Genomic DNA, 57671 nt, shown 5'->3' with positions numbered 1-57671 from the left:
AAGTACGTTCCTTTCATCAGAATTTATTAGTTGTGTATATGTATAACAAATGCCTCGCCAAACTAAAAAAAGAGCCATCCTGCGTAGGAATGGCTCTTTTTAATAAATCGACAAGAAAGCAATTGTCCAGAACCGGACATTTTTCGTACGCTTCTGGACAGTACGCATTTGGATAACCCGGCCTGTTCAGAAACCAAAGAGGTAATGTCATTCGGCACTTCGCAGGCTTTTTACCGGGTTCATCAGGGCGGCTTTGATGCTCTGGAAACTCACCGTTAGCTGCGCTATACCCACCGCCAGCAAACCCGCCAGCGCAAACATCCACCATTCGATGTCGATTCGGTAGGCGAAATCCTGTAGCCATTGATACATGGTCCACCACGCGAGGGGAGTCGCAATAAGAATGGCAATCAGAACCAGCTTCAGAAAGTCTTTGGAGAGCAGGGCGACAATACTGGTGACCGATGCGCCCAGCACCTTCCGAACTCCGATTTCTTTGGTCCGCTGCTCGGCAGTAAACATGGCCAGGCCAAACAAGCCCAGGCACGCAATGAAAATGGCAATGAAAGCGAATGAATTAGCCAGTGTGCCAATCAGCGTCTCGCTCTTGTACTGCTCCTTAAAGCTCTCATCGGCAAAGCGATAGGCAAATGGATAAGCCGGGTTAAATTGTTTGGCGAGCCGCTCCATGCTTTTGAGGGCCTGTTCTGTCTGGCCGGGGTGGGTGCGAACCAGCAGCGTGTTGTTCACCGAATCCAGGCGAAGAATAAGCGGCTCGATGGCAACGCGTAAGGAGTTCAGGTGGAAGTTTCTGATCAAGCCTACAATCTTGCCCGACTTACCCCAGAATTTTAAATTCTGGCCTACCGGATTTTTCATGCCCATGCGTCGGGCCGCTTCTTCGTTAACGATGTAGTTTGTGCTATCGGTAATGGTGCCTTTGGCGAACTCCCGGCCCTCGAGAAGCTTGATTTTCATCGTTTTGACAAAGTCGTAGCTGATCGCCATTTGGGTGAAAAGCGTCTTGTCATTCTGGGGCTTGCCGGTCCATTCGACACCAATGGTCGAACTGCCAATTTCCATCGGGTCGTTGCCCGCCGAAGAAACAGACTGAATACCGGGCGCTTGCAACAATTCCTGGCGGAAGGGCTCGAATCGTTTCGGGAGATCGCCTTCCAGCGTCATATACACCACATTTTCGCGGTCGAGGCCGAGGTTCTTGGTGCGAATATAATCCACCTGCCGACCAGCGATCAGCGTGCCGATAATCAATAGCAGGGATAAAGCAAATTGAAATACGACCAACCCCTGCCGAAATAACACCGCTCCTGAGTTGAACCGGAGGGTCCCTTTAAGGACTTTCACCGGTTGAAGCGATGACAGGAACAGGGCCGGGTAGCTACCCGAGACAATCCCCGTTACCAGGGCCAGTCCTAACAACGTCAGCCAGTATAAGGGATTGGCGTATTGGATCTCTATTTGTTTCTCCGTCAGCGTATTAAAGGGCGAGAGGAGAATAGGTACCAGAACAATGGCAATGAGTAGTGAAAACAGGGCGGTCAGCATGGCTTCGCCTACGAACTGCCCCACAAGGTACGACCGTTCGGCACCCACAACTTTCCGTATCCCTACTTCCTTTGCCCGTTTTGCGGAGCGGGCTGTGGCCAGGTTCATGAAGTTGATGCAGGCAATAATCAGGAGAAAAATAGCCACGATAGTGAATAGTCGCACGTATTCGATACGGCCGCCGTCTGGCTGGCCATTCGTGAATTTCGACTGTAAGTAGGCCTTCTCATACGGAAAAAGGAAGGTGGTGATGGTTGTTACGTTTTTGTCATGCTGCCGCACCATGTTCAAAATTTTGGCATTGACCGTCTTCACGTCGGCATTCTGGTGTAGCAGGGCATACGTCCTGATGCCGTTGTTTTCCCATTTTTCGAGCCATTTGTTCTCCTTCTCGTAGGGGGCTTCGGGCAAAACGAAGTCGAACTTAAGCGATGAGGTGGCCGGAATGTCCCGAACAACGCCCGTAACCTGATGATCTTCTTTATTGTCGACGCGAACCATCCGGCCCAGCACATCGGTCCGGCCAAAAAGCTTTTGGGCTACTTTCTCCGAAATAACGATGGCCGTTGGACCCGTAAGCGCCGTTTTCGACTCACCATGAACCAATGGGAACGAGAAGATCTGGAATAGATCGGGGGATGAATAGCGGCCCTTTTCTTTGTACGCTTTGTCGCCTACCGTCAGCAGGTGTTCTTCCTGCCAGGTAATCTTGACGGACCGTTCTACCTCCGGAATTTCGGCCGTCAGGGCGCTGGCCATTGGGCCGGGTGTGGCTGAGGTAGTACTGATGTCGTTGCCGGTCCATTGCTGATTTTCCATCACCTGATAAATGCGCGGACCATTGGTGTGGAACTGGTCGATGCTGCGTTCATCCTGCACCCAGAGCATGATGAGCAGGCTACAGGTCATGCCCAGTGCCAGACCCAGCACGTTGATGAGCGAAAAAGCTTTACTCTTGGCAATGTTGCGCCAGGCAATTTTGATGTAATTCCGAAGCATAGTTCCAGCAGTTGAGGGGTATCTTGATCAAAGACAGCAGAAAATCGCTTTCGTTGCTTGGGATTAACCCAGGTACAAACATGAGTGGCAATTTTAGTCAACCTGTGCGCAATTTGTGGCAGTATAGGCGAACAGAACGTGTAGGATAACCCAGGTGGCGAGGTAACAGGGCGGTCCTGTAGGGACTATTACACAACTTAAATTATAAGATAACAGAATAGTAATAACTTCTTGTCATTTGAATCTCAAATAAGCCATAATCTTTGTGCATCTTTATTCTATTCGTTAAATCACTTCGTTATGCTCAATTCCAATAAATCAAGAACCATTTTCATTACCTGTCTGGTAGCGGGGGCAATCATGGTCGGCTGTCATTCCTTCAGCGAACTGGCCCCGGCGGTTGACCCCAATACCGTGCTTCGTTCGGCCCGGGTGCAGGCGGTTGCATTATCGGAGGGATTCGAGGTCGGTTCGACCAGCCCAAAAACGGCGTACGATGTTTCGCCAACCGGCTCATCCAGCGGGGACAATGTAACGCTCCAATCAAAATCCTGGAATCTGTATGATGGCGTAATCGGGAATCTCAGTGGCGATTTGAAAGCTGGAGCCTGGTCGGCCCGGATTCGGAATACGGGCAAACTAACCATGCTGTTCGACGTCACGTCGGGTATCAGTACGGTCAGTATCAAACATGGTACCTATGGCTCCGATGCGGCAAGCCAGTGGAGTTTGTGGTACTCGACCAATGCGGGCAGTAGCTGGACGCAAACCGGGGCTACAGTAACAACAACCTCAACGCTTCAAACGCAAACCTTTACGCTGAATGTAGCCGGTAGTGTTCGTCTGGAAATTCGAAAAGTGTCCGGGTCAACGAACCGAATCAACATCGACGATATAGCCGTTACCGACAATTCGGGTGGTACAACGCCACCTGCGACGGGTAAGACCTTTTTGTTTGATGCCAGTAAACGCGAAAACGCGGGCAGTGCCGATTGGCAAATTGATGCCGACGGTACTGAAAACGTACCGATGTACACCGGCGGAACAACGGTTGAAACACTTGCGCAACGTTTCCCCACACCATCGTATACAGGCATTACGTCGAGCACCACAGAAACGTACTGGCGGGGCGCTATATCATCTTGGGCCATCGAGCTGGTGAAGCGGGGAAATCTGGTCGAAACACTGCCCAGTGGCTCAGTCGTTACCTATGGCAATTCGGCTAATCCACAGGACCTGAGCAATTATGCCGTTTATGTGGTGGTGGAACCGAACCGATTGTTTTCGGCAGCGGAAAAAACAGCGATCATGAACTTTGTCTCGAATGGGGGAGGGCTGATGATGATTGCCGACCACACGGCTCCCTCGCTGACGGGCACGGATCCCAATGGGTATAATCCATCGGATCGGGATGGCGACGGCTATGATTCACCCCGTGTCTGGAATGACCTGATGTCGAACAACGGAATCAATAATAACAAGCCGTTTGGCTTTACGATCGACTATGTAGACATCAGTGAGAAACCAACCACGAACGTGTACACAGGCTCGAACGCCAACGCACAGAAAGTACTGGGTGGTGTAGCCGGAACGGCGTCTAAGCTGGCATTTTATAACGGTTCGACCGCTACCCTTTACCCGGCCAGCAATGCGAATGTGCAGGGATTATTCTGGCGGATGAGCAGCACCGTAGGCAGCACAACGAGCGTGATGGCGCTGTTGTCTACTTATGGCAGTGGACGTATTGTGTTTATCGGGGACAGCTCACCCGCCGACGACGGAACGGGTGATCCGAACGATAGCCTGTTTAACGGTTGGTCGGGCGATGCGCCTTCGGGTTACACATCGCACCCGGCCCTACACATCAACGCTTCGCTGTGGCTGGCTAAGATTCAGTAAGTTGCTGTATGCCGACCGCCCGTCTGGCGGTCGGCATACGGTTATTCGCTGCGTAATGAGTTGACCGGATTCATCAGAGCAGCCCGAATGCTCTGGAAGCTGATTGTGAGTAGGGCAATTCCCGTTACGAGTCCTCCAGCCAGGGCAAAGATCCACCACACAATGTCGATTTTATAGGCAAATCCCTCTAACCATTTGTTCATGGCGTACCAGGCCAGGGGCGATGCTACCAGAATGGATATCAATACCAGTTTCAGGAAGTCTTTAGAGAGAAGCGTAACGATGCTGCTGACCGATGCGCCCAGTACCTTCCGCACCCCGATTTCCTTTGTGCGGGCTTCGACCGAAAAGGTCATCAGACCCAGTAAGCCCAAACAGGCTACCAGTAACGTAAGGGCCGTAAAGCCGTTGAATAAGCGGGCTAACCGTTCCTCTTTCGCATAGAGTTTGTCATACGCTTCATCCAGAAAATAGTAGTCAAATGGCGCTGATGGGCGACTGCGCTCATAAATAGCTTTGAGTTGGGCGAGTGCTTCCGGAACATTGGTTTGTGGCCGTAACCGAATCAGTAAATACCCACCATTGGCCGTAATGGACCGACTTGTATCACTCACAACGCTCAGCATCATTGGCGAAACCGGTCCATGCAGACTATGTACATGAAAATCGGCGACAACGCCATCGGGGCTTCCGTTGGCAGCGGTGCCTTTAAAAGGAGACGGTTGCTGAAGAGGGTTGCCGCGAATACCCGCTTCTTTCAGAACGGTTTGATTATAAACGGTTAACTCTTTTGAAACGGCACCCGTTTCCCAGCCAGCGGGTGGGTATTGCCAGCGCACCCCCATCATGTCGAAAAAAGGTTTATCTACGGTCAGTGCGTTGACCATAAGCTGTTTTTTTCCTTTGGCCGTTTCCATGAAATAGGTCATGATGTTAGGCGAAAACAACTTTGTATTCGTTGCGGCAACATTGTTGACGCCCGCCCACTGCCGAACCGCATCGCGAATGGCTGTGAATTGGGACGTCAGTTCACTGTCGATATACATACCAACGACCTGTTCTCGATTGATACCCAAATTCTTGGTTTGAAGAAACCGCATCTGGGTATAGAGCACCAGGCTGCAAATCAGCAAACCAATGCTAGCGGTAAACTGAAGGGTGGTAAACACCTGTCGTAATCCAGCGCCACCAAACCGGACGTTCGTTGTTCCTTTGAGCACCACTGCCGGCCGAAATCCCGATAGGAGCAACGCCGGATACGCTCCTGCCAGTACCGAGCAGACCAGCCATAACGCCAGCATCAAGCCCCAATAAGGCCCCTGCGCCAGGACCCGGTTGTCCATCTGCAGACCAAGAGCTTGATTGGCCCAGGGAAACAGTGCCTGAAGTACCGCCAGCGATAAGCCAAAGGCCAGCGTAGTGGTTAGAAATGATTCGATAAAAAACTGGCCGATAAGCTCCTGGCGTTGCCCGCCAATGGCTTTACGAATGCCGACTTCTTTCGCTCGTTTGGTAGCGCGGGCTGTGGTTAGGCTAACATAATTAATGACCGCCAGTGCCAGAATGACCAGGGCTATGGTGAGCAGAACATACAGCGATTGCCGGGTACCTTTCGATTCACTACGGCTATCCAAGTGTAAGGATGACAGGACTTCGAGCAGGTATTTGGCCGAAAGATCAACAAACTGCAGGTCTGATTTTACCTGTTGCAGTTTCTTCTCGACGGCTGTTGGACGTGTACCCGGACGTAAGACCACATACGTGCTCAGGAAACCACCTCCTTTCCAGACTTGCTGCTGCTTGGCCCCCAGAGTAGGCATAGAACTCAGGGAAACCAATGCCCTGAAGCCAATTACTGAATTTGTCGGTAAATCGTCGAGTATGGCCGATACGGTAAGCGGGAAATGCTTGTCGAAAATCAGCGTTTTTCCAACCGGGTTTTTATCGCCGAAATATTTCTCTGCCAGTTGACGAGTCAATACGATACGACCTGGTTCGCTCAGTGCTGTTTGCGGATCGCCCTGGAGTAGTTTCAGTCCCATTACGGGTATGATCGATGCGTCGGCATAACCAATGTTCAGTTCTTTGAACCGATGAGTTGCATCGGATTGTAAGACCACGTCGCCGAGCCCATCCGACCAACGGACAACTTGTTCAACTTCTGGAACCTGGCGTTTTATCTGACGGCCAAACGATTCGTGCAAGTTGGGAAAGCTGATTTCCTCTCCGCCATATGTAGCGACCGACATAATCCGATAGGTGCGGTCGGCGAAGGGTTCGAACCGATCATAGTGGAACTCATGCCAGACATACAGCGCAATGAATGTGCTGACGGCCAGGCCAACCGTGAGCCCAACAATGTTCAACGCACTGAACAACTGGTTTTTCCAGAGCTGGCGCAGGGCAATGGCCAAATAGTTTCGGATCATAGCAGGACTTAGGAAAGTTGTTGAATACGTTGATTTAGGTCTGGCGGCAAAGCGAGGCTTTATAAAGCCCAGGACATCCCACCAGTAGCGCCAGCGGGCCCGCCGTTCACCAATACGTTCAACCTGATAGGTGAACTCTTCGTGTAAGTCGCCCTGCACTTCTTCCAGGCGGTGAGGAGCGCAGAAGAAGCGGAGTAGGTGGTCAGCTAAGCGGGGTGGAGTGGTCCGGCGATTCAGTTTCATTGCTGTAGTGCCGACCATCCCGGTCGGACTTGAACTAATATTTATCCAGCCGACCGGGATGGTCGGTACTACTCACTTCTCAACGATTTCACGGGGTTCATCAGGGCGGCTCTAATGCTTTGGAAACTAATTGTTAGAACAGCAACTGCACTAGTTACCAGACTGGTTAGAGCGAACATCCACCACTCAATGGAAGTTGGATAGGCAAAGTTCTGCAACCACCGACTCGTAGCCCACCAGGCCAGGGGAAAGGCGAGAACAATGGCAATGAGTACCAGTCGAAGGAAGTCTCCGGAAAGCAGTACAATAAGTCCGGCCACCGTAGCCCCCAACACCTTCCGAATGCCAACTTCTTTTGTGCGTATCTGGGCAGCATAGGCAGATAAGCCAAATAAGCCCAGGCAGGAAATAAGTATAGCAAAGAGGGCAAACACATTCAGTATATTGCCCACCCGTTTTTCTGAATCATATAAACGGGCCATTTTTTCATCCAGAAATGTGTAGATGAACAGACTGCCGGGCGACAAACGAGCCAACGTAGATTGGGCGAACTGTAAAGTTTCTGCCAGGTTGTTTCCTTTTGTTTTTAATAGAAAGTAATTGGCCTGTCCTGGATGCTGAACAATAACCAGTGGATCGACTGTGGTGTGCAGGGAGGCAAAATGGAAATCCCTGACAATGCCTACTATCTCGCCTGTGTCCCCTAAGGATACCGCTTTTTGCCCGATGGGCGAATCCAGTTTGAGAGCTTTGGCTGCCGCTTCGTTCAGGATAAGCGAAAAGTGGGCGTTCTCTGTTTTCCTGACGAAATTTCGACCTGCTTTCATCCCGACCTGTAAAAGTGGGAGCGTATGTTCGTCAGCCCACATAAATCGAAGTTGAGTCGCATCGTCAGGTTTCCCCAGCAGCGCGAGCATATCTGTACCGAATCGGTCACCCGGTAAGGTAGAAATACGGGCTACATTCGTGATGGCTGAATTTTTCTGAAATTCCTGCTGAATCACGTCGGCTTTGTTCCACATGTCACGCCCGTACAGCTTTACAGCTATTACCTGGTCTTGGTCGAAGCCCAGGTCCTTTGTCTGGAAAAACTTCATTTGACGGTATACGACAATCGTACTGAAGATCATGAATACCGAAACACTGAACTGAAACACAATCAGACCTTTTCGAATTAGTGTAACTGAAGAAAACTGGCTTTTCTTTCCTTTCAGGGCATTAACGGGATCAAAATTAGAAATGAATAAGGCCGGGTAAAAACCGGCAATCAGGCTGATGAGCCCAATCAGTAGCACCAGTAGTACTGTATTCGATGCCGTCAGCAATTGCTCAAAGCGAAGCGTCTTTGCTGCCAGTTCGTTATAAAAAGGAATGGCCAGCCGGAATAAACCAAAGGCTACCAAAGCAGCTGCCAGCGTCAGTATGAATGATTCGCCCAGAAACTGTCTGATGAGTTGGCCTTTGCGGGCACCTAATGCCTTTCGAACGCCCACTTCTTTCATTCGGTTAAATGCCTGGGCTGTGGCCATATTGATGAAATTCACCGAGGCTAACAGCAGGATAAACAGGGCCGCTATGGAAAAAACATACACATAAGTAATGTCACTATTAGGCCCCATTTCCTTCTCCAGCTTCGAGTGCAGGTGAATGTCCGTAATGGGTTGAATAGGCGTTCTTCGGGTTGCCAGGATTTCTTTTCTGGTTTCGCCTTTGGCTTCGTAAAACTTGACCATGAACTCCGGAATTCGCGCTTCCACATCCGAACGTGAGGCACCATTATTCAGTAGGACGTAATTATAAAAGCCAGCCCACCCTCTATTTTCCAGCGTATTTTTGTCCGTATAACTGTAAAAGGTGGACATAGAAATCAGGTAATCGAACTGTAAATGCGTGGGGAATGAATAGGGTTTTATGACACCCGTCACGGTCAATAGACGTTTATCCAGATCATCCTGAATCCGTTTGCCTAATGGGTCTTCATTCCCGAAGTATTTGGTTGCCATTGCTTCCGTGAGGACAATGGCGTCAATCTGTTTGAGGGCTGTTCGTGGATCACCTTTCACAAACGAAAGGTCGAATACATCCACCACGGTCGAATCGGCATAATACCCGCTTTTCTCCTCGAACAGCTTTGGCGCTCCACCGGATGGTGCATAGCTGAATACCCGATCTGGATATGGGCGATGAAATCGGGCCACGGTTTGGACCGCAGGGATAGCCTTTTGCATTTCTACTCCCAAAATAGGTGACGTTGCTGCCCATTGTCGGCTTTTCTTGTCAATATTTTCCGACGTAATTCTGAAAATCCGGTCTGCTTTTGAAAACCCGTTGTCATAGGTCAACTCTTCCCGCACATGAAGAATTATCAACAGGCTACAAGCCAGTCCTAAGGCCAGACCGGTTATGGTAAGCGTACTGTTTAATTTGTAGCGGAGCACGTTTCGCCAGGCAATGGTAAAATAGTTGCTTAACATAGCAGTAGTTGTTGAATTTGCATATGGGTATTCTCCGAATCGTGGGTGATGCACGGTTCCCCGTCGGGACATTCCAACCGCCGTCGTTCGTTTTATGGCGAAAGGCTTCATAAAACCCAGCACATCCCGCCAGTAGCGCCAGCGGGCCCGTCGCAGGCCAATGCGCTGAACCTGCCAGGCAAACTCCTCGTGCAGATCGCCCTGCACTTCTTCCAGCCGATGAGGGGCGCAGACCAACCGAAGCAGGCGGTCGGCGAACCGAGGGGGCGTATGCATGGCTGTTCTATTCGCTGCGTAATGAGTTGACCGGGTTCATCAGCGCGGCCCGGATACTCTGGTAACTGACCGTGAGTAGGGCAATGGCGAGGGCCAGCAGCCCCGATAAGGCAAAGACCCACCACTGAATGTCGATTCGGTAGGCGAAATCCTGCAACCACCGATTCATCGTGTACCAGGCGACGGGAACGGCGATGACAATGGCGATCAGAACCAGTTTGATGAAATCTTTGGCCAACAGTTGAATAATGCCGCTTGTGCTGGCACCCAGTACCTTACGAACTCCAATCTCGCGGGTACGTACCTGTGCTGTGTAGGTGGCCAGACCAAATAAACCCAGGCAGGAAATGAGAATGGCAATGGTGGAGAAAATATTGAACAGCATCCCTGATTGCTGCTCCGACTTGTAGAGGTTGTTGAATGAATCGTTCAGGAAGGTGTAGTCGAACGGATAATTCGTGTTGTATTGCTTCCACGACCGTTGGGCAGCTGCAACAGCCAGCCTGGCGTCATTGCCGGTTGTTTTAACATAAATGGCCTGCATCTGCTCGGGGGCGTAGTAGAAAATAGCGGGCTCTATTTTCTGCCGCATCGAGGCAAAGTGAAAATCGTTGACAACGCCGACAATCGTTCCGGTGTGATTCCACAGTCTGAATCGTTTCCCAATCGGGTCTTTAATCCGGGCCGTCTTTACGGCGGTTTCATTCAGGATAAAATGCAGCGAATCGGCAACGGCACCGGTAAAATTGGCGCCTTGCAACAAGTTTATTTTAAAGAATGGAATAAAGTCTTTATCGATGGCTACCGGCCACATAAACATGGTTTCACCTTTCTCTTTCCCATCCCATTCATTATCGCCGGTTTGACCGCCCAGGCTGACAATGTTTGAACTGGCTCGGGTAACGGCATCGACGCCGGGCTGGTTCAGGAGCTGTGCTTTTACCACATCGTAATGCTGGCTCATATCCCGCATAAAAAACCCAAATACATGCGTTTTATCGTACCCCAGTTCCTTCGAGCGGATGTACTGTAGTTGGTTATTGATAATGAACGTTCCCGCGATCAGGATGACAGAAACCGCGAACTGGACGACAACCAGTATTTTTCGGAAACTAGCTTCATTAAGCCGGGATGAGACCTTTCCTTTCAGGGCTCTGAGGGGTTCAAAGGAAGAGAGTAACAGGGCCGGATAAAGGCTCGATGCGGCCAGCGTTCCGAGGATCGTCAGGCCAATGAGCTGCCAGATGCGGTAGTCAGAAAAGTCAAGGGCAAGCTGCTTGCCCGAAATCTGGTTGTAGAAAGGGAGCAGCCCATAAATAAGGCCAATGGCCAGCACGGCCGCCAAGGAAAACAAGAGCGCGGTTTCAGTCAGGAACTGCACAAATAGCTGGCTACGGGCCGCGCCTACGATCTTGCGCATGCTGATCTCTTTGGAGCGTAGCAACGAACGGGCTGTGGAGAGATTAACGTAGTTAATACAGGCTATCGCCAGAATAAGCAGGGCAATAATAGAAAACATCCTGATCGTTTCAATCCCGCCTTCCGAACCATCTGCTCTGTAGAGGTGCATGTCGGGCAGGGGCTGAAGCAGGTACGTAAGGTCTGTATCGTCGGGCTTGTTACGGAGGTGAATCGTACGTAGTTTATCGGTCAGACTGCTGGTGGATGCGCCTGGTTGAAGCAACAAATAGGTGCTGTAGTTAAAATTACTAAAGTCGTTAGCCTGATTTCTACCATCTGTTCTGTTGTGATACATGCCCTCGAACAGCAACGGAAGAGGCAGGATCATGTCGGCCTGGATGCTCGAATTTTTGGGAAAATCCGGCGTGATACCGCTCACCTTAAACGCATTGTTCTTATCGACGATGAGGACTTTTCCGAGTGGGTTCTCGTCGCCGAAATAGCGTTTGGCCGTGCTTTCGGTCAGCACAACCGAGTGGTTATCCGGGAAGGGCTTTGCCGGGTTTCCCTGCGTGAGTGCGAAGTCGAATACCGAGAACAAGCTCGGATCGGCAAACTGGGTGTGTTCCTCATTGAAGGTTTTATCCTTGTATCTAAACAGGGTATAAGTGCCGTTGTGAGAAATGCGGACGCCGTCTTTTATGTCGGGCAGTTCCTGCTTGCCAAGCTCGGCGATTGGGGCAACAGTGGATGTCCAGATTTGGCGGCTATTGCCCGTACCAGCCCAGTTTTCGAGCCGGTATATGCTGGTTGCCTGGTGATGAAACCGGTCGAAGCTCAGTTCATCCTGCACCCAGAGCAAAATCAGGATACCCACGGCTAACCCGGCGGTCAGACCCGTCATGTTGATCAGCGAATAGAATCGGTTGTTTACCAGGCTGCGCCAGGCGGTTTTCAGGTAATTACGGAGCATAACAGGGCTTAGTAAGAAGATAGTTGAGTTCTGTTTTTCTTGACGTTTGATGGCAAATGATCCGCCCGTCCGGGGCTTCATAAAACCCAGTACATCCCGCCAGTAGCGCCAGCGGGCCCGCCGTTCGCCAATACGTTCAACCTGCCAGGCAAACTCCTCGTGCAGATCGCCCTGCACTTCTTCCAGCCGATGGGGGGCGCAAAAGAGGTTGAGCAACCGATCAGCCAGGCGGGGCGGGGTAGGCGACTGATTCATAGGCTAATGGCCGGGTTGAGTGGGTTTGGTAACCGGTTCCACAACGTGGTTCGTACTTCCTGAATTTCCTGCAAGGTCCGCTGACCGTAAACAGTCACCGTAAACAATCGCTTCCGGCGGCCACCGCGCTCCGGCGTGGGTTCGCCCATTTCCGATTTCACCATGCCTTTGTCTTCCAGACGCTGTAAGGCCGCGTGAATCTGATTCAGCCGTACCGAGCGGCCGGTTTGTTCGATGATTTCGTGGGTGAGGGCTACGCCATACGCCTGTCCCTCCAGCACCGCAACGGTGAGCAGAACAATCTCTTCAAACTCGCCCAGGTAGGTCCGTTTCATGGGGTCTAATTAGTTCTATATTTGCTGATCAAATGCCTTGCCAGAACTAATGATGGGCTTTTCAAGGCCATAAAGCCGGTTTTGGTTGAGTTATGCAGTTGGGGAATGTCCGATTCTGGACATTGGCCCGTCCTGAACCGGACGCCGGTGATTGGGTCTACATTCTTTCTCTTAAAACATCTCCGTCTGTAAACGACACACAAAGTGGGTAAAGTTGATACCACCTGCTCTTTAGTTCAGGAACATATCATTCTCTTTCCCATGAAATACCTAATAAAATCGCTGATCTGTGGGGCGCTCCTGGCGTTGAGCGCGCTGCCGTTGCTGGCGCAGAAAGGCCCGGAAGATAAAGCTGGCTGGAAACTGGGCGCTCAGGCCTATTCGTTTCGTCTGTTTCCTTTTACGGAAGCCCTGCGGAAGATTGACAGTTGTGGGCTTAAATACGTTGAGGCATACCCCGGTCAGGTTATTGGGGGCGGATTGGACGGGAAGATGGACTTTAACATGAATGCCACGACCCGGCAGGCGGTCAAAAAGCTGATCAAAGACCGCGGCCTCACGGTGGTCGCGTACGGCGTTGTCAGCCCCAAAACGGATGAGGATTGGAAGAATGTATTCGAATTTGCGAAAGACATGGGCATCCTGAACATCAACTCGGAGCCCACGCCGGAACAGATGCCACTGGTACGAAAACTAGCCGAGCAGTACAAAATCAACGTTGCGCTTCATAACCACCCCAAACCGTCGCGCTATTGGCATCCCGACACGGTGCTGGCGGCTATTGGCGGTAGCAAATACGTTGGTTCCTGTTCGGACATTGGCCATTGGGTACGTTCGGGACTGAACCCGGTCGAATGCCTGAAAAAGCTAAACGGCCACGTGCTGGGTATGCACTTCAAAGACGTGAAGAAAGATACACCGGAGGGGAAATACCACGATGTTGTCTGGGGCACCGGCGATTGCAACGTAGAGCAGGTCATTACCGAGCTAAAACGCCAGCACTTTAAAGGGCCAATCTCGGCCGAATATGAATACCATTGGGAAAATAACGGCCCCGAAATTGCCGAAAGCGTTAAAAATTTCCGGGAGATTTATAACCGCGTGAAAGTCCAGTAGTAGAGACGCAACCCTTTGCGTCTCTCATGCGTCAGCAACCTTATTTTAGCCATAAAGACAGTTAAAGCCGTCCGTATTGCTGACGTATGGGAGACGCAAAGGGTTGCGTCTCTACTCGGATCGTAAACTTCTTACCGGGTTCAGCAGGGCAGCTTTTATGCTTTGGAACCCTACGGTTACCAGCGCAATGGCAATAGCCAGAATACCCGCCAGCGCAAAGACCCACCAGCTAAGGTCGACTTTGTAAGCGAAATCCTTGAGCCATTGATTCATCGCCCACCAGGCAATGGGGGAGGCCAGCACTAAGGCCACGATTACCAATTTCAGAAAGTCTTTCGAGAGTAGGGTAACAATACTGGCCACCGATGCGCCGAGCACTTTTCGAACTCCAATTTCTTTAGTCCGTTGTTGGGCCGTAAAGGTGGCCAGGCCGAATAGACCCATGCACGAAATGAGAATGGCAATGGCGGTGGCGGTGTTAACGAGTTGGCCCGTTTTCTGCTCTTTCTCATAGAGCTTGGCAATGGAGTCGTCCAGAAACGTATACTCGAATTTATTGTCAGGATAGATCGTTTTCCACTGTTGTTCCATGCTGGCCAGCGTGGCTTTCATATCGCTAACCTGACGGCCCTTAGTGGCCAGTTTTACGCCAATATTTGCTGATCGTTGCGGCATATAGCCGATGAACACGGGCCCAATTTTTTCATGAAACGACTGTTCATGAAAATCGGCTACTACCCCAACAATAGGATACTTTTTGTCTTGGAAACTAAGCAGTTGATTCAGTGCATCGGCCGGTTTTTTAAATCCCAGAGCTTTCGCGTAGGTTTCATTGATGACGAGTTCCCGGAGCGAGTCGCTCTTGATGTAGTTTCGACCCGCGAGCAGGCGCAACTGATACAGTGGAATGAAATTTTCGTCGCCTATTTTGGCCGATACGTCCATCTCAATCTCTTTTTTGCCCTGATATTTTAGTTTGGTAACCATAAAGGCCGGGCCCATTGGTGGAAACCACTCCCTCGTAACGCGCTCAACACCGGCAAGTTGGCTGAGCTTCTGCGCCAGTACGGTGGCCTTTTCGTCTCGTCCGGGCCGGATGGAAACAATGGCATTCGTCGAAAAACCCCGGTCTTTGTTTCGCATAAAATTGAGTTGTCGACTGACCATTAGTGTGCCGATAATAAACACCAGCGAAACCGTAAACTGAAAGACAATCAGCCCCTTCCGTAAATAGCCTTTTTGCCCATTTTTAGTTGACGTCTGCCCTTTCAGCGTTAGGGCGGGAACATAGGAAGACAGCACCCAGGATGGGTAAAACCCAGCCAGAAGTGATGTACTTATCGTAACCGCCAACAAGAATGCCACTGTTTGCCAGCTAAACAAATCGAACGTCAGTCCCTGGGGCGTCAAGGATTGAAACGCGATCAGAATCGGCTTGACGAGTGCCAGCGAAAGGAAAACAGCCACGACGGTCAGGAACGTCGTTTCGCTCAAGAACTGGAGAATCAGATTGGCCCGACTACTGCCCATCACTTTCCGAATGCCGGTTTCCTTGGCTCGTTGTGCCGACTGCGCCGTCGATAAGTTGATAAAATTGATGGCGGCAATCAGTAGTATAAAGGCGGCAATACCCATCAGGCCGTAAAGCGTTGGCAAGTGGGCTTTTCGAGAGTAGTTGTCTGCGTAATCATCATTGAAATGAAGGTCAGAAAGGGGTTGTAGAGCAGGCGTAAATTTCAACTCCATTTCCTTCGTAAAATGAGCTTTGCCAAAACGCTGAAACTGAGCTGTGAGTTGGGCGGGCGTTGTTCCCTCAGGGAGCTTGACAAAGGCCTGCGAAGCGGACCAAATGTCGTTCCATTGACTCAGATCTATGCTTCGTTTGAGTTGGCTCGCCTGAATGGTAGCAAAGGAAATGAAATCCGTAAAGACAAGATCGCTCGGCTGTGCGAAATCGTTCACAATGCCAGCTACATGCATGCGTACGGAATCCTGATAAATGACTTCTTTGCCAATCATTTCCTGGATGGGTAGTTCGCCAAAATACAGACGGGCCTTTCGGGCTGACAGTACCAGATCAAACGGTTCTGTCAACGCTGTTTTCGGGTTGCCGGCCAGCCATTGATACGTGAAAATGTCGAAATATTGCGGCTCAACGACCACAATCTCATTGTGTTTGTTGCCCTCGAATCGCTTCGGCTTTTCCTTCCCATTTGGGACGAGCACCTCGGAAGAAATGTTGTGAAAAGCGGCTACGGTTTCCAGACCTGCGATTTCTTTTCGAATAGCGGCCGGAACGGCATTCGGGGGGAAACCTACGGGATGTTTCTCGCCCGTTTTACCATATTGCGCTTCTCCCACCAGCCGATAAATTCGCTCACCATTCGGGTGAAACGTATCGTAACTCAGTTCGTAATTTGTAATCAGGTAAATGACCAGACAGGCCGTTACGCCCAGCGTAAGCCCGAAGAGGTTAATCAGCGAACTGACTTTATGCTTAGTCAGGTTGCGAAGCGAGGTTTTAAAATAGTTGCGGAACATAAGTGAGCTAAGTAGTGCTGGTGAAGAATAGTCATTCACTTTCCGTTTCAAGGCAAAGGGCCGAATAAAGCGGAGCACGTTTGCCCAGTAACGACGATTTGCCCTTCGGATGCCTTCGGCTTGAAGATCCCGCACGAACCGCTCATAGAGATCGCCCTGGATTTCCTCCAGTAAGTGAGGGGCGCAGAACCATTCCAATAGCCGGTCAGCTGTGCGGGGTGGTGATTCGAGCGGTTTGTTTGAGCGGTTCATAACAGGTAAGTATTATTCAGTTTTTAAGCTTTTTACCGGATCAGTCATCGCAGCTCGTAAGGACTGCCAGCTGACCGTTAAAAAAGCTATGGAAATGGCGATGATAGCCGTGGCGATAAACATCCAGGCATTAATGCCTATTCGATACGGATAGTTGTTAAGCCATTGCTGCATGGCATACCAGGCCGCCGGAAACGCGAGAATGAACGATAGGGAAACCAACTTCAGAAAATCAGTTGATAGTAGTTGCACAATTGTCGCTACCGATGCGCCCAACACTTTCCGAATGCCAATCTCTTTGGTTCGTCGCTCGGCAGACAGGGTAGCCAACCCAAAAAGGCCGATGCATGAAATAAAAATGGTAAGGATTGCTCCGAAGAGCATCATTTGTTTCCACTTAGCCTCTGATTCATATCGCTTAAGGTTTTCCTGGTCCATAAACGCGTACGAATAAGGACTAATCGGGAATAGCTTTTTGAAGGTCTTTTCAATAAAATGAAGACTGGCCGTCTCGGTGTTGGGTTTAATTTTTATAAGCACCTTACCATAATCATTACCTAGTTTCATGGTAAATAATTGAGGCTTTATCTCCTGACTTAGCGACTCAAAATGATGGTCTTTTACAACGCCGACTACGGCATATTTTTTGTTTCTAAACCAGAAATCAACTACCTGGCCAATAGGCTGCTTCCAGCCAGCTTTTTTGACAAATGCTTCGTTTACCAGTACTGACTGGGACGAATCTGATGGAAAGACTGTGGAGAAATTTCTTCCTTTTAAAATAGGTATTTTCAAGAGGGGAAGATAGACTTCATTAACCGTTTCGTAATCAAAGTTTACTTGAGTCTCTCCGTTAATTTTAGCGGTTGTACCCCACCTGCCACCATTTTTAGGCGCAACATCAACGATGTTTTGATTTTTTACTAACTCTTCTTTCAGAAGGTTAGCTTCGCTGCGCTTTAAGTTTGCTTTATCAACTATGACCAGGTTTTTATCATTATAGCCTAAGTCTTTACTGGTCAGGTAATCAAATTGAGAATAAATAGTGAGTGACGCAATGATTAGAAAAGAGGCTAACGCAAACTGTAGCACAACTAATGACTTTTGCAGGTAGTTTTTTCCAGAAAGTTTGACGCGGCTATATAACGTTTGAACGGGACTGTAGCTTGACAAAATAAGAGCGGGGTAGAACCCGGATAGTAGGCTCGTCACCATGAATAGGAGGATGTATCCAGCAACCAGTTTGATATCAAACAAATACGAGAGTGAAAGAGCTTTATTCGCCAGTTGATTGAACGTAGGCAAGGCCAGTTCAAGTAGCATAAAAGAAAAGAGAAAGGCGGCAAAACACAGGATGAAGGATTCACCTAAAAACTGGATGATTAGTTGGGTTCTGGCCCCACCAACTACCTTTCTGACACCTATTTCCTTTGCCCGCTTCAAGGAACGGGCTACAGTTAAGTTAATAAAATTGATACAGGCAATCAGTAAAATGAACAGCGCAATACCGGATAAAATATACGAAAAGGTAGGATTACTTTCGTCAACAAGTCCGTTACTTGCTGGTAATTCTTTGCTCAGGTGCATGTCGGTAAATGGCTGCAGTGAGTAAACCGTTCTACCCGTAATGCCGAGCTTTTTAGCTACTGATTTAATGCTCTCCTGCGCGTCAGCTACATAAACCTGGTTCATTTTAGCCTCTACCATTTTTAGGTTAGCATCGGGACTAAGAATGACGAATGTATTCATGAAGACACTGAACCAATTTTCATTGTTCGCCATATCTTCATCCTTGATTACCATAGGCATAAGGATATCGAATTTAATTGACGAATTCTGCGGGCATTTTTTAGCGACTCCTGTTACGATATAAGGCTCAAATTTGTCATCGTCTTTAAAAAACAATGTCTTCCCAAGAGCATTTATGGTACCAAAATTTTTCTCTGCTACCTCTTCTGAAACTACGACCGATTTTGGGTTTTGTAGCGCAGTTTTTGGATTGCCAGTTAACAGTGGAAAGGAGAATATAGAAAAGAAACTGCTGTCTGCGAAGTGAATAAGCTGACTTTTTACCTCAGTGCCCTGTCTCATATCTTTCGTGTCTTCTCGATACCGAACGAAAGTCATTATCTCTGGTACACCCTCGTGAAACTTTGGACCGGGAAAAATGCCTGTATAAGGTTGTAAGTAATCGACTGCCCCGTTAGGCGTTAGTGATTTGCTGGTAATTCGATAAAGCGCCTGATGATGGGCATGAAAGCGGTCATAACTGACTTCATCTTTGGTATAAAGCATAATCAGCATGGCCGCTGCCAGACCTATACTCAGACCAATGATATTGATAGTCGAATACGCTTTGTTGCGAGTCAGGTTACGAAAGGCGATTTTAATATAGTTCTGTAGCATTGCAGGACTGAATAAAGGAGTTGGGGAATAGTCATTCACTTTCCGTTTCAAGGCAAAGGGCCGAATAAAACGGAGTACATTTGTCCAATAGCGACGATTTGCCCTTCGGATGCCTTCGGTTTGAAGATCCCGCACAAACCGCTCATAAAGATCGCCCTGGACTTCCTCCAGCAAGTGAGGGGCGCAGAACCATTCTAATAGCCAGTCGGCCCAGCGGGGTGGTTGGCCGTTGCCGAGAGATGTAGAATTCATATACTGATCGCTGGTAAGGCATTCGGAGAAATCGAATCCCACAACTGATTCCGCATGGACCGGATGTCGTGCAGCGCACGGCTACCCAGGGCCGTGACCGTAAACAGGCGCTTTCGCCGACCGCCCCGTTCGGCAGTCGCTTCCCCCATCTGCGACTTGAGCATGCCTTTCTCTTCCAGTCGATGCAGGGCCGCATGAACGGCACTGATGCTGACCGATCGGCCCGTTTGCCGATCCAGTTCATCGGTGATTGCCACGCCATAAGCGCTTTCGTGAAGCACCGCAACGGTCAATAAGACCACTTCTTCAAACTCACCCAGGTATGTTCGTTTCATGCCAAAAGAATAAGATTAACCTTTGTAGAACAAATGCTTTGCCAAATCATCAAATCCGGTTTTCTGATCTGGATTGGCCTGTTTTGCCCAACAGCCATTGTCCGAAATCGTACACTATTGTCCGAAGCTGAACAATCCGAACAGGAAGTGCGTAGGACTATGCACACGTGTCCGTACCTTTGCCGTCATATACAATTCTCACTACGGCTTACAGCCACCTGCTTCTATGGCTCTCAAAACGCTGGTTAAAATCTCGAATGTTACGAACCTCAGCGATGCCCGCTATTGCGCGGGGATGGGCGTCGACATGCTTGGCTTTTCGATGGATGCCGACTCGCCAGACTATGTAGCCCCAACGAAGTTTGCCGAAATAAGGGGCTGGCTTGCTGGTGTACAGATTGTTGGCGAAACCCGGTCGGTAGATCCTGAATCCATCGAGCAACTCCTGGAAACATACCGGCCCGACTTGCTACAGGTCGACGAAGCGGCTCTTCTTCCTTACCTGAGCACACTGGGTACATCCGATAGGGAACTCCGGTTCATTCTTCGGGCCGATGTCGCTCAGATGACACTCGACCAGCTTGATACCTTGCTCCAAACGGGAGCGGCCAATGCTGACTACGTACTGCTTGAGAGCAATGGACCCGTTAATATGGAGGATGAGCTGAAAACACTTCTCCAGCGGCAGACGACCCGGTATTCCATTTTGCTGGGAACGGGTATTTCTGCTGAAAATGTTCATGAACTGCTGGCAGAATTATCGGCGGTGCGCGGGATTGCCTTAAGCGGAGGCATTGAAGAACAACCGGGTAATAAAGAGTTTGGCGAGTTAATGGATATCCTCGAAGCGATAGAAGAGGAGTAAGTTTGTGGTTTATGGTACTCGGTTTATGGTTTGTGGTTTACGGTATACACATGAGCGCGTCAACACCGTAAACCGAATACTGCAAACCCAAATCCACTACTATGTATTACCTACTATCATTGAAAACATACATCCATCCATAAGCGCGTCCATTCTTCCTATTCTACTTTTGCAGGAGGTGTTCATCGGCTAGGTTTACATCGGTTTTAGACACTAGAAGCCATGAACAAACGCTTAGAACGTATTGCTGACCAGGCCCAGATTGGGGGCGTATGCGCTGGTATAGCGGATTATTTTGGAATTGACCGCACGCTGGTGCGTCTGTTATTTGTCATCGGGATTTTTCTGCCCCACTTTCCGGCGATTATCATTTATGTTATCTTGTGGATCGCATTGCCCGAGCGTCGTTCGGCTGGCTCTGTGCTTCAATCAACCGTTTACGCAAACCCTATTTTCATGAACCCTTATAATCCCAATAAACCTGCCTCGCCCGACCGGAGTCTCCTCGGTGGAGGGATTTTGATTCTCCTTGGCGTCATGTTTTTAATTGACCGCTACTTCGACATCGACTTTGGCGATTTGTGGCCCTTCATCCTGATTGCGATTGGTTTGTGGCTGATTTTTCGGGATCGTATCCGGACACCCTTCGACCCGAATCAACACGATCCCTATAAAAGTGATCCGTACAAAAACGACCCTTCTCAAAACGATCCTACTAATCCAACCAGCGGAACCTTGTAAATGATGTAGGGTGTAGGGTATATGATATAATTAATCCGACAGCGAATTATACATCATATATCCTACACCACACATCGTTTATATCCTATCCAATAAGTCTTATGCAACGAAGAAACGGGTTATTCTGGGGTATTTTTCTGCTCACGCTGGGGGTGCTTTTTCTGGCCCGGCGGGCAGGGGTTTTAGATGTAAACTGGCATTCGCTCGTTAATTTGTGGCCGGTGCTCCTCATTCTGGCTGGCGTTAATCTGATTCTGGAGCGACGCGGTAATCCGGCAGCTTTCATTACCACGGTTATGCTGGCCGTAGCGGTGCCAACAACTCTGTTTGGCTTTCTGTCGCACAACCGAGACCGCGATGAGTTTAATATGCGCTGGAATCACGATGATGACGACGATAACAATAATGAAAGCGATTCAGAGGATGACGACGATGACAGCGGTAATGCTGACAGCGATAACGATAATGAAGATGATTATCGGTCTGAACGTGATCGTCGTGATTCGGAAACGACAGAAACCCATACCAATACGTTTTCCGAATCGATGGAAGGCGACACGCGGGAAGCCGTGCTGAAATTATCGGGTGGCGCCGGGCGGTTTTTTATCAGTGAACCAACCTCCGAACTTATAAAAGCCGATACGAAGCAGACGGTTGGCACGTATTCCATGTCAGTGGACCGCGATGCAACAACGCACATTCCGACTATCGAACTAAAGCCAACAGAGGAAAAACAGAACATCGACTTAAAAGATGGTAAGTTTGAAAACCGGGTGGATGTGCACCTGAACGCAACGCCGATCTGGACAATGGATGTGGCCCTCGGCGCTGGTCAGGGCGATCTGGATCTAAGCGCTTATGCGGTCAGAAGCCTGAAACTCGGCGCCGGTGCGGCCGATCTCGATTTAAAACTGGGTGCCAAAGCTGATCAGTCCGACATAAAATTAGATGTGGGGGCCGCTTCCGTTACGGTTCGTATTCCTAAAGAAGTTGGCTGCCAGATCAGAAAAGATGGGGCGCTTAACCTGGAACAATTAGATGATTTTACCGATGTTGGCGGAGGCCAATTTGTCAGCCCTGGCTACGACACGGCCAGCAAGAAGATGACAATCCGCTTCAACGGGGGCATCTCCCGGTTTAAAGTAGTGAGGTATTAATCCGGAACTGCACAGGCAGCCCTGTGCGGTTCTGATTACAGTGATTTTCGGACGACCAGGTGGAACGGGTTCTCTACGTGTTCCACGCTGGCGTTTAAGACCAGTTGGGCGGCTGTGCGGCCCATTTGAGCAAAATCGGTGGAAATGACCGTGATGCCATCCAGTAAAAATTCCTTCAGGGGTGTGTCGTTGTAAGACAGAATACCCACTTCCTGTCCAACAATGTAAGGGGTTATTTTAATCCGTTTGATCAGCTCGACCAGATCTTCTTCCATCAGGTTAATGTATGCATGCTGGGGCTGAATTACTTCATTCTGAATGTCGTTGATCACCCGCGTTTTGAATCCATGCTCGTAACAAAACTTGTAAAACCCGTTCAGGATGGCCTTTGGGTGGTAGCTGTACGAGGGGAAGAGCATGCATAGCGTGGTATATTTTTTCAGCAACGGCAGGGCGTCCGTCAGCGCCTGGTACAGGTCTCGTTCGAAATTTTGAAAAACGGCCCCGTAACTGCCCGTTATTCCTTCCAGCAACTTATCCAGAATAACCAGTTTGTGCTTGGGCAGGCTATTGATCAGGTCATCGGCTTTTTCGCCCCCTTCAAAAAAATGCCCGATGATCACATAGTGGGTGTGGTTGCGGGCCTGCCGCTGAATCAGGTCCCTAAACAGGCGAAAATCATTGTTGTAAATAAAAAAGTCGATAGCGACGCCTGGTCCTAACAGTTCCACAAAGGAGTCGTAAATGATTTTCTTGTGGGCGCTTAACTTGTTGAATAACAGGAATATTTTTAAGTTATTTCCGGTTGGCGTATAGTTAATATAAAAGCCTTTCCCCTTAACGGCTCCAATTATTTCCTTCTCTTTCAGGAGTTCGTAGGCACGTTCTATGGTGCCTTTGGAGACATCAAATTCCGCACAAAGTTCGTGGATAGACGGGAGCTTGGCACCCGGTAGGATGTCCCGATTCTCGATACCTTCCACAATTGAGTTATAAATCTGCTGGTACTTTGGCGTGTTTGAGTAGTCGTTAATTTTAATATGGTAAAGCATGGCAAAGTAGAAATTGACATTGGGTTGACTAAAAAGTCAGTAGGCCCATGAATGTACTCTAGGTCTATAACTGCAGCGTCGTCTGCCTGTAATTTATGTGGCAGTTAACGTACTTCGCTCAATCTTATCCGAAGGTCATGATCCATAACCGACCAGATATGGAACCACTATATGTTTAAATTTATATTGAAAATACCAAGAATATTATCCAAATAATGATAGTAATGGGTATGTATAGGAAAGTTAACGGGAATGAGCTGGTAATATTTGGCTATCAAATTAGCTTTTTCCTAAGCCATTTAATTCCAGCCTATTTCACTCAATTCTGTTATACCCATGAAAAGACTCTATCAGTTAGTAGCACTAAGCATGGTAGCGGGCTCATTTACCTGCCTTGCTCAAGAGCCCAACCAAAGCCAGCAAAAAGAGCGTATACTGCCCAATGAGTTGATGGCGCTAAACGCCCTAAAGCATGTAGATAAGAGCGCAGTGGATATACCCATAACGGGTAAGGTGACGGACGAAAAAGGAGATGGCTTACCGGGTGTGAGTGTTGTTGTTAAAGGATCTACGCAGGGAGCAACAACCGATGGCGAAGGTAGCTTTCGAATTACAGTGCCCGATGCCAATGCAACCCTGGTATTCAGTTTTGTTGGGTATGGAAGGAAAGAAGTCGTGGTAGGTAACCGGACATCGCTGAATGTTGCGCTGGCGCCGGATGACCAGACGCTCAATGAGGTCGTTGTGGTAGGCTATGGTAGCCAGTTGAAAAAAGAAATAACGGGTGCTGTTCAAACGGTAAGCGCGGCAGAAATCAAAGACCTACCCGTTTCGCAGATCGGGCAAAAATTACAAGGCCGGTTGGCCGGGGTTCAAATAAACCAAACGACGGGGAAGCCCGGTCAGGGCATATCCATCCGGATTCGTGGGCAAGTGTCGGTTACGGCCGGTAGTGATCCCTTGTACGTTATTGACGGCTTCCCCATTACGGGGAATATTGCCCAGCTTAACCCCGATGAAATTGAGGACCTCACCGTGCTGAAAGATGCTGCTTCGACTTCGCTGTACGGGTCGCGGGCGGCCAATGGTGTGGTGCTGATTACCACCAAAAAAGGCAAGCCCGGCCAGACCAACATTAGTTTCAATACGTTTGCGGGTGTCCAGCAAGTACCGATGCGAGGTCGGGTTAAAATGCTGAACGCGGTTCAGTTCGCCCAGTTCAAGAAGGAATTTTACGAAGACCAGTTGCAGCCCGTGCCGGATATATTCCAAAATCCGGCTCAATACGAAGGGAAAAACAACGACTGGTACAATGCGTTGCTTCGGGTAGCGCCTATTCAGAGTTATAATTTGAGTATATCAAACAACACAGAACGGTCGAATACGTCTTTAGTCGCGGGTGTATTTAATCAGGATGGGGTTGTTCTGAATAATAAGTATAAGCGGTATTCCCTGCGGATGAATTCGAATTATAATTTATCGAAGAGCGTGACGGTTGGCTTCAACGCAGCGCCGTCTTACGTGTTCGATAATACACCCCGAACCGACGGCGACCGGGGAACTGGAATTCTGTTCAATGCGCTGCATACCTGGCCGATTATGCCCATTTATGACGCCAATGGCCAATTGACCAAATACAACACATTGCCAAGTAGTACAGGTAACATTTTCAATTACCCGAACTGGGTGCGTGCCGCGAACGAATTGGTCAACGAGACCCGGAACACGAATCTATTGGCCAATGCATACATTCAATATCGGCCCATCAGCGGATTGACACTTAAATCGACTATTAACATTGAATACCTGAACTCCAAGTTTTTCTACTTCAATCCGTCGACCGCAACGAGTGCCATCAATGTTCCGATACCAACAACGGCCTCGTCGACCCGGCAAAGTCTGGAAAACGTGTCCTGGCTGAACGAAAACCTGGCGACCTACTCACGGAGTTTCAACGACCATAATTTTGAACTGCTGGCAGGCTTTACGAACCAGAAATTCCGGCAGGAGTTTACCCGGATTTCGGCCAATACCTATGCCGATGACCGGCTTCCAACGATCCAGGGAGCGCTCAATATCGATCGGGCAGGCACTCCCGCTAATACACGGAACGATATTCAGCAGTGGACTCTGACATCTTATCTTTCCCGCTTAACGTATAACTACAAAGGAAAATATTTATTCACTGCGGCCATACGGGCCGACGGTTCTTCCCGATTTGGGGCCAACAACCAATTCGGTACATTCCCCTCAGCGTCAGTAGGATGGGTTGTATCGGATGAAAACTTTCTCAAATCAACACCGCAGGTTTCGTTTGCCAAAATCCGGGCCAGCTATGGGGTAATTGGAAATAACAACATTGGTAACTACACTTCCTACGCGCTGGTCAATAACACGACGAATGCGGTCTTTGGCAGCAACGTCGCTACGGGAGCCGTTGTAACATCGCTGGCCAACCCTAATTTAGGCTGGGAAACGACCAAACAGTTTGATGTCGGCCTTGACCTGGGGCTGTTTAACGATCGGATTCAGTTCGTTTATGACTTCTACACCAAACGAACCACGAATCTGCTGTATGCCGTACAAATTCCACAGGAATCCGGCTTTACCAATTATAACGACAACATTGGCGAGATTAAGTTCTGGGGCCATGAGTTCTCGTTGACCACCAAAAATACGACGGGTCGGTTAAAATGGACGACCAACGCCAATATCTCCTTCAACCGCAATGTAGTTGTCTCTCTGGCACCCGGTATCGATCGGGTATATGGTGGCACGGGTTTCCACATTACACAAGTTGGTAAGCCCTTCGGTCAGTTCTATGGTTTGGTCAAAGAAGGGTATTATCAAACGGCAGAAGAGTTGCGGACATCGCCTGTTATTCCAGGGCGGTCGGCCATTGGCACAATCAAGTTCAAGGATGTAAACGGCGATGGCATCATTACGAACGGTGGTGACATGGACGACCGGACCATTCTGGGTAGTCCATTTCCCAAGTTTACTTACGGGATTACAAACGACCTGAAATACGGCAATTTCGACTTCTCGATTACCGGTTCCGGGTCCTATGGCAATCAGTTGTGGGTACGCCACTTATATAGCACCGCAAACCTGGACGGGGTTTTCAACATGGTTGAGGGCGTAAAAGATCGCTTCCGTGTTCAGAACACGCAGGTTGTCAATAATGGCATCACGACAAATGTGGCCACCACAGTGATTACACCCGGAGCCGGTCAGTTTGGCGCAACCAATAATGGGGGGAACTTTACGGGTATCGAGCGCGACTGGCACAGTTCGCAGTTCCTGGCCGATGCGTCGTTTTTTACCATCAAAAACATAACCGTAGGCTATAGTTTCGGTCCGTTGAACAAGTTCTTCAAATCGGCCCGGCTCTATGCGTCTGTACAGCAGGTGTACATATTTACGAAGTACTGGGGCGGGCCAAACCCGGAAACCAGTGGAAACGCAGCCGGAGATGGACCCGGAGACAATTTGAGCCAGGGTGTTGATTATTCCAACTATCCGGTCCCACGTACGTACACGGCCGGGATCAACCTGAACTTCTAAGCCAGCAAGCTTATCAAACTCATTTTCAACATTCTTATTTCCTATATAGAATGAAAACAAGACTTATTGCTACCTGGTTGTTAGGCATTGCGCTAACCGGTTGCCAGAAAGATTTTTTGACTGTAATCCCGGAAACGGCCTTGAGTTCGGCCACCTTCTTCAAAACAGAAGCTGATTTCCAGCAAGCCGTCAACGGCGCGTATGTGCCGTTTCGACAGATGTATAACGAACGGGCATGGGTGCTGGAAGAAATGCACTCCGACAATACTTATTACGCCCGAAATACACTGTATGGTGCCGTTGACCCAACGGAGAATGTAGCTGATTTTGCCGTTCCGACGGCCAATGGCGTTACGGCAAATGATAACGTTTTGCAGCAGTTTCGCCTGAATTACGTCGTTATTTCGCGCGCCAACCAAATCCTGTCACTAATCGATGGGACCGGCATCACGTTTACCAGTGAGGCAATCAAAAATAATATCAAGGGCCAGGCCTTATTTCTGAGAGCCTTTTCCTACTTCGATCTGGTTCGCTTGTTCGGTAAAGTGCCGTTGCATTTAACGCCGGTTACGGGCCGCGAAGATGCCGCCTTGCCCTTGTCCTCAACGGAGGAAATTTATGCTCAGATTGAGAAAGATGCGTTGGCCGCCAGTACCGCTCTGCCTAATAAAGCTACTCAGGAGGCCGGTCGGGCTACGTCGGGAGCGGCTAAAACGCTGCTGGCGAATTTATACATTACGCAGAAGAAATGGGCGCAAGCTGAACCCGTACTGAGAGATGTGATCACTAAGGACGGGTATTCACTGATGCCTGATTATAATGACGCGTTTTCGTATACCAATACAAATAAAAACAATGCGGAGTCGGTGTTTGAGATTCAGTATCTGGAAGGTTCGGCTGGGTATAATGGAAATCAGATCTACCGTTTTCTGCCATCGCCTATTACCGCAGCCGAGATTGCCCCTATCGTGGGTACGTCAAATCCACAGCCGACCTCCCAGGAGAGCAATAATATTCCTACACCAGATCTTATTGCAGCCTATGAATCGGGTGACAAACGGAAAGATATTTCGATTGGAACCGTTACGTTGAGTACTAGCCTTCGGGCTGAGAAGAAGTACCCATATATTAAAAAATACGCACGGCCGCACGCCCTCAACAACAACACGGGTCAAAACTGGCCGGTATATCGCTACGCCGAAGTGCTTCTCTTTATGGCCGAAGCCTTGAATGAGCAGGGGAAAGCGGGAGAAGCGGCTGGTCACCTAAACAAGGTGCGGGACCGTGCGGGGCTGGCACCAACGAAAGCATCGTCGCAGGCCGATATGCGGGAAGCCATCTTCAGAGAAAGACGGGTTGAACTGGCTTTTGAAAACAAACGCTGGTTTGATCTGACCAGAACGGGTCGCGTGAAGGAGATCATTGGGGCTTATGGCGCTAAAGTGAAAGCCAATCCAGCCGACTACTATTTCCCGGCTGGAGCCGTTCCGCCACCGAATGCCTTTACAGTTCTGGACGATTATTATGGACTTCCTGCCGTTGAGTCGGCCCTGACGCCTTATTTCTAATCATAGGCCGATGTTGATGTGGGGTCAGTTTCTTAAAACTGACAAGCGAGGTTTCTTAAAACCGAAGCAATCAACTAAGGAGGTTTTGAGAATCGTAACGGCGCACCGTCCTCGTCTGTCGGGTTTAAGAACCCAACGCATACGCAAGCAATTTTATGTATAGCGAAACGGACGCTTTTGAGCCGGAAGGGAAATGAAAATCAAGTTCTTTTTTATGTTTAATGTAGGTTGGTAATAATGAATCAATAGAAGCAGAATCGTTTCGGCTCTGCTTCTTTTCTTTCGTTTATCAGCCAAGAATGGGTCGGTATATTGCCCTGTTTATGTGCTTTATACCAAGAAGTATACGCCTGATTGTTATCCGACATGCCATTCATGGGGCATTGCTACAAACTTACTTACTCAATAGAATTATGTTCTACAAACCAGCCAAACTACTTTTAGTCGTTGCTGCGTTCGCTCTGATCGGAACGTCCTGGATTAGTATGCAGGGTGCAAATTCGATAAATCCGGTTGCTGATAACCCCAAAATCGACAAGCTGAAATTACTGCCCGGCTTTAAAGCAGAGCACTTATACAGTCCCTCCGACAACAAAGAGGGTTCCTGGGTAGCAATGGCGTTTGATGACAAAGGCCGCATGATCACCTCTGATCAATATGGCTTTTTGTATCGGCTCGAACTGCCGCCAATTGGTTCGGGTTCATCGCAGCCCAAAATAGAAAAACTGAAAGTGGGTGTTGTTCAACCCGGCGATACAACGGTGGTTATGGGCTATGCACAGGGCTTGCTGTATGCTTTCAATAGCCTCTACGTGATGGTGAATAACTGGCAAAATAAAAAATTCGATAAGGGAAGCGGGCTCTATCGGCTGCAGGACACCGATGGCGACGACCAGTTCGACAAGGTAACCTTACTGAAAGCCCTGAAAGGTGAACCGGGCGAACATGGGCCCCACAGTATAAAACTCTCGCCCGATAAGAAATCGATATACGTCATTGCCGGTAACCATACCGATGTGCCGGAAATGGACGCCTACCGTCTGCCATCCAACTGGAAAGAAGATAACCTGTTTCCGCAGATAAAGGACCCTCGTGGCCACGCCAATAACCGAATGGCCCCCGGTGGCTGGATCGCTAATATTGATCCGGAAGGAAAGCGGTGGGAACTAATAGGCGCTGGTTTTCGGAATGCGTTCGATATTGCCTTCAACGAAGCTGGTGATATGTTTGCCTATGATTCGGACATGGAGTGGGATTTTGGTCTGCCCTGGTATCGGCCTACCCGCATCTGCCACGTGCCTAGTGGTGCTGAGTTTGGCTGGCGGACAGGCAATGGCAAATGGCTCCCCGGCAACCCTGACAATCTGCCACCAGTCCTGAACATTGGTCAGGGCTCACCAACGAACCTTGTCTTCGGCGAAAATGCCCGCTTCCCGGAACGCTATCGTCAATCGCTGTTTGCCTTCGACTGGAGCTTCGGAATTATATATTCGATTAAATTGAAACCTAAAGGCGCATCGTATGAGGCCGAACGCGAAGAGTTTATCTCAGGATCACCACTTCCACTAACAGACGGGATGTTCGGCCCCGATGGCGCGCTGTATTTCCTGACGGGCGGGCGTCGGCTGGAGTCGGATCTGTACCGGATCACCTATACAGGCACCGAGTCGGTAACGCCTGTTGCCAAAGCTCCTGTGTTGACGAAAGAGCATCAGCTCAGAACCCAACTGGAACAGTATCATCAGGGGGCAAACCCGGCCGCTGTTGCCGCTGCCTGGCCTAACCTGAATCATCCCGATCGTTTTGTGCGGTATGCTGCCCGGATTGCTGTTGAACACCAGCCGGTAGCCCAATGGCAAAACAAGGTATTTACCGAGACCGATCCACAACGCTTAACGCAAGCCGCTATCGCGTTGGCCCGGCAAGGCGATGCCGCGCAGAAAAGTAAATTGCTGAATGCGCTGGTCACGATAAAATACGATCAGTTGCCGGAGTCGCAGCAGTTTGACCTGTGTCGCGCATTCGAACTGGTTTTCCTGCGGATGGGCATGCCTGAGGGAGCCGATAAAGAAAAAGTAATTGCCTACCTGAACCCGCATTATCCAGCAAAAACTGCCCTGATGAACCGGGGTCTTAGCAAGGTCCTGATTGCGCTCGAAGCTCCGGGTGTGGTCACGAAGACGCTGGCGTTGATGGACATCAAAGATGAACCGGGAAGTAAAGACCTGGGCCTCGAAACTAGTACGGCATCTTCCGATCTTATTCTGCGCAATCCACAATACGGGCTTGACATCGCCAGTATGCTGGCCAAAGTGCCGCCCCTGCAACAGACATTCTATGCCGTTATGCTTAGCCGGGAAGATACGGGCTGGACGCCGGAACTTCGGGCAAAATACTTCTCCTGGTTCGGCAACGCATTCAAATATCAGGGCGGTCGCAGCTATGTTGGCTTCATTGACAGAGCCCGCAAACTGGCGTTGAACCACGTACCAAAAGATCAGTTTGAGAAATACAACAAATTGTCGGGAGCCGATCTGCTATCAGCATCGGGCAACGATTTTGTGAGCGACTACGCTCCCAAAGGTCCCGGTCGGCCGTGGAAACTGGACAACGCGGTAGCGGTGCTCGATAGTGGATCGACAAGCCGGAGCTTTGACACTGGGAAGAAAATCTACTCGGCCATTTTGTGTAGCCGTTGCCATTCGATGGGCGGCCAGGGGGGCGATATTGGGCCCGACCTGACCCAGCTTGGCACTCGGTTTTCCAATAAAGATATACTGGAAGCCATCATTTACCCCGACAAAGCCATCTCAGATCAGTATGTGTCTACCATTTTCACGCTGAAAAACGGGGAGTCTGTACTGGGTCGTCTGGTTAACGAAGACAAAGGAAGTTATTCGATTTCTCAGAATCCGTTTGCCCCAGATCAGCTACGTAAAGTGGCCAAGAAAGACGTCGTTTCGAAGAAAAACTCTACCGTCTCCATTATGTTGCCGGGCCTGATCAACAGCCTGAATCCCGACGAGCTGAAAGACCTAGTTGCCTACCTGAAATCGGGTGGTAATCAGAACAACGAAGTGTATAAAGCCGCTAGTGGCGGATCGAAAGGGAAATAACATGTAAGTGGTGGTGCGGCATTCCCACATCCTGCCCGCCTGGGCATGGGTTTTTATGACCAGGCGGGCAGGATATCCACCCTACTAAAACAAATTCACAGAATGAAAAAAATCAGCATCAGCGTTATGCATTTTGGGCTTATGTTGGCCGTTGCCATGACGGCTAGCCTAGGAACGTCCTGCGTGGCACAGAAGAAAGATAAAGACGGGTTTGTTCAGATATTCGATGGCAAAACGCTAAAGGGTTGGGACGGCGACCCGACGTACTGGCGGGTGGAGAATGGTAATTTAGTCGGTGAGATTACCCCAACGACGCTTCTGAAGACCAACAACTTTATCATTTGGCGCGGTGGTGAGCCGGGCGATTTTGAGTTCAAAGGGGAGTTTAACATTACCAGCGAAGGAAATTCCGGTATCAACTACCGCAGCGATCAATTGACCGATGTGCCCTTCGCTCTTCGCGGGTATCAGGCCGACATTGATGGTAAGAATCGCTACACCGGACAGAACTACGAGGAGCGCAAGCGGACAACGCTGGCTTACCGGGGGCAGAAAACAACCATTCCACCCTACACCGGTGCCGCCACACCCGAAGCTGTTCGGGCCAACGTGAAAAATAATGCCTGGGGCGGACTGACCGTGACTGGCTCACTGGGAAATTCGGACTCGCTCAAAACAAAAATCAAAGCTGAAGACTGGAATACATTTCGGTTAGTGATAAAAGGGAATCGGTTGCAGCATTACATTAACGATGTACTCATGAGCGAAGTCACAGACGAGGATACCGTTAATGGCAAAGCTAAGGGTCTGATGGGTGTACAGGTACACGTTGGTCCACCCATGAAAGTGCAATACCGCAACCTGATGCTGAAGCAGTTATAGTTTGTGGTTGGCAGTATTGTGGTTTACGGTTGGCTGACGCATGCGTAATGCTTCCGCCGATCTGCCGGTGCGGTAAACAATCACAAACCACATACCACCAACCGTAAACTACAAACTGTAAACGATAAACTGTTAACCACCCAACTACCCTTGGCTCAACAACCCTGGACAGATAAAGTCACGAATCCGGCTCAAGTAGGCGGAATTGAAACGTCCATACTGGACAATGGAACGGGTCGCGGGACGCGCATCGCCTGGATCAATACCGGAACGGGCCTCCGTTATAAAGTGGTCATTGATCGGGCGATGGACATCGCTGATGCTTTCTTTAACCAACACAGCCTCGCCTGGCTCAGTCACACGGGGATTACCCCGCCCCAACCTTTTTCAGATAAGGGTGCTGACTGGCTCCGGACATTTGGGGGTGGTCTGCTGATTACCTGTGGGCTGTCGCATGTGGGTGGTCCTGAGCAGGATGCCTATGGCGAACGGGGATTGCATGGGCAGATAAGCAACAGCCCCGCCGAAATCGAATCCATTATTCAACCCGATCTGCTGACAGGCCAACTCGAAATGAGTATCACCGGTCGGATAAAGGAGACGAAGATATTTGGCCCCAGCCTTGAACTGAAACGGACGATTTCGGGCACCTTAGGGCAACCCTTCATTCGGATTCACGACGAGGTTATCAACCGGGGCAACACACCCATGCCACACATGTTGCTCTACCACTTTAATTTCGGTTGGCCATTGGTCGACGAAGGCACGGATATTATCTGGCAGGGAGACTGGAAAGCTCGTGAAGGCGGTATCAATGCCGACATCTTTCATGAAGGCAATGATTTTCGTAAATGTCCGGCTCCTTTAGTTACGCACAACGGCACGGGTGAAGCCGTCGCATCGATCGATGCGGCTCCCGATAGTTCTGGTTTGTGTACGGCTGGCCTGCACAATGAGAAGCTGGAAATTGCCATGGCGTTGCGGTTTCGCAAAGACCAACTGCCCTGGTTGATCAACTGGCAACACTGGGGAAAAGGGGAATACGTGACGGGCCTCGAACCGGCAACCAATCCGCTGATTGGTCAGGCTAAAGCGCGTGAACAAAAGGAACTCCTGTTTCTGGCGCCCGGAGAAACCCGATCCTACGATCTGGAAATTGAAATTTTACATGAGAAAGCCGCTCTTACTGACTTTCTGACAAAACATCGCTAGCTGATTACTAATAAAACCCTGTATGGAAACAACGTCAACATTTAGTTTGATAGAAAAAGCATTGGAACAAGGGCAGGGCGTCCTGCGGTTAACCCCGACCTGGGTTCCCCGGTCATTTTGTGTACCTGGCCGCCGAATCAAACTACACCCCGACGATTATTATGTGCTGGGGGGCGAACGGGGCGGTATTGATGAGCGCTGGTTCTCGTCGACGACACCCGCTAAAAATGGCCCTTTAACTGGTGAAAATGAAGGCTTAAGCCATGTTGTCTTCAACGATGGGGGAGCTGAGGTTCAGTTCTTGCTGAAAGATGCCGTGAATGAATTGAAAGGCGAACTGATCGGCGACCGGTTGTGGAACGAGTACGGCGCCTGGCCGATGTACTCTAAGTTTTTCGATAACATGGGTCCTTTGCCGCACCACCTGCACCATAATGATGAGCAGGCGGCCCTGATTGGCCAGTTAGGAAAACCCGAAGCCTATTATTTCCCGCCCCAGGTCAATAACCACGGTGGCGATTTTCCTTATACATTTTTTGGTATCGCTCCCGGCACTACAAAAGAGCAAATCAAAGAATGTCTGCAAAACTTCACCAAAGGCGATAACAAGATCACGAATTATTCGTCGGCCTATCGACTGGAACCGGGAACGGGTTGGGACGTGCCGCCGGGATTGCTTCACGCGCCGGGTAGCCTGTGTACCTACGAGCCTCAGAAAGCCTCTGACGTGTTCGCCATGTACCAGTCGCTGGTGAACGAAGCCATTATTCCGGAAGAATTGCTTTGGAATGGGACACCCAAAGACCGCATTGGCGATTTTGACCAACTCATGGAAGCCATCGACTGGGATCTGAACGTTGACCCGCAGATGATGGCCAATCGGTTTATGAAACCCCTGCCCGTACGGCCGCTTGAGGAAATGGAAGGCTATATCGAAAACTGGGTTTGTTATAAGTCCGACGCGTTCAGTGCCAAAGAGCTTACTGTTTTTCCCGGCCAGACCGTAACCATCAAAGACAGTGCTGCCTACGGCCTGATTATGATGCAGGGCCATGGTAAATTAAACGACTGGCACATCGAAACCCCCGCTTTGATTCGATACGGTCAATTGACGAATGACGAATTTTTTGTGAGCGAAAAAGCGGCCATGACGGGCGTCACCATCGTAAATGCCTCAACAACGGACCCCATTGTAATGCTGAAACACTTTGGTCCGGGCAACCCTGACTTAGTGTTGTAAACGAGTTTATAGATTTACGGTTTGTCGTTTACGGTTGTGCATCTGTGGCCTGCGCTTTGTCCGTGTCATCACGGGCCATAGTCGCGTCAGCAATCACAAACGACAAACTAAACATCCTCATTCGCGGAATAAGACCGAAACTGTTGCTGACGCTAAAGTGGCCCGTGAAAACACGGGTCACGGATAATGAGACAGACCACGGATATGCAACTGTAACGACAAACCGCCAAGAACCAAAAACCGCAAACGACCAACCACAATCTGTAACCTACAAACCAATCCCTCATGAACGAGAATAACTATCCCAAACTCCACAATGCGACCTGGCCCGGTATTGTCGGTAAAGGTCCGGATTCAGAGCCACCCATTCCGTTTGATACGATGCTCGAAATGACGGCTGCCGCGGAGGTAGACGGTGTCAAATTCGACGGTATTGATATTGGTCTTCTTGACCCGCACATTAACATTGACAGCACGGACGATGACATCAAACGCCTGGTGGATAAGGTATCGGGTTATGACCTTGAAATTGGTTCGCTGGTAGCTCCCATCTGGGCAGGTTCGGCAATGGGCAGTAAAGAAGAACGGGCTACGTTTGTCGAAATGGTACGCAAAGCCTGTCACTTCGGGCAGCGGCTACGCGAATTGGGTATTCGGCCAAGTGGCATTGTCCGCATTGATTCGTCCAGCTCGCCCCAGGCCTGGGATGCCGATCCCGAAGGGAACTCCAAAATCATTGCCCAAACGTTTCGTGAAGCCTGCGATGTAGCCGCTGATTTTGGTGAGAAGCTGGCCGCTGAAGGCGAAATCTGCTGGGGCGGAATGCAGAGCTGGAAAACCATGCTTGAAACGCTGGAAGCGGTCGATCGCCCAAATATGGGTTTTCAGGCCGATATGGCCCATACCTTGTTGTACACATTGGGCTACAACCGTGAGCAAGATCGTATTTTGCCCCCTGACTTTGACTGGAGTGACCGGAAAACACTGGAGGAAGCCCTTAAAACAATAACAAAAGCCCTGCGTCCATGGACAATCGACTTCCACGTGGCGCAAAATGACGGTACGGTATTCGGTTCCGGATCGCACGATAAGACCGGTCGGCATTGCCAGGCTTTAGACCCAAACGGTAAACTCGATGTCGTTCATGATGCTGGGTATTGGCTGCGCGACGAAAATGGGGTACTCACCAAAGCCTTTAAGCACATTTGTTGGGATGGTTGTATGTTTCCCAATTCCGTAATGAATAACCAGCAAACCTGGAATGACATTCTGGGGACGATGATCAAGGTGCGGAACGAACATGGCTGGCGTGAATAGTCGGTAAACCGAATACCCTAAACTGAATACCCAACAACATGACACCCAAGAAAGAGATACGAATTGGTTTGATAGGAGCCGGTTTAATGGGCCGGACGCACTCGAATGGATATAAACGAATCGGCGATTTTTTTCCTGAATTGGAATACCGTCCGGTACTGAAGGCTGTTTGTTCGCGCAACAAAGAGAGTGTACAGAAATTTGCTGATCAGTGGGGCTATGAGTCCATCGAAACGGATTGGAGAGCCATCATTGCCCGCGATGATATTGACGCCGTCGATATTTGTACCCCCAACAATACCCACGCCGAAATTGCTATTGCCGCAGCCGCAGCCGGGAAGATGATTCTATGCGAGAAACCCCTCGCCCGAACCCTGGCCGAAGCCCAGCAAATGGTAGACGCTGTAGAAAAGGCAGGCGTTCAGAATACCGTCTGGTATAACTACCGGCGTGTACCCGCCGTTACGCTGGCCAAACAAATCATTGATTCGGGCAAGCTTGGCAAGATTTTTCACTACCGGGCCAACTTCCTGCAAGACTGGACCATCAGTGCCGATGTGCCACAAGGCGGAACCGGTACCTGGCGTATGGATGTCGATGCGGCCGGGTCGGGTGTAACCGGTGATCTGCTGGCTCACTGCATCGACACGGCCATGTGGCTGAATGGGGCTATTACGGATGTATCGGCCGTTACCGAAACGTTTGTCAAAGAGCGGATGCATCAGGTAACGGGTAAAGTCCAGCCAGTCGGTATCGACGATGCCTGTATTTTTCATTGCCATTTTGGCAACGGCTCGTTAGGGCTTTTCGAAGCGACGCGCTACGCCCGTGGCCATAAAGCTTTATATACACTGGAAATCAACGGCGAGCATGCGTCTATTCGGTGGGATTTACATGACATGAATCGCCTGGAGTATTTCGACCATGCGGATGATTCTATTGTGCGGGGCTGGCGTTCGATACTTGTAACGGATGGCGATCAGCCGTACATGAAGCGGTGGTGGATACCCGGAACGATCATTGGCTATGAACATACCTTTGTGCACCAGGCCGCTGATTTCTTCAAGAGTCTTGAAACTGGCGAACCTTGTGCGCCTACATTCCTGGATGCCTTGCAAACCCAGAAAGTCTGCGAAGCGGTGCTGGAATCGGCAACGTCCAGAAGCTGGAAAGAGACTGGTGCTACGGACGTATAACGGGCTTTTTAAATACTAAAAAAAGGGATTACATAACTGTAATCCCTTTTTTTATAGACCAGAATAAGCTCACTATATACGTGGGCGGACAGTATAAATACTTAATATTGATTTTGGCAATAGTCTATAATGCAATATAAAAAAAGGCATACTGTTAAAAAAAGTAACAAAGGTTTGGTAGTCTGTGCAGATAAGTGCCTAATTTGTATGCGTTACCACAACTGCCCGATCCAATATTCTTATGATTCAAAAAATTCTCCATTCGTTTATGTTCGTGCTGTCGCTGGGCGTACTGGTTGTGCAGGCACAAACAATCCCTACGCCCAAAGAGCACTTTGGTTTTGCTATCGGCGACGATTACCACCTGGCTACTTATACCCAGACCGAAGCCTACATTAAAAAACTGGCAACTTCAGACCGGACCAAACTGGTTGATATTGGTCTGACCGAAGAAGGACGCCATCAGTTTATGCTGATCGTTTCTTCGCCGGAAAACATCAAAAAGTTGGCTACTTACAAAGAAATCTCCCAAAAGTTAGCCCGTGCCGAAGGCATCAGCGAAGAACAAGCCCGCGCCCTATCCAATGAAGGGAAAGCCATTGTCTGGATCGATGGCGGTTTGCACGCCACCGAGACCGTTGGCACTCACCAGCTCATTGAAACGGCTTATCAGCTGGTCAGCCGCAAAGATCCCGAGACGCTGAAGATTCTCGATAATGTCGTTATTCTGCTGACGCATGCCAACCCGGATGGGCAGGAGATTGTGTCGAACTGGTATATGCGCAATCCGACACCCGAGAAACGAACGCTGGATAACTTGCCGCGCTTATATCAGAAATACGTTGGGCACGATAACAACCGGGATTTCTTCATTATGAACATGAAAGAGTCTCAGAATATCGGTCGTCAGCTATTTGTTGAGTGGATGCCGCAGATCATGTACAACCACCACCAGCGCGGGCCAGCCGGTTCGGTTCTGGCGGGGCCGCCCTACCGCGATCCGTTCAACTATGTGTTTGATCCACTGATGATTACCGGTATTGACGCTTTAGGAGCCGCGATGATCAACCGACTAAATGCGGAGAACAAACCGGGTTATACGCGTCTTGGCGGATCTGTTTTTTCGACCTGGTATAATGGCGGGTTGCGTACTACCACGCACTTTCACAACATGATTGGCCTGCTCACCGAAATTATCGGCAATCCAACTCCTGAAGATGTTCCGCTGGTTCCACAGCGACTCATTCCGAACGGCAATACGCCCTTCCCGGTTACACCGCAAAAGTGGCATTTTAAGCAATCAATCGACTACTCGCTTTCACTCAACTATGCTACGTTGAACTATGCCGCCCGGCACGCTGATGAGTTGCTGTACAACATCTACCGGATGGGCAAGAACTCAATTGAGCGGGGCAGTGGTGACTACTGGACCTTATCGCCAAAACGAATTGATGCCATTACGCAGGCCTATCAGGCCGCTCAGAAGAAATCGACGCCTGGTGCCGGTGCTTTAGCTAACCCAGATCAGAATGGATTACTGCCTCGTGGCGGTGGAATGCCGATCAAATATTATGATACCATTATGAAAGCGCCCGTTCTGCGCGATCCTCGGGGGTTCATTATTACGGCGAACCAGCCCGATTTTCCAACGGCGGTTAAATTCGTGAATGCCTTGATAAAAACCGGCATCCAGATTCAGCAGGCAACCGCCGATTTCTCGGTAGCTGGCAAGAAATATCCGGCGGGTTCTTATGTGGTAAAAACCGATCAGGCTTTCCGGCCACACGTCATTGACATGTTCGAGCCGCAGGATCACCCGAATGATTTCCAGTATCCCGGTGGTCCGCCCGTTCGGCCCTATGATGCTGCTGGCTGGACACTTGCCTATCAGATGGGGGTTCAGTTTGATCGGGTTCTGGATGGCTTCGATGGTCCGTTTAAGAAACTGCCGTATGGCGAACTACAGTCACCGAAGGGTCATGTAGATGGTCCGGCCGGAGCTGGCTACGTGCTGGGCGCGCGGGCCAACAACTCATTTATCGCGGTCAATGATTTGCTTAAAGCGGGTGTCGATGTATACCGTCTGCCAAATGGGGTAGGGGATAAGTCTGGCATTGAGGCTGGTTCATTTTTTGTGCCGGCATCGGCCAAAGCGAAAGCTATACTGGATAAGTCAACCAGCGAATTAGGGCTAGCCGTGACGGGGTTGTCTAAAAAACCAACCACGTCCATGACCAAGGTGTCGCCCATGCGCATTGCCCTTTGGGATACGTATGGTGGCTCGATGCCTTCGGGCTGGACCCGCTGGCTGATGGAGCAATACCATTTCCCGGTCCAATTGGTGTATGCGCAGGACATTGACGCGGGTGATTTACGAAAGAAATATGATGTGATTCTGTTCGTAACCCGCGCTATTCCGGGTGTTGGCAATGCAACGGCCGGTCGGGGCGAAGGGGAGTTTCCGGCCTCCCGAGAGCCAAAAGCAGAAGAGTTACCAAGTGAGTATCGGCCGTGGCTCGGTAAGATCACTGCCGATAAGTCAATTCCGAAGTTGAAACAATTTATGGAAGCGGGCGGAAGCGTGGTCACCATCGGTACGAGTACGAACCTCGCTTATCACCTGGGTTTACCCATCAAAAATGCACTGGTTGAAATGAGTGCTAGTGGGCAGGAGCGTCCGCTACCAGCGGAGAAATACTATATTCCAGGCAGTATTTTACAAGTGGACCTTGACTCTACTCAGCAAGCTACCTGGGGTATGCCTACAAAAACGGATGTCTATTTTGATGCTAGCCCGGTATTTAAAGTAGCGCCAGATGCTATTGCCAAAGGCGAAGTGAAACCGCTGGCATGGTTCTCGACGGCTAAACCGCTACGCAGTGGCTGGGCCTGGGGACAAGGGTATCTGCAGGATGGGGTTACCGCGTTTATGGCGCCGGTTGGCTCGGGTAAGTTAATTGCCTTTGGCCCCGAGATCACCTTCCGCGCCCAGGCGCAGGGTACATTCAAGCTGCTGTTCAACCAGCTTTATGCGCTGAAGACACCTTAACGGAACGTGAATAGTACTATCAAAAGAAAGCCTGACCCACTGTGGGTCAGGCTTTCTTTTGATAGCGAATACGGTCTAATTCTGGTTATTCAACTTATTGAGGAGCATTTTATTGAATACCTGCTCTGTTTTATACAACTCAGCTAATTGCTGTGCGCTGATAACTTTCAGAAACCGGCTCATGTATTCTTCATCAAGATCGGCCAGTTTTTGCTTCGTCGCATTGACTTCGCGAAGGCCGTTTACCAGTTGATTGTCGTTCAGGTTAGTGCGGGATGGTTCATTGGTCAGTTGCCGAACCCGCCGGTTCAATTCCTGCTTCTTGGCGTTGTATTCGTTGTAAACTGCCCAAAACTGAGGGGCCTGATCGGTAGTCAGGTTAAGTCGATTGGTGATTAATCCAATCTTTGCTGATTCAATTTTCTGGCGTCCGTTGAGATCATTCTGTGCGTTGGCGAGTTGGGTCGTCAGTGTCAGGGCAATCATCCAGCCAATCCATGCGTGTTTCATCGCGGTAAAGTTAACCATGCTAAATAAATCAGGAGCCTACATTCGGATTGTCCGAAAGAACCTCGTCCTTAATATGCTGCTGAATGTCGGCGGGCTGCACGTTCAAATACTGAATAGCCGTTGTGTCATTGCCCAGAGAAGAATGGAGTTGCTGGCTATCGGCTAGCTCATCGGCATTGATACCCTGCTCGTCGAGATAAGCCGTAATGACGTCATCACTCACGCCAGCCAGTGCTTCACTTGGCAGCGATTCCTGACGTTGCGGCAACGTTTGCCAGACCAGCAGCGCAATTAGGCTGGCCCCAACCAATGAGGCTGTAGTGCGCTGCCATGACCAACTGATACTAAAGGCTGGTTTGGGCTTGTGCATAACACGCGCCTGCACCCGAGAGGGCAGCGTGTCGAAATAGCCATCCGGTGCCGCAAACGGAAGTTGCCGCATCGGGTGTTCTGGTGGTAATTCGTCAAGCCGGAAGTTATTATCCTCGTTCATGGTAAGTGGTGTGTGTATTACACGATTCCAATTCGGTTATAGGTGTTTGACAGTATCAGCTGGCCTGGGTTTAATCGGTTGTATCAGTTTTTGTGATAAAATCCTCTATTTTTTTTACGGCCAGATGGTAGGACGCTTTCAAGGCGCCAACGGATGTACCAGTAATGTCAGCAATCTCTTCGTACTTCATATCATCGAAGTACTTCATGTTGAACACAAGCCGTTGCTTATCGGGCAATTTGAGCAGTGCTTTTTGCAACTTCATCTGCACCTCCTCACCCGTGGGTTCGCTTCCCGATGTCACGTAACTGGAATTACTTTCCAGCTTCTCCATCAACTCTCCCTCAACATCACCGATGGGCAGAAAAAAGCGCCGGCGTTTCTTGTTGAGGAAGTTCAGACACTCGTTGGTCGCAATGCGGTACACCCATGTATATAACTGACTATCACCCCGAAACTGTTCCAGACTGTTCCAGACTTTAATAAATGTTTCCTGCACCAGATCATCGGCGTCATCATGATCGATGACCATCTTGCGGATATGCCAATATATTTTCTGTTGATACTTGCGCACCAGCAGATTAAAGGCGTAGTTCCGGCTCGACGGGTCGCGGTATTTGGCGAGGATTTCTTCGTCAGTCATTCGGTCAACGGTTCACAGTTTATGGTTTGTGGTTTATGGTTTGTGGTTGGCTGACGCGTAAGCACGTTATAGGCGTCAGCCAACCACAAACCATAAACCACAAACCGTAAACCGAAACCCTATTTTCTTGCCATTGCTTTTTTCACTTGCTCGACAATCTTGTCGGCCGTGAGTCCATATTTCTGCATCAGTTGGTCGGGTGTAGCGCTCTCACCGAAGGTGTCATGTACACCAACGTATTCAAGCGGGGCAGGGTAGTTGCGAGCCAATACTTGGGCAACACTATCGCCTAATCCACCATTGATCATGTGCTCTTCGGCCGATACAGCACAACCCGTTTTCTTCACCGATGCAAGAATAGCCTCTTCATCTAACGGTTTTATGGTGTGAATGTTGATAATGTCGGCGTCAATTCCTTCTTCGGCCAGCATTTCGCCCGCTTTGATGGCTTCCCAGACAAGGTGGCCCGTACAGAAAATCGAGACGTCTTTCCCTTCATTAACGGTCCACGCTTTACCAATTTCAAATTTCTGATCAGCCGGGGTAAATACCGGAATCACCGGACGTCCGAAGCGCAGGTAAACCGGTCCTACGTGGTCGGCAATGGCCATGGTAGCGGCTTTCGTCTGGTTATAGTCGCAGGGGTTGATGACGGTCATGTTGGGTAGCATTTTCATCATACCCAAATCCTCCAGAATCTGGTGGGTAGCGCCATCTTCGCCAAGGGTTAAACCGGCGTGGGAAGCGCAGATTTTAACGTTTTTGTTCGAGTATGCAACCGACTGGCGGATTTGGTCATACACCCGGCCGGTAGCGAAGTTGGCGAATGTTGTCGCGAAAGGAATGTGGCCGCCAATGGTTAGCCCCGCTGATACACCAATCATGTTGGCTTCGGCAATCCCGCACTGAACGAAACGCTCCGGGTTTTCTTTAATGAAGACATCTAGCTTAAGCGAACCCGCCAGGTCGGCGGTTAGTGCAATAACGTTAGGGTTTGATCGGCCTAGCTCTGCGATGCCCGCGCCGAAGCCCGAACGCGTATCTTTTTTCTCCGTGTATTCGTATTTTTTCATAGTGTAGAGACGTAATCCCTTACGTCTGTTAATTCATCAAAAAAATTGACTTCGTCAGTTCTATTATGCCTGTTTAGAAAAGCTGATTTGTCTCCAAATCAGCTTTCACTTAAATCACCTATTCTATTGTACAGATTTCAGTATTTCAAAGCCTCGAAAATAGTCGATTTGCCCGACCCGTTAGGACCGACAAAGACTGTGAACGGACTCAGCTCAATGAGCTCGATCCGTTCAATGGACTTGAAATTTTCGATGACCAGGCGTTTGATGTTCATGTGTCTGTGTACCAAACAGCTTCTGGCTGTTTGATTTTGCATTCCGCCACAAACAGCCAGAGGCTGTTTGGTACAATCAATAATCCGTTACACCAATTGATAAGGGCAGCCCGTTCAGCGCCTGCGTCAATTGGTCAGCGTTGGGTGCCGTGCCGTGCCATTTATAATTGCCAACCATGTACTCGACGCCGAAGCCCATTTCGGTGTGCATCAGAATCATGGTCGGTACTTCTGGATTTTCCTGCGACTTCTTAAGCGTCCGGATGACGTCTTCAATGTCGTTTCCTTCCATCTCGTCGACAAACCAGCCGAACGCACGGTATTTGGCTGCCAGATCGCGGTTGCTGTTTACATTGTCGGTCGTGCCGTCAATCTGGGCGTGGTTGAGGTCGATGATGGCGGTTAGGTTACCTAGTTTTTTGTTCGGAGCAAATTGAGCCGCTTCCCAAACCTGACCTTCCTGCTGCTCTCCATCGCCCATCAGAACGTATACATGGCTTTTGTCGCCATTCAGTTTTTTGGAGTAAGCCGCACCGCTGGCTACCGACAAGCCCTGGCCCAACGAACCCGATGCAATGCGAACACCTGGCAGATGTTCAGCCGTTGTAGGGTGGCCCTGCAACCGGCTATCCAGTTTCCGGAACGTAGCCAGCTCTGAAATGGGAAAGTAGCCCGCCCGCGCCAGTACTGAATAGAATACTGGCGAAATGTGGCCATTCGACAGAAAGAAAATGTCTTCATCCCGGCCATCCATGTCGAAGACAGGATTGCCATTGGCATCTTTTTTCCGGTTCATCACCTCAAAATAAAGGGCGACCAGAAAATCAGTACAACCTAGAGAACCACCGGGGTGCCCGGAGTTAACGGCTGCTACCATGCGAAGAATGTCACGCCGAACGGCGGTTGCAGTGTGTTTGAGTTGGTCTATTTCCATGTAGTAGTGCGGATAAAATCCCGCTTTTTTAATCAACGATGGCGAGTTCCCGCCTGCACAGCGTTATGGCTGCCCCGGCGGAAGGATCGCATTAAGGTAAAATCTGTTCTGCGTGGTTTTTAGTGTCTACTTTGTTAATAATATCGGTGATGACGCCGTTCTCATCGATGAGAAACGTTGTTCGGACAGTGCCCATATACGTCCGTCCGTACATGGACTTTTCTTTCCAGACATCATAAGCCTCGGCCACCTTCCTATCGGTATCGGCTATAAGCGTAAACGGCAACTCGAATTTACTGATAAATTTTTGGTGAGATTTCTGATCATCGATACTCACTCCCAGAACCTCGTATCCTGCGGCCCGCAAATCGGCATAGCTATCGCGAAGACTACAAGCCTGAGCCGTGCAACCAGGTGTATTATCCTTCGGATAAAAGTAGAGAACCACTTTTTTGCCCCGGTAGTCAGACAGTTTAATGGGCTGGCCATTCTGGTCAGTGCTTGTAAAGTCAGGAGCTAGGTCGCCAATGTGTAGGCTCATTATGGTTTTTGGTTTTTGGTTTACGGTTTTTGATTTGTAGGGCAGTCAGACCAACGTAAACCAAAAATTGTAAACTAACTTCATCATCTTTTTCGTCCCTTTTTCGGCGCGGCTTTACGCTTTACCGGCTGACGGGGCACGTCAATGGTTGTACTGTCGGAGCCAATGTTTCCGGCATGATCTTTAACCTGAACCAGCACTTCGGCACCGGCCTCAAACGGTTCCTCTGGATTCAGCTTGTCTGACCACAACAGGGCTCGTTTGTAATCATATTGCATAAGTACCCATTCGCCATTCACTAGTGCCCTGAATTCAGAAATGCCGGACAGATCATCCCTAATTTTGGCCGTGATGCCTTTGGGTGTCGCGCTCAAAATTTCGACCGACGGCGGATTGGCATCGGTCATTAACTGGAAGCGGCCCAGCGAACGGGTTTTAAATTCAATCTTGCCTTTGCTCCATTTTCCACCCAGAAAACTTTCGCGACCGCCACTTACCCAATACGCTTTGGTGCGCATGGTATCGATGGTAATTGAGTAATTCGGTACGTACTGAACCGTTAGGTAATCGTTGAGTGGAATAGTCGGCTGGTTAATTTCGATTCCTCCTCCCGGCAACGGCCGCATGGCCAGGTGTAACGTGTCGAACAATGTTTTAGCGCCAAACTCCAATCGTGTGTTTCCATCAGTAACGACCTCGGCCCGCCCCGGTATTACCCGTTTTTTGAAATTTGTTCGGATCACACCCCGGCCAAACTGAACCGAGTCGGGCAAAGCCTGCCGCAAATCTATAAGATAAACCGCTTGGTTGTTGCGAACATAACTAACCGGTTGTTCCACAACGGTCCGACCTGTGATAAGTTTAGCGACTGGTGCATTGCCAGCGACTATATTTCGGACCGTTAACTTCAGTACATTTTCGTCAGTAGTGACGGTCGCGGCTGTCTCTCCGTTGACTGATTCAGGCGAGTAGCTTGCCGGCTGAACGGCTATGGAGTCTGTCCGGAGCGGGTTGGTCGTTGCTACTTCGGGCATGATCGTAAAGGTCAATTTGGCAGAATGGTCGTAGGCGTCGTAAAGAATTAAGGTGACCTCGTGCGCTTGGCCATCCAGCAACGGTAATCGACCCCGGTAAGCCGCGTTACTTTGTAGCTTGTATAGATTCAGAATATTGCCATCCGCAATGTAGGCTCGGTGGTAACGCTGGCCGGTGGTCTGCTCCACTTCGTAGTTCTCGTGGATGTTCATAAACCGGGTTTGCTCATTCGGGAAACTGTTCATGTTGTAGGCAAACACTTCCCGCCCATCGAGCCGAATTTCCAGACAACTGATGCCGTTTCGGTACGGAGAGCCACTCGTTTTATCATAGGCTAACACCTCCATTCCGATCAGACCCGACGCCGTAATGGGTTTCGTTATCGTGTAAGAGCCATCGGACTGACGCACGGGGACGAAACTGATGCGTTGATACTCGCCATTGATGCGCGAGGTGGGCGTCATCGTTTTCATGGCAATTCGTTCGAAATAGGGCGGTACGTTGTCCTGGATTTCCGAAAAATTATACAGCAATGGATTGATCAAATTGTCTTTGACATCTCGAATTTCGAAATGAAGGTGCGGTCCACCCGACCCACCCGTATTGCCCGAAGCCGCAATCACATCCCCCTGCTTAACCGGAAACTGGCCCGGTTGCGGACGGAGGTCAATCTCAAAAGTTTTTTTCTGGTATTGCTGCTCACGCAGGTAAGTGCCGAGGGTATCTTTCAGGGCCTTCAAATGGCCATAAACGGTGGTCAGACCGTTGGGATGTTTGATGAAAATGACATTTCCATAGCCCCCCGTGAATACAGCAATTCGTGCTACGTAACCATCAGCAGCCGCATGGACATCCAGTCCTTCGCGGCCGCCGGTACGAATATCCAGACCTGCATGAAAGTGATTGGGGCGCAAGTCGCCCATGCCACCTGAGAGGGAGTTTGCCCCACCGGGCTGAATCGGAAATTGAAAATAACCGGCCTCGATCGTGCCGGGCTGAATGTAGCCCGTCTGAGCAGCGGGTTTGGTCGGTGCAGACGGAGGGCTGGTTTGTCCAAGGACTACCCCTGAACCAAACAGAGCAGCTACTACCAGATTATAAATTAGTCTTTGTTTCAAAAGTAAAGTCAATTGGAAACCGCAACCTTGGCTAGAGTCCGATCAATAAGGACGCCTATTTTACGTCAAACGTAAGCATTGGGTTATCTTCAATGAATGCCGTCAAGCGGTCGCCCACCTGAACGGGGCCAACGCCTTTCGGCGTGCCTGTAAATAGAATATCGCCCTGTTGTAGCAGAAAATACCGCGATACAAACGAAATCAGGTAGTCGATCTTGAACAGCATCAGGCTTGTATTTCCTACCTGACGGGTTTCGCCATTGATATCCAGCCGAAAGTTCAGATTCTGTAAATCAGGAAAATCGGTTTTAGAAACAAAGTTTGAAATAGGAGCAGAGCCATTGAAGCCTTTCGCCAGCTCCCAGGGCAAGCCTTTTGCCTTCAGTTTACTCTGCACATCACGGGCAGTAAAGTCAATTCCGACGCCTATTTCGTCATAATATTTATGGGCGAACTTCTCGTCAATATTCTTTCCCACTCGATTGATTTTCACCAGAATCTCAACTTCGTGATGAACATCCGTGGAAAAATCCGGGTAGAAAAATGGCTCATGTTTCAGAGGAATAGCCGTTTCGGGCTTCATGAAAATGACCGGGTCCTCGGGCTGTTCGTTGTTGAGCTCCTTGATGTGTTCAACGTAATTTCGGCCAACGCAAATAATTTTCATAGAGTAACGCGGACATGCTGTCCGCATCTGTGCGGACAGCATGTCCGCGTTACATTAAACCAATCCAAATGCTACAAATCTAAGGACTAATGAGGGGCTGACCGCATCGGTTCATAAAATTTTGAACAATTCTAGTACTTTGCACGTCATATAACGTCAGAATATACTACCATTAAAAACACATAAAAATGAAAAAAATCATAATTGTCATGTTGTCACTCGCTTTTGCTGTTACGGCTTGCGAGAAAGTACCTTTAACGGGACGAAAGCAACTGATTTTAGTACCTAACAATGACATGCTTTCTATGAGCTTCACGCAATACAAAGCATTCCTGGATACAAGTAAGGTTATCAGCACCAGTAATGGCGATGCTGAAATGGTCAATCGAGTTGGCGATCGTATTCGTCGGGCTGTTGAAAGTTATATGAACAGCAACGGCTACAGCAAACGGCTTGAAGGGTTCAAATGGGAGTATCATTTGGTGCAAAGTAATCAGGTAAATGCCTGGTGTATGCCCGGCGGTAAAATCGTCGTTTACTCTGGTATTTTACCGTACACACAGAATGAAGCTGGTTTGGCTACGGTACTGGGGCATGAGGTTTCTCACGCCATTGCTGAACACGGTAACGAACGGATGAGTGAAGGATTAGTGGCCAATGGTCTTCTTCAGGCTGGTCAGGTAGCAACCGGTATTGGCACATCGGGTAAAAGCGCGCAGACACAGGCTATATTCCAGCAGGCATTTGGCGTCGTTGGCCCATTAGCCTATCAATATGGTGTCGGTCTTCCTCACAGCCGTAAACAGGAATCAGAAGCCGATCACTTAGGGCTGATTTTTATGTCGATGGCAGGCTATGATCCAAGAGAAGCAATCACGTTCTGGACACGGATGGCCAAAGCAGGTGGGGGGAAAGCACCTGCTGAGTTTTTATCGGACCACCCATCCGACGAACGCCGTATCGCTGACTTACAGAAACTGCTGCCCGACGCTCAGAAATATTATGCCAGTGCCCGATAACGCACTGAGCCTACAATAAATAAAAAAGCCGGCGTGTACACGCCGGCTTTTTTATTTGTATCCGACAGTATCTTGCTGTCGGATATATTGATTATAGTCCTGCGATTACCTGACGCACTTTTTCGGCGGCTTCTTTCAACAGAACGGCTGACTGTACTTTCAGTCCTGATTCATCAATGATTTTCGCGCCTTCTTCAGCGTTTGTACCCTGCAACCGAACGATGATTGGAACCGGAATATCGCCAATCGCTTTGTAGGCTTCGACAACACCCGTCGCCACGCGGTCGCAACGAACGATACCCCCGAAAATATTGATCAGAATGGCTTTTACGTTCGGGTCTTTCAGAATAATCCGAAAGCCAGCTTCCACGGTTTTGGCATTCGCACCGCCCCCAACATCGAGGAAGTTGGCCGGTTCGCCACCCGATAATTTAATAATATCCATCGTAGCCATGGCCAGGCCTGCCCCGTTTACCATGCAACCAACGTTTCCGTCAAGTTTTACATAGTTCAGGTCATTCGCAGACGCTTCTACTTCGAGCGGATCTTCTTCGGCCAAGTCCCGCATTGCCTTCAGCTCAGGATGGCGATACAGGGCATTGTCATCCAGATTCACCTTGGCATCGACGGCTAGAATCTTATTGTCCGACGTTTTCAATACTGGGTTGATCTCAAACATGGATGCATCCGTATCTACATACGCTTTGTAAAGCGATGTTACGAACTTCACCATTTCTTTGAATGCCTCGCCTTCGAGTCCAAGACCAAAAGCCACTTTTCGGGCTTGAAAAGGCTGCAGACCAACCGCTGGGTCAATCCACTCCTTCACAATTTTTTCGGGCGTATGTTCAGCTACTTCTTCAATGTCCATACCACCTTCGGTACTGGCCATAATCACGTTGCAGGCTTTTGTCCGGTCGAGCAGAATACCGATGTACATTTCTTTCGGGTCCGATGGCCCTGGGTAATAGACATCTTCAGCGATGAGAACTTTATTCACCCGCTTGCCTTCCGGTCCTGTCTGATGCGTAACCAGTACATTTCCAATGAGGTTCTTGGTAATGTCGCGTACGGCATCTACCGATTTGGCCAAAGCAACACCACGCTGCTCAGAGCCGACGATCTGGCCTTTTCCGCGCCCACCCGCGTGGATTTGCGACTTTACCACTACGAACTTCTGACCTGATTGAGCGATCAGGAGTTTAGCGGCTTCAACGGCTTTCTCGGGCGACTCAGCGACAATGCCCTCCTGAATGCGGACACCGTACTTTTTGAGAATTTCTTTGCCCTGATACTCGTGTATATTCATGACAACTGCAACAAAGAGGATTGGAAATCGTATTTTTGTGCGGCAAGTTAAACAGGAAATGAGGAATGAGGAGTGAAGAGTGAAGAATAATTACTCTGAATTCGTTATTCTTCACTCTTCACTCCTCACTTTTCATTCTTCATTTTTGATGCAATCAATCCTTCACACAACCGATATTCGCCGAAATTACGGTGATTTGCCCGTACTCAAAGGTATTAATCTAGCCATCGAGCCAGGCGAAGTTGTGTCTATCGTCGGCGCGTCTGGAGCCGGTAAAACCACGCTATTGCAAATTCTGGGCACGCTTGATCGGCCCGATTCCGGTGAGCTGCACATTGCTGGTCAGAACGTTTTTACGCTTAATGACCGTCAACTGGCACAGTTTCGAAACGAGCGCATTGGCTTTGTGTTTCAGTTTAACAATTTGCTGCCCGAGTTTACAGCCCTTGAAAACGTATGCCTGCCTGGGTTCATTGCTGGCAAGGAGGAACGGGCCGTTCGGCAACGGGCCGAAGTATTGCTCACGACGCTTGGCCTGCAACATCGCCTGACGAATCTTCCCTCGCAGTTGTCGGGGGGAGAGCAACAACGAGCCGCTGTGGCACGGGCATTGATTAACGAGCCTGCTATCGTTTTTGCCGATGAACCAAGCGGAAACCTCGATTCGCGCAATGCTGAAGAACTTCATCAATTGTTTTTTCGGCTCCGGGATGAGCTCGGTCAGACGTTTATTATCGTGACGCACAATGAAGGATTAGCTGCTTTAGCTGACCGAACGGTAACCATCCGGGATGGACTTTTATTTACCTGATTACGGTGTTCATAGTGCGACTTTTATAAGTCTACTAGGTAAATATACTTAAAGTTTAATCTTTTTTTGAGTATTTCTTCAATTTTAAAGTACTGTATATCAGAGTGTTGCAACTTTGTTTAAAAAAATAATTAAGAAAAAGAATCAATTTTTCGCATTTTTGTTTTATTATTGTGTCGAAAAGAAAAGTTTTTCATAACGTTGAGTAAATCAGAAAGCCAAGAGAGTGTCTCGCTTGGCTTTTTTGTTTGCCCAAAAGTTAGATTTTATACCTTAACAGCCAGGAATTTACTATAAGGAGCGTATAGATTTATATAAATGAAAAGGTCCCCGGTCAAGTTGACCGGGGACCTTTTCGTTTGTGAATGGCTGATGAATTACATCATGCCGCCCATGCCGCCACCGCCTGGGTGACCATGGCCACCACCGGCTGGAGCTTCTTCTGGCTCGTCGGCGATAACACATTCCGTTGTCAGTAACAGACCAGCAATAGACGCTGCGTTTTCCAGCGCAAGACGGGTCACTTTTTTCGGGTCGATAACACCAGCAGCGAACAGGTCTTCGAACGTATCGTTCTTAGCATTGTAGCCATAACCACCCTGCCCATCTTTCACCTTGTTCACAATAACCGAACCTTCGCCACCAGCGTTGGCAACGATTGTCCGTAGCGGTGATTCGAGAGCGACACGGATGATGTTTATACCGGTTTTTTCATCTTCGTTGATAGCGTTGATAGCGTCCAGAGAAGAGATCGCCCGGATCAGAGCAATACCACCACCGGTTACGATACCTTCTTCAACGGCTGCGCGGGTTGCGTGCAGGGCGTCGTCAACGCGGTCTTTCTTCTCTTTCATTTCTACTTCGGTAGCTGCACCGATGTAGAGGATAGCCACACCACCCGACAGTTTGGCCAGACGCTCCTGCAATTTCTCGCGATCATAGTCTGATGTCGTGTTTTCGATTTGGGCTTTGATCTGATTGACGCGGCCTGTGATGTTTTCTTTCTCACCAACACCGTTGACAACAGTCGTGTTATCTTTGTCGATCAGGATTTTTTCAGCCTGGCCCAGGTATTCGATCGATGCGTTCTCCAGTTTGAAACCACGTTCTTCACTGATAACCTGGCCACCCGTCAGGATAGCAATGTCTTCCAGCATCGCTTTCCGGCGATCGCCAAAGCCAGGTGCTTTAACGGCAGCTACTTTCAGCGCGCCACGGATTTTGTTTACAACCAGCGTAGCCAGTGCTTCGCCATCTACATCTTCAGCAATGATCAGCAGTGGGCGGCCTGTTTGAGCAACTTGCTCCAGCACAGGCAGCAATTCTTTCATTGACGAAACTTTTTTCTCCGAGATCAGGATGAACGGACGCTCCAGTTCAACTTCCATTTTCTCCGTGTTCGTGACGAAGTAAGGAGATAAATAGCCACGGTCGAACTGCATACCTTCTACGGTTTTCACTTCCGTTTCCGTTCCGCGCGCTTCTTCAACCGTAATGACGCCTTCTTTGCCAACTTTCTTCATGGCTTCGGCAATCATTTTACCGATTTCTTCGTCGTGGTTAGCCGAGATGGTTGCTACCTGTTCGATTTTGCCGAAATCATCACCAATGGTTTGAGCCTGTTCAGCCAGGTTTTTAACAACCGTTACCACTGCTTTATCGATACCGCGCTTCAGGTCCATTGGGTTGGCACCAGCCGCTACGTTTTTCGCGCCGATCGAATAGATCGCCTGCGCCAGTACGGTGGCTGTCGTGGTACCATCACCAGCCGAATCAGCTGTTTTCGACGCTACTTCTTTTACTAACTGAGCTCCCATGTTTTCCATGGCATCCTTCAGTTCAATTTCTTTTGCTACCGTTACACCATCCTTGGTGATAACAGGTGAGCCGAATTTTTTGTCCAGAATGACGTTCCGGCCCTTAGGTCCGAGGGTAACTTTAACTGCGTCGGCAAGGGTATCAACCCCTTTCTTAATGCGCTCACGAGCTTCGGTATCGAAAAATATTTTCTTAGCCATTGTTTCTTAGAATTTGAAAAAGTTTGTGGTTTACAGTTTGTAGTTGCGGTTCCCCGCCGGGACTTGCGCGAACCACAAACAACGAACGACGAACTGAATTAAAGGATTGCGAAAATGTCGGATTCACGCATGATAAGGTACTCTTTACCATCGACGGTGATTTCTGTACCGGCATATTTGCCATACAACACCGTATCGCCTACCTGAACCGTTAGGGGCTCATCTTTCTTACCTGCACCAACGGCAACGACCGTACCACGCTGGGGTTTTTCTTTAGCTGTGTCAGGAATGATAATTCCGAACGACGTCTTTTCTTCGGCCGGTGCGGCTTCTACCAGCACCCGGTCGGCCAGCGGTTTCACGTTCACTTTAACGCTTTCCGTTTCTGCTACCATGATAATGAGTTGATTAAGGTTTTTAACTGTTTGTGTTTGTACTTACACGTCGATTCTCGACCGCCAATTACTGTGCCAATACGCTAAACTGCCAATTTTTCCGGTTTAAGTCTGCCATACTGCCATTGCCTTTGTTTACTAAACTTCATTCGGCAGATGGCGCATTTTTAACGAACAGAATTTGGCAGTTTCACAATCATTGGTTAGTTTAACAAGATCATACACCTAAAAAATTATGTAATCTGGTTTATGAAAAAATTACAACCTGACTGGTTTACGCAAAATTGGCTTGACGCCGAATATCAGAAGTATGTCGTGATGGCATACTTACAGGCGGTTCAGAAAAACTTCGTTGAACACAAACTTTGTCCTGATCTGCCTGAACTGCGAAGTCACTACGACGCTGGTATTCGTTTTTCGAGGGGCAAAGGTACGCTAAATGCCGCTTTCCCCAAGCGAGTTAGTCGAGTTACTGGCCCACCACCGCGAATCGAATATAAATCTGAGGTAACGGACCCGTCGTTTATGGCAGAGGTGGACGCAATTATGGAATTTGCGCTGCCCCGCTTTCAGGCTATGCTCACGGAAGGCCAGCAACGGTGGCTCGATATTGCCAACTCTTTGATACTGGCTCCGGTGGGTTTATTGCCCCTACGACCCGAAGAGGGATATCTGCTCCTTCAAACGACTGATCAGGCAGAGATACATGTGTATTACTTTTGCCTGACACTGTATTCGGATCAGGAACCGGGTGGGCGCCTGGTACAACTGCGTTTTATCGAGGCTGTCCGAAAAAGTCTAGTCAATACTGTTGAGAATATTAAGCTGGATCTGATTCGGCGGCATCGACACATGCCTAACCCAGCCACGTTTATGCTGGAGAGCCAGAAGAGTTATCCCATTCAGGAAACGCTGTTGCCCATTGCCCGGCAATTACTCGTTCAGGCAGTAGCCTAGCCATACAGAAAAAGCCGTGCCTGAGAGGACACGGCTTTTTCTGTATGAACTGCAAGTTTACTTTTGGGGCGTCAGCGCTGAGGTCGATGCGCCTGGTGTCTGTGCACCGGGAGCCGCCTGACTTGGTGCCGCTCCATTGGCGGCACTAGGGGCTGGTGTTGGCGCAGCTGCGCCTGGCAATGTCTGGGTTTGTGCCCGATCTACGTTGGCGCTATTGATGCCGCCTACCTGCGTGCGATCTACCATGATGTAAGACGCTAGCGACAGCACCATAACGGCAACGCCGAGGCCCCACGTAATTTGCTCAAGCAAATCCGTCGTTTTCTTTACACCCATTAGCTGGTTAGAGCCTAAGCCGCCAAATTCGCCAGCCAGGCCTCCGCCTTTTGAGTTCTGAATGAGTACAATTAGAATCAGAAGAACGGTGAGAATACAAATGATGACAATAGTTGCCGTTATCATGAAATCAGTAGCTACCGGATCGCCGGTGCGTTAAACAGTTAAGACAAATAGTTAACAGCTAATAGGAGTGGTTTCACGATTCAGTCGATCCTCCGTCCGCACTCGTTAATTCGCTAATTTTTGCCGCAAAGTACGCCTTTTTTTCTGGGTTTTTCACTATAAGTTTCTCGTAGATTTCCCTGGCTTTGTCAAGTTTTCCCTGCTTTTCCAAAATCTTGGCAAAACTTTCAGTTACCAGACTGCCGCCAACGGGCTTTGTCCGTTTGGTCAGGTCTTCCTGTGTATGGGGTTCGCCAGGTTTAGCCCGCACGGGCGAAATGCGGGGTTCTTTCTTGATGAAGCTATCAATCAGGTCCAATTGACGCTGGCGTTCAACATCGGCGGGGGAGAGGGTTGGTTGAGCGGGTGTAGTTTCCGCAATTTGTACAAGGTCGTTTTGCAGGTTTATTTCGATCAGTGTTGGGTCTTCCGGCGTAGGTGTGGTGACAATGGGTTCGGCAGACTGGTCGTGCTGACCGGGTAGCCTCAGCAGAGGTAATTTGGGAAATCCATTGCTAACGCCCGCCTTTGATTTGAACAAAGCGTAGCTCTCCTGCTGGTAATCGTCGGGAACCGGTACGTGCCTGGCTGACAGCTCGTTGAGCTTCGTCAAAAGGTTTTCTGACCATTGAAATTCATTCTCAATTAGCTTCCGCAACGCATTCCGGCTTAAAGCATGGGCCGCAGCCTGACGCACAAAAGGAACGGCCTGACTCCGCTGATGAACCGATGCCGCCTTGGCCGCTAAGGTATGCAGCGTTTGGCAATAGGGATACGTCTCCAGACTTTCCTGTAGTTGAACAAAGTCGGTAGGAGCAAGGTCGTCGGGGTGAGTGACCCAGTAAGAGAATGTTTCTTTGTCGAGGGCGAGCACGAAGTAAATTACGGTTTACGATGGACAATTGATGAGGGTTCCGCTCAGCGGGGCAATCTGCGAAAGTACCTTTTTCAAGCGTAAATTGTAAATCGTAAGCCGTAAATCTTTTCACCAGTCAGCCGCTGTCTTATTGAAAATATCCAGGACGATCTGATCCAAAATCTTGGGTACCAGGCGGCTTTCGTTCTGGCTCAGGGTTTGGCCCTGCGGGAAATCCTGATAAAAGGAAAAAGACTGTTCAAAATTCTTCGTTTCGTCTTTATTGTTATAAAAACGGGCTAAAACAGTGATTTGAAGCCGGTTGACACCAGCCTGGTCCTGGGCAGTTGGGGCAACGGCCAACAGGTCGTAGCCAGTGATGTTTCCTTCCAGAACCATATCGCCATTGGTGGGAACAACCTTCAGGTTGGTATAGCGCTGGTAGTATTCCTTTAATCGTTCGTTGAACGTCAGTGGCAGGTTAGCCGGGCCGCCCGCCGTCGCGAGGACGAAGTTATTGACCGTCACTGTTTTAATGGCCGGAGAGAGCGTTGTTCCCGTAAACGAATAGACTCCGCAGGAGGAAACGAAGAGTGAAGAGTTAAGAATGAAGAATAAGACGAGCAGCCTTTTCTTTTTACTATTCTTCACGCTGGATTCTTCATTCGTCATTAGTTTACTCTTCATCAATTTCATATTGCTTTATTTTTCGGTATAACGTGCGTTCCGAAATACCGAGTGCCTGAGCGGCATACTTTCGCTTGTTGTTATTGCGCCGAAGGGCTTTCAGAATCATTTCCTTCTCCTGTCGTTCGAGCGAGAGCGAATCATCTTCTTCCGTCTCGTGGGTCACGTCTTCCACTTCCGTGAGGTCGTTTACATCACCATCCACATCGTCGTAAATCTGTACAGGCGGGTGACTGCCATACGTCTCTGAGGCCGGTGCCGTAGCGCGGGGTGGTGCCGTTTCGGGTCTAACGATTCCATTAACGGGTGGTAACAAGCGAGCTGTGTTCGTTTCTGCCAATGGCCGATTATCCATATCCGATGAAATCGAATCGAACAAATCTTTATGGGTATGCAGAATCTGTCCGGTATCCTGGCCGTTGCCCAGCAGCACATCGCGAACGAGCTTTTTCAGGTCATTCACGTCCCGGCGCATATCGAATAGCACTTTGTAGAGTAGGTCGCGTTCCGAAAAGTTATCGGCACTGCCACTCGCCTGCGGAAACAAGGCGACTGTTCGGTTCGGCGGCTGCTGTTGCGGCAGGTATTTCGACAAGGTTTCCGAGTCGATAGGTTTATTCTGTTCCGATTCCAGAATAGATACCTGTTCCGCAATGTTTTTCAGTTGCCGGATATTTCCCGGAAACGGATACTGAACCAACACCTGTTTGGCTGCGTCGGTCAGTTGCAAGGGTTTGATGCGGTATCGTTCGGCGAAATCGGTCGTAAACTTGCGGAATAGCAGTTCGATATCCATCCCACGTTCGCGCAGGGGAGGCACGAAAATAGGCACCGTATTGAGCCGGTAATAGAGGTCTTCCCGAAATTTACCTTTCTCCACCGCTTCCATCAAATTGACGTTGGTCGCTGCGACGACCCGTACATCCGTTTTTTGAGTTTTCGAGGAGCCAACCCGAATAAATTCACCGTTTTCGAGGACACGAAGCAAGCGAGCCTGTGTTCCCAGGGGCATCTCACCAATCTCATCCAGGAAAATGGTGCCTCCGTTAGTCGTTTCAAAATAACCCTTTCGGGAATCAACCGCCCCCGTAAAGGAGCCCTTTTCATGGCCGAAG

General features: G+C 49.4%; 43 protein-coding genes (2 of these 43 running past the window's edge). 17 read left to right on the top strand and 26 right to left on the bottom strand.

The genetic code is table 11. The features are described from left to right. On the bottom strand, positions 1–17 hold the start of the coding sequence (locus SD10_RS18530) for a PadR family transcriptional regulator (protein ID WP_046575781.1). 310 nt of this gene lie to the left of the window's left edge; only the first 17 of its 327 coding nucleotides appear in the window; its start codon is at positions 15–17; the stop codon falls past the left edge of the window. A gap of 190 nt (positions 18–207) precedes the next feature. After that, a complete protein-coding gene (locus tag SD10_RS18525; RefSeq protein ID WP_046575779.1) occupies positions 208–2565 on the bottom strand; it encodes an ABC transporter permease in 2358 nt (785 codons plus the stop codon). Between the two features lie 300 nt (positions 2566–2865). On the opposite strand from SD10_RS18525, the gene SD10_RS18520 reads away from it, so the two are divergent. Beyond that, the gene (locus SD10_RS18520; protein ID WP_046575777.1) at positions 2866–4464 is read left to right on the top strand and encodes a hypothetical protein; all 1599 of its coding nucleotides are present in this window, start codon (positions 2866–2868) and stop codon (positions 4462–4464) included. A gap of 41 nt (positions 4465–4505) precedes the next feature. Here the strand turns inward: SD10_RS18520 and SD10_RS18515 are convergent, their stop codons facing one another. From SD10_RS18515 to SD10_RS18500, 4 genes are all read right to left on the bottom strand, one after another. Beyond that, positions 4506–7136, bottom strand: coding sequence for a permease prefix domain 2-containing transporter (locus SD10_RS18515; protein ID WP_082111635.1), 2631 nt, complete (start codon positions 7134–7136; stop codon positions 4506–4508). 68 nt (positions 7137–7204) lie between these two features. Next, a complete protein-coding gene (locus tag SD10_RS18510; protein ID WP_227699010.1) occupies positions 7205–9886 on the bottom strand; it encodes a permease prefix domain 2-containing transporter in 2682 nt (893 codons plus the stop codon). 7 nt (positions 9887–9893) lie between these two features. Continuing rightward, positions 9894–12515: an ABC transporter permease gene (locus SD10_RS18505; RefSeq protein ID WP_082111634.1), complete on the bottom strand. Its 2622-nt coding sequence runs from the start codon at positions 12513–12515 to the stop codon at positions 9894–9896. After that, entirely contained in the window at positions 12512–12850 is a 339-nt protein-coding gene (locus tag SD10_RS18500; protein ID WP_046575776.1) for a PadR family transcriptional regulator, read from the bottom strand. Before SD10_RS18500 ends, SD10_RS18505 begins: the two co-directional genes overlap by 4 nt. 261 nt (positions 12851–13111) lie before the next feature. Between SD10_RS18500 and SD10_RS18495 the strand changes: the two genes are divergently transcribed. Next, positions 13112–13966 carry a sugar phosphate isomerase/epimerase family protein gene (locus tag SD10_RS18495; protein ID WP_046579758.1) on the top strand — a complete coding sequence of 285 codons (855 nt, stop codon included), beginning with the start codon at positions 13112–13114 and terminating at the stop codon, positions 13964–13966. A 111-nt stretch (positions 13967–14077) separates the two neighbouring features. Here SD10_RS18495 and SD10_RS18490 read toward each other — a convergent pair whose 3' ends face one another. The 3 genes from SD10_RS18490 to SD10_RS18480 are packed head-to-tail and all read right to left on the bottom strand — an operon-like array spanning position 14078 to position 19752. Then, positions 14078–16759 (bottom strand): permease prefix domain 2-containing transporter, encoded by a 2682-nt coding sequence (locus SD10_RS18490; protein ID WP_227699009.1) that lies wholly within the window; start codon positions 16757–16759, stop codon positions 14078–14080. Between the two features lie 12 nt (positions 16760–16771). Then, on the bottom strand, positions 16772–19417 hold the full coding sequence (locus tag SD10_RS18485) for an ABC transporter permease (protein ID WP_082111633.1): 2646 nt from the start codon (positions 19415–19417) through the stop codon (positions 16772–16774). Continuing rightward, the gene (locus tag SD10_RS18480; RefSeq protein ID WP_046575774.1) at positions 19414–19752 is read right to left on the bottom strand and encodes a PadR family transcriptional regulator; all 339 of its coding nucleotides are present in this window, start codon (positions 19750–19752) and stop codon (positions 19414–19416) included. The genes SD10_RS18485 and SD10_RS18480 overlap by 4 nt, the downstream gene beginning before the upstream one ends. Before the next feature lie 226 nt (positions 19753–19978). Here SD10_RS18480 and trpF point away from each other — a divergent pair, with 226 nt between their 5' ends. The 3 genes from trpF (at position 19979) to SD10_RS18465 (ending at position 22515) form a co-directional block, all read left to right on the top strand. After that, the gene (trpF, locus tag SD10_RS18475) at positions 19979–20617 is read left to right on the top strand and encodes a phosphoribosylanthranilate isomerase (RefSeq protein WP_046575773.1); all 639 of its coding nucleotides are present in this window, start codon (positions 19979–19981) and stop codon (positions 20615–20617) included. A 222-nt stretch (positions 20618–20839) separates the two neighbouring features. Then, the gene (locus SD10_RS18470) at positions 20840–21358 is read left to right on the top strand and encodes a PspC domain-containing protein (RefSeq protein ID WP_046575772.1); all 519 of its coding nucleotides are present in this window, start codon (positions 20840–20842) and stop codon (positions 21356–21358) included. 101 nt (positions 21359–21459) lie between these two features. Then, complete coding sequence (locus tag SD10_RS18465; RefSeq protein ID WP_046575770.1) at positions 21460–22515, top strand: LiaI-LiaF-like domain-containing protein; 1056 nt, start codon at positions 21460–21462, stop codon at positions 22513–22515. 35 nt (positions 22516–22550) lie between these two features. Here SD10_RS18465 and SD10_RS18460 read toward each other — a convergent pair whose 3' ends face one another. Next, the gene (locus SD10_RS18460; RefSeq protein WP_046575769.1) at positions 22551–23567 is read right to left on the bottom strand and encodes a GntR family transcriptional regulator; all 1017 of its coding nucleotides are present in this window, start codon (positions 23565–23567) and stop codon (positions 22551–22553) included. Between the two features lie 450 nt (positions 23568–24017). Here SD10_RS18460 and SD10_RS18455 point away from each other — a divergent pair, with 450 nt between their 5' ends. From SD10_RS18455 to SD10_RS18415, 9 genes are all read left to right on the top strand, one after another. Next, positions 24018–27134: a SusC/RagA family TonB-linked outer membrane protein gene (locus tag SD10_RS18455; RefSeq protein WP_394330475.1), complete on the top strand. Its 3117-nt coding sequence runs from the start codon at positions 24018–24020 to the stop codon at positions 27132–27134. Between the two features lie 50 nt (positions 27135–27184). Continuing rightward, the gene (locus SD10_RS18450; RefSeq protein WP_046575764.1) at positions 27185–28702 is read left to right on the top strand and encodes a RagB/SusD family nutrient uptake outer membrane protein; all 1518 of its coding nucleotides are present in this window, start codon (positions 27185–27187) and stop codon (positions 28700–28702) included. Between the two features lie 413 nt (positions 28703–29115). Continuing rightward, positions 29116–31818, top strand: coding sequence for a c-type cytochrome (locus tag SD10_RS18445; RefSeq protein ID WP_046575763.1), 2703 nt, complete (start codon positions 29116–29118; stop codon positions 31816–31818). Between the two features lie 126 nt (positions 31819–31944). Beyond that, positions 31945–32700 (top strand): 3-keto-disaccharide hydrolase, encoded by a 756-nt coding sequence (locus SD10_RS18440; protein ID WP_394330474.1) that lies wholly within the window; start codon positions 31945–31947, stop codon positions 32698–32700. Between the two features lie 150 nt (positions 32701–32850). After that, positions 32851–33912 carry an aldose 1-epimerase family protein gene (locus SD10_RS18435; protein WP_046575761.1) on the top strand — a complete coding sequence of 354 codons (1062 nt, stop codon included), beginning with the start codon at positions 32851–32853 and terminating at the stop codon, positions 33910–33912. Between the two features lie 22 nt (positions 33913–33934). Beyond that, complete coding sequence (locus SD10_RS18430) at positions 33935–35152, top strand: class I mannose-6-phosphate isomerase (RefSeq protein ID WP_046575760.1); 1218 nt, start codon at positions 33935–33937, stop codon at positions 35150–35152. A gap of 285 nt (positions 35153–35437) precedes the next feature. Beyond that, positions 35438–36469 (top strand): sugar phosphate isomerase/epimerase family protein, encoded by a 1032-nt coding sequence (locus tag SD10_RS18425; protein ID WP_046575759.1) that lies wholly within the window; start codon positions 35438–35440, stop codon positions 36467–36469. 38 nt (positions 36470–36507) lie between these two features. Next, positions 36508–37665, top strand: a complete 1158-nt coding sequence (locus SD10_RS18420; RefSeq protein ID WP_046575757.1) for a Gfo/Idh/MocA family protein — start codon at positions 36508–36510, stop codon at positions 37663–37665. Between the two features lie 268 nt (positions 37666–37933). Continuing rightward, positions 37934–40714 (top strand): M14 family metallopeptidase, encoded by a 2781-nt coding sequence (locus SD10_RS18415; RefSeq protein WP_148562556.1) that lies wholly within the window; start codon positions 37934–37936, stop codon positions 40712–40714. 75 nt (positions 40715–40789) lie between these two features. On the opposite strand, the gene SD10_RS18410 is transcribed toward SD10_RS18415, so the two are convergent. The 9 genes from SD10_RS18410 to SD10_RS18375 all read right to left on the bottom strand — a co-directional run bounded on the left by SD10_RS18410 (position 40790) and on the right by SD10_RS18375 (position 48003). Next, positions 40790–41242, bottom strand: a complete 453-nt coding sequence (locus SD10_RS18410; RefSeq protein ID WP_046575754.1) for a hypothetical protein — start codon at positions 41240–41242, stop codon at positions 40790–40792. Positions 41243–41252: 10 nt separating this feature from the next. Beyond that, entirely contained in the window at positions 41253–41717 is a 465-nt protein-coding gene (locus SD10_RS18405; protein WP_046575752.1) for a hypothetical protein, read from the bottom strand. A 70-nt stretch (positions 41718–41787) separates the two neighbouring features. Beyond that, positions 41788–42360: an RNA polymerase sigma factor gene (locus SD10_RS18400; protein WP_046575750.1), complete on the bottom strand. Its 573-nt coding sequence runs from the start codon at positions 42358–42360 to the stop codon at positions 41788–41790. A 119-nt stretch (positions 42361–42479) separates the two neighbouring features. Continuing rightward, complete coding sequence (locus tag SD10_RS18395; RefSeq protein WP_046575748.1) at positions 42480–43433, bottom strand: transketolase family protein; 954 nt, start codon at positions 43431–43433, stop codon at positions 42480–42482. A gap of 137 nt (positions 43434–43570) precedes the next feature. Next, the gene (locus SD10_RS29160) at positions 43571–43708 is read right to left on the bottom strand and encodes an AAA family ATPase (RefSeq protein WP_227699008.1); all 138 of its coding nucleotides are present in this window, start codon (positions 43706–43708) and stop codon (positions 43571–43573) included. Positions 43709–43784: 76 nt separating this feature from the next. Next, a complete protein-coding gene (locus tag SD10_RS18390; protein WP_046579753.1) occupies positions 43785–44642 on the bottom strand; it encodes a transketolase in 858 nt (285 codons plus the stop codon). A 91-nt stretch (positions 44643–44733) separates the two neighbouring features. Next, the gene (bcp, locus tag SD10_RS18385) at positions 44734–45183 is read right to left on the bottom strand and encodes a thioredoxin-dependent thiol peroxidase (RefSeq protein ID WP_046575746.1); all 450 of its coding nucleotides are present in this window, start codon (positions 45181–45183) and stop codon (positions 44734–44736) included. A gap of 83 nt (positions 45184–45266) precedes the next feature. Next, on the bottom strand, positions 45267–47336 hold the full coding sequence (locus SD10_RS18380; RefSeq protein ID WP_046575745.1) for a M23 family metallopeptidase: 2070 nt from the start codon (positions 47334–47336) through the stop codon (positions 45267–45269). Positions 47337–47391: 55 nt separating this feature from the next. Continuing rightward, entirely contained in the window at positions 47392–48003 is a 612-nt protein-coding gene (locus tag SD10_RS18375) for a fumarylacetoacetate hydrolase family protein (RefSeq protein WP_046575742.1), read from the bottom strand. Positions 48004–48191: 188 nt separating this feature from the next. On the opposite strand from SD10_RS18375, the gene SD10_RS18370 reads away from it, so the two are divergent. Next, complete coding sequence (locus SD10_RS18370) at positions 48192–49022, top strand: M48 family metallopeptidase (protein WP_046575741.1); 831 nt, start codon at positions 48192–48194, stop codon at positions 49020–49022. Between the two features lie 91 nt (positions 49023–49113). Here the strand turns inward: SD10_RS18370 and sucC are convergent, their stop codons facing one another. Continuing rightward, positions 49114–50331: an ADP-forming succinate--CoA ligase subunit beta gene (gene sucC / locus SD10_RS18365; protein WP_046575739.1), complete on the bottom strand. Its 1218-nt coding sequence runs from the start codon at positions 50329–50331 to the stop codon at positions 49114–49116. Positions 50332–50479: 148 nt separating this feature from the next. Here sucC and SD10_RS18360 point away from each other — a divergent pair, with 148 nt between their 5' ends. Beyond that, positions 50480–51142, top strand: coding sequence for an ABC transporter ATP-binding protein (locus SD10_RS18360; protein WP_046575736.1), 663 nt, complete (start codon positions 50480–50482; stop codon positions 51140–51142). Positions 51143–51519: 377 nt separating this feature from the next. On the opposite strand, the gene groL is transcribed toward SD10_RS18360, so the two are convergent. Together groL and SD10_RS18350 are read right to left on the bottom strand one after the other, a co-directional pair. Beyond that, positions 51520–53160, bottom strand: coding sequence for a chaperonin GroEL (gene groL, locus SD10_RS18355; RefSeq protein WP_046575734.1), 1641 nt, complete (start codon positions 53158–53160; stop codon positions 51520–51522). A gap of 98 nt (positions 53161–53258) precedes the next feature. Further along, positions 53259–53555: a co-chaperone GroES gene (locus tag SD10_RS18350; protein WP_012925587.1), complete on the bottom strand. Its 297-nt coding sequence runs from the start codon at positions 53553–53555 to the stop codon at positions 53259–53261. 249 nt (positions 53556–53804) lie between these two features. On the opposite strand from SD10_RS18350, the gene SD10_RS18345 reads away from it, so the two are divergent. Then, positions 53805–54512 carry a hypothetical protein gene (locus SD10_RS18345; RefSeq protein WP_046575732.1) on the top strand — a complete coding sequence of 236 codons (708 nt, stop codon included), beginning with the start codon at positions 53805–53807 and terminating at the stop codon, positions 54510–54512. A 57-nt stretch (positions 54513–54569) separates the two neighbouring features. On the opposite strand, the gene secG is transcribed toward SD10_RS18345, so the two are convergent. From secG to SD10_RS18325, 4 genes are all read right to left on the bottom strand, one after another. Then, complete coding sequence (gene secG, locus SD10_RS18340) at positions 54570–54974, bottom strand: preprotein translocase subunit SecG (RefSeq protein ID WP_046575730.1); 405 nt, start codon at positions 54972–54974, stop codon at positions 54570–54572. 73 nt (positions 54975–55047) lie between these two features. Next, entirely contained in the window at positions 55048–55887 is an 840-nt protein-coding gene (locus SD10_RS18335; RefSeq protein ID WP_046575728.1) for a hypothetical protein, read from the bottom strand. A 111-nt stretch (positions 55888–55998) separates the two neighbouring features. Next, positions 55999–56556, bottom strand: coding sequence for an LPS assembly lipoprotein LptE (gene lptE / locus SD10_RS18330; RefSeq protein WP_046579751.1), 558 nt, complete (start codon positions 56554–56556; stop codon positions 55999–56001). Continuing rightward, positions 56546–57671: the 3' portion of a sigma-54 interaction domain-containing protein gene (locus tag SD10_RS18325; protein WP_046575726.1), read on the bottom strand. 251 nt of this gene lie beyond the right edge of the window; the window shows 1126 of its 1377 coding nt (coding positions 252–1377); its start codon lies beyond the right edge, outside the window — the gene reads right to left on this strand; the stop codon is at positions 56546–56548. Before SD10_RS18325 ends, lptE begins: the two co-directional genes overlap by 11 nt.

Origin of the sequence: Spirosoma radiotolerans (assembly GCF_000974425.1) — a bacterium.
Taxonomy (GTDB): domain Bacteria; phylum Bacteroidota; class Bacteroidia; order Cytophagales; family Spirosomataceae; genus Spirosoma; species Spirosoma radiotolerans.
This window is presented reverse-complemented; position numbering and strand designations above follow the sequence as displayed.

Coding starts and splice junctions, on each gene's coding strand:
- SD10_RS18525 (WP_046575779.1), bottom strand. CDS start 2,565: ATGCTTCGGAATTACATCAAAATTGCCTGGCGCAACATTGCCAAGAGT.
- SD10_RS18520 (WP_046575777.1), top strand. CDS start 2,866: ATGCTCAATTCCAATAAATCAAGAACCATTTTCATTACCTGTCTGGTA.
- SD10_RS18515 (WP_082111635.1), bottom strand. CDS start 7,136: ATGAAACTGAATCGCCGGACCACTCCACCCCGCTTAGCTGACCACCTA.
- SD10_RS18510 (WP_227699010.1), bottom strand. CDS start 9,886: ATGCATACGCCCCCTCGGTTCGCCGACCGCCTGCTTCGGTTGGTCTGC.
- SD10_RS18505 (WP_082111634.1), bottom strand. CDS start 12,515: ATGAATCAGTCGCCTACCCCGCCCCGCCTGGCTGATCGGTTGCTCAAC.
- SD10_RS18500 (WP_046575776.1), bottom strand. CDS start 12,850: ATGAAACGGACCTACCTGGGCGAGTTTGAAGAGATTGTTCTGCTCACC.
- SD10_RS18495 (WP_046579758.1), top strand. CDS start 13,112: ATGAAATACCTAATAAAATCGCTGATCTGTGGGGCGCTCCTGGCGTTG.
- SD10_RS18490 (WP_227699009.1), bottom strand. CDS start 16,759: ATGAACCGCTCAAACAAACCGCTCGAATCACCACCCCGCACAGCTGAC.
- SD10_RS18485 (WP_082111633.1), bottom strand. CDS start 19,417: ATGAATTCTACATCTCTCGGCAACGGCCAACCACCCCGCTGGGCCGAC.
- SD10_RS18480 (WP_046575774.1), bottom strand. CDS start 19,752: ATGAAACGAACATACCTGGGTGAGTTTGAAGAAGTGGTCTTATTGACC.
- trpF (WP_046575773.1), top strand. CDS start 19,979: ATGGCTCTCAAAACGCTGGTTAAAATCTCGAATGTTACGAACCTCAGC.
- SD10_RS18470 (WP_046575772.1), top strand. CDS start 20,840: ATGAACAAACGCTTAGAACGTATTGCTGACCAGGCCCAGATTGGGGGC.
- SD10_RS18465 (WP_046575770.1), top strand. CDS start 21,460: ATGCAACGAAGAAACGGGTTATTCTGGGGTATTTTTCTGCTCACGCTG.
- SD10_RS18460 (WP_046575769.1), bottom strand. CDS start 23,567: ATGCTTTACCATATTAAAATTAACGACTACTCAAACACGCCAAAGTAC.
- SD10_RS18455 (WP_394330475.1), top strand. CDS start 24,018: ATGGCGCTAAACGCCCTAAAGCATGTAGATAAGAGCGCAGTGGATATA.
- SD10_RS18450 (WP_046575764.1), top strand. CDS start 27,185: ATGAAAACAAGACTTATTGCTACCTGGTTGTTAGGCATTGCGCTAACC.
- SD10_RS18445 (WP_046575763.1), top strand. CDS start 29,116: ATGTTCTACAAACCAGCCAAACTACTTTTAGTCGTTGCTGCGTTCGCT.
- SD10_RS18440 (WP_394330474.1), top strand. CDS start 31,945: ATGCATTTTGGGCTTATGTTGGCCGTTGCCATGACGGCTAGCCTAGGA.
- SD10_RS18430 (WP_046575760.1), top strand. CDS start 33,935: ATGGAAACAACGTCAACATTTAGTTTGATAGAAAAAGCATTGGAACAA.
- SD10_RS18425 (WP_046575759.1), top strand. CDS start 35,438: ATGAACGAGAATAACTATCCCAAACTCCACAATGCGACCTGGCCCGGT.
- SD10_RS18420 (WP_046575757.1), top strand. CDS start 36,508: ATGACACCCAAGAAAGAGATACGAATTGGTTTGATAGGAGCCGGTTTA.
- SD10_RS18415 (WP_148562556.1), top strand. CDS start 37,934: ATGTTCGTGCTGTCGCTGGGCGTACTGGTTGTGCAGGCACAAACAATC.
- SD10_RS18410 (WP_046575754.1), bottom strand. CDS start 41,242: ATGGTTAACTTTACCGCGATGAAACACGCATGGATTGGCTGGATGATT.
- SD10_RS18405 (WP_046575752.1), bottom strand. CDS start 41,717: ATGAACGAGGATAATAACTTCCGGCTTGACGAATTACCACCAGAACAC.
- SD10_RS18400 (WP_046575750.1), bottom strand. CDS start 42,360: ATGACTGACGAAGAAATCCTCGCCAAATACCGCGACCCGTCGAGCCGG.
- SD10_RS18395 (WP_046575748.1), bottom strand. CDS start 43,433: ATGAAAAAATACGAATACACGGAGAAAAAAGATACGCGTTCGGGCTTC.
- SD10_RS29160 (WP_227699008.1), bottom strand. CDS start 43,708: ATGAACATCAAACGCCTGGTCATCGAAAATTTCAAGTCCATTGAACGG.
- SD10_RS18390 (WP_046579753.1), bottom strand. CDS start 44,642: ATGGAAATAGACCAACTCAAACACACTGCAACCGCCGTTCGGCGTGAC.
- bcp (WP_046575746.1), bottom strand. CDS start 45,183: ATGAGCCTACACATTGGCGACCTAGCTCCTGACTTTACAAGCACTGAC.
- SD10_RS18375 (WP_046575742.1), bottom strand. CDS start 48,003: ATGAAAATTATTTGCGTTGGCCGAAATTACGTTGAACACATCAAGGAG.
- SD10_RS18370 (WP_046575741.1), top strand. CDS start 48,192: ATGAAAAAAATCATAATTGTCATGTTGTCACTCGCTTTTGCTGTTACG.
- sucC (WP_046575739.1), bottom strand. CDS start 50,331: ATGAATATACACGAGTATCAGGGCAAAGAAATTCTCAAAAAGTACGGT.
- SD10_RS18360 (WP_046575736.1), top strand. CDS start 50,480: ATGCAATCAATCCTTCACACAACCGATATTCGCCGAAATTACGGTGAT.
- groL (WP_046575734.1), bottom strand. CDS start 53,160: ATGGCTAAGAAAATATTTTTCGATACCGAAGCTCGTGAGCGCATTAAG.
- SD10_RS18350 (WP_012925587.1), bottom strand. CDS start 53,555: ATGGTAGCAGAAACGGAAAGCGTTAAAGTGAACGTGAAACCGCTGGCC.
- SD10_RS18345 (WP_046575732.1), top strand. CDS start 53,805: ATGAAAAAATTACAACCTGACTGGTTTACGCAAAATTGGCTTGACGCC.
- secG (WP_046575730.1), bottom strand. CDS start 54,974: ATGATAACGGCAACTATTGTCATCATTTGTATTCTCACCGTTCTTCTG.
- lptE (WP_046579751.1), bottom strand. CDS start 56,556: ATGAAGAGTAAACTAATGACGAATGAAGAATCCAGCGTGAAGAATAGT.